Below are 55,310 nucleotides of genomic sequence, written 5' to 3'. Positions count from 1 at the left end.
ATCGGCGCGGTCAGCTGAACCCGGCGACTCGACGACAGTGCGGTCGCGTAGATCTCGAAGCTGTTCATCGTCGCCGAGGCCGAGCCGGTCGCGTTTCCGGAGGCGGTGTAGCTCGCGGTCGACGTGCCGGCGCCCTCGGCTCTGGTGATCCCGAGCAGCCCGCTGGTGTCGATGACATCGGTGACGGTGGACGTACCGGGATTGTCGTGGGTGTGGGTGACGCGGGTGGCCTCGACGTTGTCGGTGGTGATGACGCGATCGATGGTGGCCCGACCGGTGAGCGAGCGTGCGTACCCCTCGGTGACGTCGGCCCGCGCGAACGTCGAGGTACCCCAGATCGCGGACTGCCAGGAGGCGAGTACCCCGGTGGTCTGGACGGCGAGCATGCCGGCGGCGATGGTTGCGATGGCGGCGAGGACGACGGCGATCTTGGTGCGTGTCATGGTGGTTTCCGGTGCGAGCAGGTGGATGGGTGGACGGTGGACGCGGGCGAGCTCACTCGCGGATGCGAGGCGAGCGTGGCCAGAACGCCCAGAGCACCAGCAGCGAGGCACAGATGGTGATCGTGCCGAGTACGTAGGGATTGGCCAGCCACACCACGCCCTTGGCGAGTCCTGGTGCGTGCCAGACGACTTCACGGACTTCGGCGACCCGGTACATGCCCGGATCCGGGTTGGGATTGGCGTCGCCCTTCATGGCGATCAACGCGTGGCCGTCGGCTTGGGGGTGGACCTCGGTCACCCGGTGGGTGACCGGACGTCCCGTCTCACGATCGACGGTGACGATGTCGCCGACGGAGATCTCCGACGCCGGTATCTGATGGACCCGGGCCAGCGATCCCTGCGGAATCGTCGGTGACATCGATCCGGTCTTGAACATGATCAGTGAGTAGTTGCCCACGAAGGCCCAGATGACCAGCACGATGCACACAAGGCCTGCGGCGGCGAGGACATTCATGATCGTGTTCTCGAGCACGCGCAGAATCGGTGATCGGGGCGGCGGGCCCGCCGGTGCGGGGTCGATGGGAGTCGCCGGGCCGGTGTCGTTGGTGGTGTGCACCGACCACGCGAGGATGGTGGGGGTGTGCCGTGACGACGCCGGGTGCGACATGGCGCGTGTCATTGTCTTTCTTTCTCGTGCTGTGGTTTTCGTGCGCGACCGACGTGGAGGGCCGATCGCTTGGTCAGATCTCGCCGATCCGGCTCGAGAGCCAGGTGCCGATCCAGTCGAGTGCCGTGGTCCCGTGGTCGTCGACGACGAAGGAGCGGTAGTCGACATGTGCGTCGGAGGCGGCGAAGTCGGCGGCGGTGACCGCGTCGGTGATGACCGCCGCCGGGTCGGCGATCGCGTGGGCGGCGATGACGCGTGCCAACGCGCTTGCGGCGTCGGTCAATTCGGTCGACACCAAGGGCGTACCGGACGGACCGGCACTGCGTCCGGTGACGAAATCATTCGCCAGGGAGCCGAGTTCACGTGTGATGTCGACGACGTCGCCTGCCGAGGTGACGACATCGGGGGTGGTGAGGACTGCGTCGGAGGGTGTGAGACGACCGAGGACGTACCAGCTGAGTTCCTGAATCCGGCCGACGACGTCGGCGGTGCGTTCGATGTCGACGCGATCCAGGATGCGGGCGAGTGCGGCTGCGGCCGTGATCATTCCGGTCTCATCCGGGATGACGGTGAGAACGTCGGCGACGGTGCCGTAATCGATGGCGGCGGCGAGCGTCACCAGCGGGCGCAATTGGTTGTTCAGGGTTCCCGAGATCTGGTGGGCGGCGCGCAGGTCGCCGGCGACGAGACTCTCGCGGAGCCGGTCGGCGTTGTCGGCGATTCCGGCCATGTCGAGCGAGGCCAGGGTGCTCATCGCGTCGGCGGTCCGGGTGAGAGCCGATTCGGTCTCCTCGGTGGTTGTCCCGAGAGCCGAACCGATCTGCCCGAGAACGGGATTGCGGTCCTTGTCGATGGAGCAGTACAGATCGTCGGGGTGGCAGATCGTGATCACCTTGCCCGCGAGCGCACCCATGCCCTGGGGACGGGGGTCGGCGATCCCGGTGCCCGTCGAGGTGGGGCCGACGGTCTGCTCCCCGTCGGTTCCGGACCGGGGGTCGGCCAGCAACGCCACTGCGCGGACGCGATCTGCGGTCACCGGACCGTCACCGTGACCGATGGCGGCGGCGAGATCGCCTGCGGCGTCGGCGCCTTGGCTGTATCCGGTGATGGTGTAGCTCGCGCCGGGATGTACTGCGGCGTGTTCGCGCAGAATCTGTGACGCGTTGGCGACCGCGGTGGATTTGCTTGTCGCGTAACTCTGCCCGTTGTCGAAGGCGCGAGCCATGTAGGGAAGGAAGTAGACGACCGCGCCGGCGCCGTGATCGGCGGCGATGCGGTTGGCGACCGGTTCGAGCATGCCGGTGGCCGAGGTGGGATCGGCGGCATCGTCGGTCTCCCAGGTCCCCGGGATGAACAGGTTGAAGGTGGCCGCTGTCGGTGTGCTCGCTGTTGCGGTCGTGGCGACCGGCGATGTCAGCGCGCCGAAGCCGAGAATGGCGGTGGCCGCGGCGATCGATATGGCCAACAGCGAACGCAGGTGGCGGCCGATCCGGATGGGTGTGTCAGGGGTACATGTTCTCATCGTGCTCTCCCGGGGGAGTGCGTGAGTGGTGACCACGATGGTGATTGCGGTCGAAAAAGTCTGTGATACAGCGGAAGTGATGGACGTCGCTGAGTTCTTGTGATGATGCGGGCAGGCGGGCCGGCGCGGTGGCCGGCCGCCTGCGTGAGGAGGGGACCAGCGGGATCCGCTCAGCTGTCGACGCTTTGGGCCGACATCTCCCAGGCCGCGTTGACGGTTTGGTCGAGTCCCGACGGATTGGTCCCGGACGGCAGGGTCACGGTGAACCCCAGCCATTTCTGGCCGTTCGCGTCGACCCGGACGGTCGACGAACTCTGTCCGGAGGTCATGGCGCTGTTACTCAGAATGGCCGAACCGCCGGTGCCGTCGTATGTGCCCGGATTAACAGCGCCCAGGTCGGCAATGCTGACGATGAGCTTCTGGCCAAGGGTGTTGGTGCTGTCGACCCTGGCGCCCTGGACGGTGACGTCGGCGGCCATGTTGCCCTCGGTCTCCTTGAGTCCGACCAGCGCATGGACGGAGTCGCCGGGCATCAATGCGCTGGGATCGATGGTTCCCAGAGTGAAGACCATGTTGCCCGCGTCGTCCTGTGTCAGGAATTCGTCCCAGTTCGCCCCGGCGTCGAAGCTGCCCTGAACGTTCCAGGAATTCTCGCCGGTGCCGAATTGCGAGTCGCCCCACACGGAATCGTTCCAGGCGGCGAGGGTGATCACCGCGCCTACGCCGAGGACCGAGCCCGCGGCGAGAAGGGCCTTCTTCTTGCGGCGCTTGGCGGTGGGGTCGGGGGTCTGGCTGTTGTTGATGGTCATCTTTCTATCCGATTGTCGCTGGTGGTAAGTGGCGGATTCGCCACTCATCACACAATAACAAGTTATGAGGACATATATTTCAATTCTGTCTACATTGCTCGATATTCGGCCGTCCGAACATATAACAATGGCCATGCGATATTGAAAAAGAGTGTTGCGCAACGCAATTGGAGGATATCGCGAGCATCCGAAAGTGAAGGGGGCCGTGCATGGGTTGCCAAGAAGACGCAACCCGTGCGATGTCTCCGGGCTCACTGGGCGACGATAGGTGACCCGGGGGACAGCGGGCTGTGGTGCGATCGGTCCGGACACCGGGCTGCGCTGATGCGGTGAGAGCGGCCGCATCGGGCATACGGCACAATCGTCACCGGGCCTGCGCCGCGGCGGGACGTGACGATTCGAGGGGTGGAGAATGCCACAGCAAGTGGTGGTGACGGTGAAGCCGAACAGTCGGAAGGGACCATTGGTGCAGACCGGTCCGGACGGCTCGATCACGATTTACGTGCGTGAGCCCGCCACCGAGGGCAAGGCCAACAAGGCGGTCGCCGAACTACTCGCCGCCCACCTGGGTGTGCCGAAGTCGAGGGTGAACCTCATCGGCGGCGCGACCTCACGCACCAAACGCTTCCGGGTCGCCTGAGGAGGGTTTCTCGGGTCTCCGCACGCGAGCAGCAGGAAGTGGCATCATCGGGTCATGTCACCTGACAGCTCCCCGTCGAACTCGGAATCTGCCGTGCGACAACAGGTTACGCAAACCGAAGAATTGCCCCATACCGGAGAATCCGGCTCGATACCGAGCGGGCCGGCGCAGCACGCGTACGGGCAGGCCGGTGACGCCGATCTGTCCGCGGCCCGACTGCCGTGGGTGCGCTTGCGACGGGCGTGGCGTGGGTCGCTCGAGCCCGGCGAACAATCCGCGGTGCTGTCGTGGGCGGCCTTCACCACGACCTTCGTCACCGCGCGCGGCATCACGCACTGGATTCGCGCCGGTCACGGCCCCGCCGGCGGTGGAATGAGTCTGGGTGGACACCACTTTCACCACTACAACATCGGAATCGGGTTACTCGGCGCCATCGGTGCCGTCGCGGTGCGCGGAGCCGAACGACACCGGCGCCACCCGGCGACCGCCATCGCCTACGGCACCGGCGTCGGACTCATCGTCGACGAACTGGCCCTGTTGCTCGATCTCGAGGACGTCTATTGGGCCAAGCAGGGCCGAACCAGCGTGGACGCCGCCGTCGCCATCATCGGAGCCGGTGGATTGGCCGTCGCCGGAATGGCCTTCTGGCCGGAGGCCCGAAAAGCGCTGCGCTGAGGAACGTGCGCAGGATTCACACCGCCCCGTCGAACCCCTGTTGTCGCCAGGCCTCGTACACCGCGATACTCGCCGCGTTCGCGAGATTGTGCGAGCGTCGGCCGGCGAGCATCGGTATGCGGATGCGGTCGGTGATCTCCGGCTCGTCGAGAACCTCCTCGGGCAGTCCCGTCGGCTCGGGGCCGAACAACAGGACGTCGCCGGGACGGTAGTCGACGTCGGTGTGATAGCGCTGCGCATGCGCGGTGAAGGCGAACACGCGCTGCGGCTTGAGCGTCGTCCATGCCGTGACCAGGTTGGGATGCACTGTCACCGTGGCCATTTCGTGGTAGTCCAGGCCGGCTCGTTTGACCTGGGCGTCCGACATCGAGAACCCCAGCGGCTCGATCAGATGGAGCTCGCATCCGGTGTTCGCGGCCAGCCGGATCGCGTTGCCGGTGTTGGGCGGGATGCACGGTTGGTAGAACATGATCCGGAACATGGCTGTCATTGTGCCGGGTGCAGGTCGTCGAGCCTGGTGTTGGCCCCGCACAGGACGATGCACAACGTGGAATCGGTCGCGGGTTCGACGGCGCCGGTGGTGACCGCAGCGACGGCGGTGGCCGTGCCGTGTTCGATGACGATCCGGAAGCGGTCCCACATCATCCGGCGGGCCGCGATGAGGTCGGCGTCGTCGACGACCACGGAGTCCACGGCCCGGTCAGCGATGGTCGCCCAGCAGATGCCGCCGACCCGACTCGCACCCAGCGAATCCGCCGCGATGCTGTCCAGCTCGACGGTGACGGGCTCTCCGGCCGCCCGGGCCTGATCCAGACACGAGGCGCCGATCGGTTCGGCGCCGATGAGGCGGTCACCGGGCCGCAACGTGGCAGCGAGTCCGGCGAGCAGACCGCCACCGCCGACACAGGCGACGGTCTGCAGTCTGTGGCCGGGGAGGTCCTGGGCCACCTCGAGGCCGATGGTCCCGGCGCCGGCCACGATCGTCGGCAGATCGTAGGCGTGCAACAGCAGTGCGCCGGAGTCGGCGGCCAGCGCGGCGGCGGCGTCGGCGGACTCCTGATAACGAGTGCCGATGAGCCGCACCGTCGCACCGAGTGAACGCAGCGCCGAGATCTTGACCGCCGGAGCGGTCTCGGGGACCACCACGGTCGCCGGAACGCCGACGAGTCGGGCAGCCCAGGCCGCACCGAGCGCGGCGTTGCCGCCGGAGGCCACGAGAACCCCGGCCTCGGGCAGGGCATCGTGGGCGACGGCGTCGAGCACCGCATTGAGACTGCCGCGCACCTTGAAGCAGCCACCGAGCTGCGTGTACTCCAGCTTGAACACCACATCGACCGGTCCGCCGACCGTGTCGAGCGTGGTCTCGAGCAGGGGAGTGCGCCGCAGGCGGCCCGCGAGTCGTGCACGCGCCGCCATCACGTCGGCAGCGGTGACGGCGACGGGGGTTCCGGCGCGATCGGCGTCCCGATCGGGCGCTGCAGGCGACATGAGCGCAGGCTACCGGCCCGGCCGGGCGATCGGTCGCACAGCGGAATGGAACAATGGTCGGCGTGAGCGCGATACGACTGGACGGCAAGGCCACCCGCGACGAGATCTTCACCGACCTCGCCGCACGAGTGGAGAAGTTGCGCAGTGCGGGAGTCACCCCAGGACTCGGGACCATCCTGGTCGGCGACGACCCCGGCTCGCAGTCCTACGTCAAGGGCAAGCACGCCGATTGTGCGCGGATCGGGGTGTCGTCGATCCGCAAGGATCTGCCCGCAGACACGACGACCGAGGACCTCAATGCGGCCATCGACGAACTCAACGCCGATCCCGCCTGTACCGGGTACATCGTGCAGCTCCCATTGCCGAAACATCTCGACGAGAACGCTGCGCTCGAGCGTATCGACCCGGCCAAGGACGCCGATGGCCTCCATCCGATCAACCTCGGCCGACTCGTGCTGGGCAAGGAATCGACCCTGCCGTGTACGCCGCGGGGGGTCATCCACCTGCTACGGCGCTACGGCATCGACATCGCGGGTGCGCGGGTGACCGTCATCGGCCGCGGCGTCACCATCGGCAGGCCCATCGGCCTGCTGCTGACGCGGCGCAGCGAGAACGCCACCGTGACCCTGTGCCACACCGGTACGCGCGACCTCGCCGCCGAGGTGGTCCGCGCAGACATCGTCATCGCCGCGGCAGGGGTGCCGCACCTGGTGACCGCCGACATGGTCAAGCCGGGTGCCGCCGTGATCGATGTCGGCGTCAGCCGGACCGAGGACGGCCTGCGCGGCGACGTCGCGCCCGACGTCTGGGATGTGGCCGGACACGTCTCGCCCAACCCGGGCGGGGTCGGGCCGCTCACGCGCGCCTTCTTGCTGGTGAACGTCGTCGAACGGGCCGAGGCTCAGCTCGCGGCGCTCACCGCAGGCGACTCCGTGCGGAACGCCGCGGGCGACGCCGTCGGGACCCGTTCGCGATGACCGGCGGCGCCCCCCAACGGGTGGAGCGGTTGCGCCACGTCCGACGGGTGCGCGCCTACGCGGTACAGATTCCCTACCTGCTGGTGCTGCTCGGCGTCGTGGCCGCCGCGGCACTCGTGTTGTTCGATCGATGGCGTCGCGGAGCGTTCGTGTTCGGATCGGCGTTGTTGTTCGGCGCACTCCTGCGCGCGCTGATCCCCACCTCGCGGGCCGGGTTGCTGCAGGTCAGGGGTAAATTCTTCGATGTCGCGGCAATGGCGTCGGCAGGTGCGCTGATCCTCTGGCTGGCGACGTCGATCGACCCTTTGGGCACAGATTGATTACACTGGTGACCTAAGCGTGACATTCGGGGTACGGACCCGACGCACAAACTCCGCCGAGCGGAGCGATTGTTAGCAACACTAAGTGGGGATTGACATCAGTTCGACGTTCGAGATCAACGACCAGGCAAGACCGGGCGACACCACGTCGCTGGGCGTCTCCGTCGGTGAGGGAATGATCCATTACGTCCTGCTCACGCACGACGAGGCAGGTCGCACCGCACTCGAGGCGCGCGTCTTCGACGTCGATCCCACCGACGGACTCGATTCGGTGGGACGCGTGAACGCGGGCATCGACCTGATGCTCGACGCCGCCCGCGCCGCCGAACTACGCGTCGGCCCGATCGGGGTGGCGGCGCGGACCGCCACCCAGCGCCGTCGTCTGCGCTCGGGAGGGTCGGGTACCCGCCGTCAGATCCACCTCGGCTCCGATGAAGAAGCGGTCGCCGAATTCCTGACCCGAACCGGACAGATCGGACGATTCTCGTCGGTGGTCGTCGCCGATTGCGGCGACACCGGCGTGTCGCTCTACACCGTGGATCCGGCCGCAGGCCGGGTCGGGTCGATCGAGAGGTCGACGGTGCTCAGTGGACGCCGGATCGACGAGGCACTCGCCGACCACATCGCTGCGGAGGTGGACGGCGCCGACGCCGGCACCCGCACCAAGCGCCAGCGGGCCAAGCTGGTCAGCGCCTGCCGCACAGCGAAGGAAGAGGTCGCCGACCCCACGTCCGCCTCGGGTGCATCGACCGCGGGGCTGGGCTCATCGGCAGGATTGGCCGGGGTGTCGTTGACCTCGGCGACCGTCGAGCGGGTCGCCGGCCCGATGGTCGACGAGGCGCGCGAGGTGTTCGCCCGCTACCTCGCCGATCTCCGGTTGCGCGGTGACGCCCCCGACGCCGCGGTGCTGGTCGGTGGGTTGGCGAATCTCCCCGTCACCCGACGAATCGTGCCCGATGCCGGACTCGAACTCCTCACCCCGGCGTCGCCGGAATTGGCCGCGGCCACCGGTGCGGCGATGCTCGCCGGCAAGTCGGGAACCAACCGACTGGCCTTCATCGGCGGTCGCCGCGCGCGTAGCTGGTCGGCGGTACCGGTGGCGATCGTGGCCGGGATCATCGGTGCGATCGTGATGGCGGCGGTCGCCGTCGGCGCCACCGTGACCGACGACGCCGACCCGCTGCCTTCGCCGACGCGCACCGCCGATGCGCACACCATTGACACCACCCGGGATTCGGGATTCACGACGACGTCACATCACCAGACGACGTCGGTGGTGACCTCGGTCGCGGTGTCTTCGCCGACCTCGCCGGACGGGCACGAGCAACTCCCGAGTTGGGCGACGACCGAACTGCCGCTCACGACGTCGACGACCACCCTGACGCTGGTGCCCAACACCACCACGCCGTCGGCGACCACCCCGTCGACCACCACCCCGACCGGCCCGACACTGACCCCGTATCCGACGCTGCCGATCCCGTCCGGTCTGATCCCGTCCGGTCTGATCCCCAGCATCGTGCCGCCGCAGACGACCGCGCCGGGATTCGCTCCGGAAATGCGGCCCTCACAGCCGTCGTCGAGTACCGCGCAGGCGCCGAGTGCGGGGAATCCGGCGGAGACGACCACCACCACACCCGCCCGCTGAGACGAGCCCGCCCACGACGCCTGCAGGCGCGTGGGCGGGTCGGTCTGTGTCGGTGTGAGTGCGTCAGCGGCGAGCGAGATCCACAGTGCGCTTGAGGAGATCGGCGATCGCGTCGAACTCGGTGAGGAACCCGTCGTGGCCCTTGTCGGAGCGGACCACCTGGAGCCCGCCGACGCAATTGCCGAGGCCCTCGGCGATCTCGGCTTGTAACCGCAACGGATACAAGCGATCCGAATCGATGCCGGCGACGATGGTGGGGACGGTGCACGAGGCGAGGGCGGCGGCGATCCCGCCCCGGTTGCGGCCGACGTCGTGGTGGTTCAGCACGTCGGAGAGCACCACGTAGCTGCCCGGATCGAAGCGCTCGATCAGCTTGTCGGCCTGGTGCTCGAGATAACTCTGAATCGCATAGCGACCGCCGAGAAGCGGATTCTCTTGCGCCTGAGGCGTATTGGCGAACCGCTCGTCGAGCTCACCCTCGAATCGGTAGGTGAGGTGGGCGATGCGCCGGGCGATCCCGAGGCCGGCGATCGGGGACCGTCCGGTGCCGTGGTAGTCGCCGCCCTGCCAGTCGGGATCGGAGGTGATGGCCGCGATCTGGGTGGTCTGCGTGCCGATCTGATCGGCGGTGGCACGCGCGCCGACCGCCAGCACCAGTGCGCTGCGGACCCGATCGGGGTACTCGATCGCCCACTCCAGCGCACGCGCGCCACCCATCGAGCCGCCGAGTACCGCGCCGATTCCCTTGATGCCGAGGGCATCGAGCAGGGCTGCCTCGGCACGCACCTGATCGAGCACGGTGATGTCGGGGAAGCGTGAACCCCAAGGCCGCCCTTGCGAATCCGGCGACGACGGGCCCGTCGACCCACGGCAGCCGCCGAGGACGTTGGCGGAGATGACACACCATTCGTCGGTGTCGATGGCCGCTCCCGGCCCGATCAGACCATCCCACCACCCGGGGGAGGGATGCTCGTCGGTGGGAGCGCCGGTGACGTGCGAGTCACCGGTCAGGGCGTGCAGGGTCAGGATCACGTTGTCCCGTGCAGGCGACAACGCCCCCCAGCGCTGGAACGCCAGGGTGACGTCGTCGAGTTGCTGCCCGTTGTCGAGAGACAACGACCCCAGACGCATTCGGACCATCTGCCCGTCGGGAACTCGTTCCCACTCGGGCTGATGCGTCGTGGTCGCCTGGGGGTCGATGCTCACCGACACGGGTGTTGTGCTCCTGTCCTCGAACTACTTGGCCGCCGCGAAACCCTGGTCGAGGTCGGCGATGATGTCGTCGATGCCCTCGATACCGACGGCCAGGCGCACCAGGCCGGGGGTCACGCCGGCAGCGAGCTGCTCCTCGGGGGTCAGCTGGCTGTGGGTGGTCGACGCGGGGTGGATGACCAGCGACCGCACGTCACCGATGTTGGCGACGTGGCTGTGCAGCGTCAACGCCTCGACGAAGCGCTTCCCGGCGTCGACGCCACCGGCGATCTCGAAGCCGATGATCGCGCCCTGCCCCTTGGGCGCGAGCTTCTGACCACGGGCATACCAGGGCGAGGACTGCAGACCGGCGTAGGCCACCGACTCGACCTGAGCGTGATCGGCGAGGTAGGCCGCGACCCGCTGCGCATTGGCGACGTGGCGCTCGACGCGCAGGCTCAGGGTTTCCAGTCCCTGGGCGAGCAAGAAGGCGTTGAACGGCGAGATCGCCGCGCCGGTGTCACGCAGCAACTGCACGCGCGCCTTGAGCGCGTAGGCCGGCGCACCGAGGTCGGCGAACACCGCACCGTGGTAGCTGGGATCGGGGGTGGTGAAGCCGGGGAACAGATCCTGACCATCACGCTGCACCCGCCAATCGAAGGTGCCGCCGTCGACGATGATGCCGCCGATCGCGGTGCCGTGCCCGCCGATGTACTTGGTCGCCGAATGGACGACGATGTCGGCGCCATGGGCCAGCGGGTTCAGCAGGTACGGGGTGGCGACGGTGTTGTCGACGATCAGCGGCACGCCGTTGCGATGGGCGACCTCGGAGATGCCCTCGATGTCGAGGATCTCGTTGTTGGGGTTGGAGATCGACTCGCCGTAGAACGCGCGGGTGTTGTCGCGGACCGCGGCCTGCCACGAATCGAGATCCTCGGGATCCTCGACGAAGCTCACCTCGATGCCGAGCTTGGGCAGCGTGTAGTGGAAGAGGTTGTAGGTCCCGCCGTACAGACGCGGGCTCGACACGACGTGTCCGCCGTTCTCCACGATGTTGAGGATGGCGTAGGTCTCGGCGGCCTGACCGGACGCGACCAGCAGTGCTGCGACACCGCCCTCGAGTGCGGCGACCCGCTGCTCGACGGCGTCCTGGGTGGGGTTCATGATGCGGGTGTAGATGTTGCCCGGCTCGGCGAGGCCGAAGAGGTTGGCCGCGTGGGTGGTGTCGTTGAAGACGTACGACGTGGTCTGGTAGATCGGCAGTGCACGAGCGTTCGTGGCGGCGTCGGCCGACTGGCCCACATGGATCTGCTTGGTCTCGAAACTCCAGTTGTCGGCTGGGTTCTGGGCATCCGTACCGTCGTTGGCTACGTCAGACATGAAAATAGATCACTTTCTGCGGTCGGCAGGGTGTGGTGACCCTGATGGGGTCCGACCTTCGGACCCGCGCTTGCCGGGGATGCTCGTCGCGATCCCACAACCCGGTCATCACCCGGAGCACCCCACCGCGGTTGGAGGGTTGCCGATCAGCGAGCCGGGGCTTGACGCTGATACTCATGACCTGGCGTCAAGGATATAACACGGTCGTCGTCGGCTGAGAACCCTCCTGCTCAGCCTGGTTTGCGTGCTGGACAGAAACGGTCCGTGCGGTTCGGGCGCGGCGGTAGGTGTCGCCCGGACGGACGAATCGCCGTCCTGATCTCGACCGATCCGCCGGAATCGGCCGCCCCGTCTGCCTACTCTTGCCACATCACGGTTCCCTCGCCCAAGGACGTGTCCGATGCGGCTCTCACCTTCCTTCGCCTCGCTCCGCGGCAGCATCTCGACCGGAGTGGTCGGGGCCGCGAGTGTGGCGCTCATCGCGGCCGCATTCTGGGGTCACGGGGTCGCGTCGGCGGAAACGGCGGCGGCGTGCAGTCAACCCGGTCGGGTGTTCATCGTCGGCGGTACGTGGAATTCCGACGGCTCCTATCTCGTGGGGATCGAACAGCGCTACACCGGGCACGGCGCCAACTGGGAGGAGCTGCCGAACAGTCCGTACTCCGGCGCGGGCGCCTACGAGATCGAGCAGGTCCCGTACTCCGCGACCATCTGGCCACTCGGGTCTGTCGGATACAACGCCAGCGAGGCCGAAGGGTCGGCCAACCTGGAGCAGGCCGTCGCCGCGTACCAGCAGCAGTGCGGTGCCGACAAGAAGATCGTCATCGCCGGCTATTCGCAGGGAGCGCGGGTGGCCGGCGACGTCCTCACCGACATCGGCGCGAATCGGCCGGTGACCATGGACGACGGCTCCACCTACGTCATCTCCACCACCGATTCCGACGGTGCACGCACGGTGTCGGGAGAGCTCTACTCCGATCCGCGGATGTCGGCGACGCTGTGGGGACAGGGGATCGAGGCGACCCTGGTCGGGATCATCCCCGGTCTGACCATGTCCGGAACCAGAGCAGTCACCGACTACGGGGGCCTGCCGGTGACCACCTACTGCATCGCGGGCGATCCGATCTGCGATCTCCCCGATCCGTTCCATGACCCGATCGGCGACCTCGACGCGCTCCTTGGCTACTGGGTCAAACATGGTCAGTATCCGTTTCACATGTATCAATTCCCGGGTACCGGCACGACCTGGGACATGAACGGCGCGAACGAGCCCATGACATGTACGCAGAGCGGAGCGTTGCAGACCTGCACGATCGCCTCGCCCTCGTCGATGGCCATCCTCACCCAGAACCTCGTCGACGCCGTGGGCCTGCACTGGTCGGTCCCGGACCTCGTGGCCTACCGGTTCCGCCTACCCGACATCATCGGGATCACCCTCGCCGACTTTCAGCCGCCGATCCGGTGGGTCATGGACTGGTTTCCGCCGTTGCCGCAATTGGGCTACGGCGCGTACCTGCCGGATCTGTACGCCTTCGAGAACACCATCACCGGCGTGCTCACCTGGAACGGCGAGCTCTTCGAGCAGGGAGCCCAGGCGTTGCTCGCCAGCGGCAAGAGCATCGTCGCGCTGCCGCTCAATTTCGTGAGGTACTGGGTGGCGCGCGTCGTCGAGGGGATCACGACGGTGCCGAGGGGTTCGACGGGTGCGGGTGCGTCGGTGCTGTCGACCCCGACACATGTCGCGGTGCCGCTGGTTGCGTCCCAGCAGAGCGCAGTCGACGGTGAGACGGGCGCTGTGGGCGATGAGGCGGGCGCTGTGGGCGATGAGGCGGGCGCAGTCAGCGGGACCGGGGGCGCTGTCGGTGAGGGCGGGGGCGCTGTCGGCGCAAGGCGGGCACCGGAGTCGAGCACGTCACCTGCGCCGAGCACCTCACCTGCTCCTAGTGCGTCACCTGCTCCTAGCACGTCACCTGCGCCGAGCACGTCACCGGAGTCGAGTTCGAGGTCCGAGTCGGGCGCGACGCCGTCGCCGTCGGCAACGTCGTCGCAGGAGAGTTCCGCGCCGTCACCAGGTGATGCCGGAAGCGGTTCCGCGCCCGATCAAATTACGGTGCCGACCCCGTCGTCGGTGAAGGAATCCGCTGCCGCCACACCGTGACGGGCGTCTCGATTCCGGTCCGACAAACCCGTGTGAACGAACTCACCCGCGTCGGCGGGAATCCGCGGCGGACGCGCCGTGGTTACGCCTCCCGTGTCGAAATCAGCCCATCCCACCTCCGCCGTGACCGCCGACGCGACGCCCGCGACCGGCGCGGCGCCGTCGGTGGCGTCCGATGATCTCGGTATTGCGTTGTCCGACAATGTTTCTCGTCGCCAGACGTCGCTACGCTGGGCGATCCTGGCGCTCGCGCTCGGCGGTTTCGGTATCGGGACCACCGAGTTCGTCGCGATGGGTCTGTTGCCCAATATCGCCGGCGCCCTCGATGTCAGCGAGCCCACCGCCGGGACGGTGATCTCGGCGTACGCGCTCGGCGTCGTGGTCGGTGCGCCACTCATCGCCGCCCTGACCGCCCGGATGTCGCGGCGCACCTTGCTGATCGGCCTGATGGTCGCCTTCACCGTCGGCAACGTCGCGACGGTGCTCGCGCCGTCCTTCGGCCTGCTGGTCGCGGCGCGGTTCGTGGCCGGTCTGCCGCACGGCGCGTATTTCGGGGTCGCCGCTCTGGTGGCAGCGCATCTCGCGGGTCCGGGCAGGCGCGCCAAGGCGATCGGGCAGGTCATGCTCGGCCTGGCGGTGGCCAACGTCGCAGGCGTGCCCATGGCTGCCTGGCTCGGTGAGCATTTCGGTTGGCGCAGTGCGTTTCTGGTGGTTGTCGTCGTCGGCGTGGCGACCGTCGCCGCCCTGATCCGCAGCCTGCCGTCGTTGCGTGACATGCGCGTCACCAACCCGGTCACCGAACTCGGTGCCCTGCGCCGCTCGCAGGTGTGGTTCACCCTGTTCATCGGAATCGTGGGTTTCGGGGGGATGTTCGCGTTCTACACCTACCTGAACACCACGTTGACCACACTCGGTGGCCTGCCGGTGGGGCTGGTCCCGCTCGCGCTGATGCTGTTCGGGCTGGGCATGGTCGTCGGCAACATCATCGGGGGGATCGCCGCCGACCGCAGCGTGTCGCGCTCGATCCTGGTGGGACTCGTTGGGCTCGCCGCGGTCTTGCTCTGCTTTGCCCTCTTCGTTCAGATCACTTGGGCTGCACTGGCGTTGACCTTCTTGGTGGGTGTCGCCGGCACCTCGATGGTGCCCGCGTTGCAGACCCGTTTGATGGATGTCGCCGAGGACGCCCAGACGCTGGCGGCGGCGCTGAACCATTCGGCCCTCAACATCGCCAATGCCGCCGGCGCATGGCTCGGCGGCATCGTGATCGCGGCAGGTCACGGCTATCGCGCACCATCGGTGCTCGGGGCCGCGCTGGCCGTGGCGGGAGTCGTGGTCCTGGGCGTCGCCCTGGCGGCGGCGCGCCGGACCCGACGACCCGATCAGCCCACGTCGGGTGGCGTGGCGACCGTCTTGGACATGTAGAGCTGCTCGCCGAGGCGATCCATCAGCTCGAGCTGGGTCTCGAGGTAATCGATGTGGTGCTCTTCGTCCTTGAGGATCTCCTCGAAGAGCTTCGCCGAGGTGATGTCACCCTTGTCGCGGCACATCGCGATTCCCGGCTTGAGACGCTCGACGACCTCGATCTCGATGGCCAGGTCGCATTCGAATTGCTCACGCAGGGTCTGGCCGATGCGCAACGGGAGGATCTGCTGATAGTTGGGCAGGCCCTCGAGGAACAGGATCCGGTCGGTGAGGATCTCCGCGTGGGTCATCTCCTCGATGGATTCGGCGCGCGTCTTGGAGGCCACCTCGGTCAGCCCCCAGTTGTCCTGCATCTTGGAGTGCAGAAAGTACTGATTGATCGCCGTCAATTCGCTGGTCAGCTGCTCATTGAGCAGGGCGATGACCTCGTCATCTCCACGCATGCCACAACTCCGTTCGGTCCAGGGACTGGTTCTTCGAACGTTAGCACGAGCAATCGCCCCACACGCCCAATTCGCGGTGGGGTAGAACTCGGGTGGGTCAGGCTGCGGTGGTGACGGACGTCCTTTCGCTCACGATCTGCTGTAGCCGATCGAGGCAGGTGCCACATCCCTCGCCGGCGCCACAGCGGTCGCTGATCGCGTCGACGGTTCGAGCGCCCGCGGTGCAGTGCTCATGGACCTCGTCCTCGGTCACCGCGCGGCAGATACAAACGAACATGGAACTCACCTCATCTGGCTGTTAGGTGAGGATTACATAAAGTGCGGCGTCGGCACAAGGGTTGCCTTACCTTTGGAACCACTCCAGATAACGTGTCGGTGGCCGCACGTAGGGTGGGGCACCGTGACCACGTCGATCACCACCATCAACGTCAACGGCATCCGCGCCGCCACCAAGCAGCGTTCGGAGATCAACCCCGGCTTCCTGAGCTGGCTCGATGCGTCGGGCACCGACATCGTCCTGATGCAGGAGATCCGGGCCGACACCGAGCAGACAGAAGCTGCACTGGGTCCTGCTCTCGACGCCGGCTGGCACCTGTCGATGACCGAGTCGGTCGTCAAGGGCCATGCCGGGGTCGGAGTGCTGAGCCGGTCCGCCCCGAAAGCGGTGCGTGTCGGATTCGGCAGCGAGGAATTCGACGCGACCGGTCGCTACCTCGAGGCCGACTTCGACATCCCGGAACTCGGGGCGCTGACCGCGGCCAGCCTGTATCTGCCGAAGGGCGCAGCAGAACCGACACCGTCGGCCACCGAGAAGGAGACCGCCAAGTTCGCCGAGAAGAAGCGCTTCCTTGACGAGTTCGGTGAGTATCTCGCCGGCGCGGCGCGGCGCCGTCGGCATGTTGTCGTGGGTGGGGATTGGAACATCGCGCCCGCCGAGCTCGACATCAAGAATTGGAAGGGCAATCTGAAGAATCCCGGCTTCCTGCCCCACGAGCGGGAGTGGGTGGGTGCGCGCCTCGAGTCGGGCTGGACCGACGTCGTACGCGACTTGCACCCCGCTGTCGACGGCCCCTACAGCTGGTGGTCGTGGCGGGGCAAGGCATTCGACAACGACTCCGGCTGGCGCATCGACTACCAGCTCGCCAACCGTTCATTGAGCCGACGGGCGGTGAAGGCCTTCGTCGATCGCGCCGACTCCTACGATCGCCGGTGGTCCGATCACGCCCCGGTCACCGTGATATACGACTGATCTCCGGCGTCTGATCGCACCGTCGGGCTCCCGCGGTAAACCGCTCGACCCGTCTGAAAGAATCGACCCATGAGTGACGTCTCCGGGTCGGTGTCTGCGCCGCGTCAACGTGTGTTGTCGGGTATCCAGCCCACCAGCGATTCCTTTCACCTCGGCAATTATCTCGGTGCCGTGCGTCAGTGGGTGGCCCTGCAGGACGACTTCGACGCGTTCTACTTCATCCCCGACATGCACGCCCTCACCGCGGAATTCGATCCCGCGACATTGGCGCACCGCACCCGGGTGTCGGTGGCGCAGTTGCTCGCCGTCGGCGTCGACCCGACCCGGGCGACCGTCTATGTGCAGTCACACATCCCCGAGATCGCGCAACTGACCTGGGTTCTGCAGTGCATCACCGGATTCGGCGAGGCCAACCGGATGACGCAGTTCAAGGACAAGAGTGCCAAACAGGGCGCCGACGCCGCCGGGGTCGGACTGTTCACCTATCCGATCCTGATGGCCGCGGACATCCTCGCCTTCGACGTCGACCTCGTCCCGGTCGGTGAGGACCAGCGCCAGCACCTCGAGCTGACCCGAGACCTCGCCCAGCGCTTCAACAAACGCTTCGGCGGCGTCCTGCGGGTGCCACGTGCGCACATCGTCTCCGAATTCGCGAAGATCTATGACCTGCAGAACCCGACGGCCAAGATGAGCAAGTCCGCCGAGACCGACAAGGGTCTGATCAATCTGCTCGACGACCCGAAGCGTTCGGCCAAGAAGATTCGCTCCGCGGTCACCGACACCGGCTCGCAGATCTCCTTCGATCCCACCGACAAACCGGGCGTGAGTAACCTGCTCACGATCCAGTCGGCGTTGTCCGGGGTGGGCATCGACGATCTCGTCGCCAAGTACGAGGGCAAGGGGTACGGCGATCTCAAGGTGGACACCGCCGAGATCCTCACCGAATTCGTGACACCCCTGCGCGGTCGCGTCTCCGAATACCTCGACGACCCCGCCGAACTCGATGCCATCCTGGCCTCGGGCGCGGCCAGGGCCCGTGAGATCGCATCCGCCACGCTGAAGTCGGTATACGACAAAGTCGGGTTCCTGGCACCTACGGTAGGGGCGTGAGGCCCGTGCCCGGTTGATCCGGGTCGGCGGGTACCGACGCGGAGCGTCAGTAGGCGTACCGACGCGGACCGCTGTCGGGCGCACCCACGCGGAGCCCGGGCGCTTCGCCGACAGGGAGGTGAGGCGACGATGGGTTCGGTGATCGCGTGGTTCAAGAATCTACTTGCACGCGCCAAAGAATGGTTCGCTGCCGCTCGTGAGCGCTGGCCGTGGCTTGGTCACGCCATGCGCACCCAGGAGCGCTACACCAATCGGCGCGGCAACGTCCATGCCGCGAGCATCAGTTTCAACGGAATCCTCGCGCTCGTCCCGATCCTGATGGTTGCGTTCGCCATCGCGGCATTCGTCCTGGCGAGCAACCCCGATCTGATCGAACAACTCAAGGACGCCGTGGTCAAGCAATTGCCCGGCGGCATGGGCGACCAGATCGGTTCCGTGATCGACTCGGCGATCTCCTCACGCGCCACGGTCGGCATCATCGGTCTCGTCGGTGCCGCGCTGACCGGTGTCGGCTGGATCGCCGGTGTGCGAGCCGGGATGACCGAGATGTTCGGGGGCAGGCTGTCGCGCAATGCTCTCGTCTCGAAGGTGACCGATCTGCTCACCTTCGTGGTGCTCGGGCTGGCCTTCGCTGCGACGATGGCACTGACGACGCTGGCCAACGGCGGTGGCATCGTCAGGAAGGTCCTCGAGTGGGTCGGCGTGGACCACACCTCATGGGCTCCGGTGCTGCTGCGGGTGGTGGCGATCGCGATCTCGGTCTTCGCCAGCTGGATGCTCTTTACCCTCGTGCTGGCCCGTCTTCCCCTGGTGCCGTTGCCTTTCCGTAACTGCCTCAGCGCCGGCCTGATCACCGCGATCGCGTTCGAGATCATCAAGAACCTCGGCGGGCTCTACCTCAAGTCGGTGCTCGGCAGCCCGGCCGGAGCCGCGTTCGGGCCGATTCTGGGCATCATGGTCTTCGCCTACCTCGCGTCGCGGATCATCCTGTACGCCACCGCGTGGTGCGCCACCGATCCGATCAACGAGGATTTCCAGGTCGACGACGAGATCGACGAGACGCAGCAGCGACCGGTGGTGATGCGTCCGACCGTGGAGGTCAGTCCGATGCCGAAGGTCGGTGCACTCGCCGGTGCCGCCGCGGTCGGAGCTGCGGTGGGTATGGTGATCCGGCGCGTCCGCGGCGACTGACGATCCGCGTCGCTGCGGCGCCGGTCAACGGCGGCGCAGCCCGACGAGGCGGGTGGCCGCGGCCAGCAGGATCACGACGACGAGGGCGACGACCAGCCCGACGAGAATGCGGGTGGCGGTCGAGTGATCGGCGGTGCTCGACGGGCGAGCGGTATCCGCCTGCGTCGTCATCGCCGATGACCCTGATGACGCCGATGACCCCGATGACGCGGTGGCCGATGTCGGTGCAGATGTGTTCGGGCCCGCCACGAGCTCACCCACCCGGGTGTCCGACGGTGCGTGGAATCCGTACTCCAGCAACGATTGTGCCTGGGTCCAGTAATTGTCGTCGCCGGTCGAGAGACCGTACATCTGCACGATCAGGACGGTCTTGTCGCCGTGGCGGGCGGCTCCCACGAAGGTCTTCAGTGCGTCGTCGGTGTACCCGGTCTTGCCGCCGAGCATTCCTGGATAGTCTTGCAGCAGTAGCTGATCCGAGGTCTGCATCTCGTATCCGGGGTGCGGTGTGTCGCTGGGTACGTCCGAGCGGGGTGGGTATCCGGGGAAGTGGTAGGTGGGTGTGGAGATGATCTCCCGGAACGTTGAATTGCCCATCGCGGCACGGAAGATCAGCGCCAGGTCGTAGGGCGAGGTGGACATGCCTGCGGCGTCGAGACCCGATGGCGTGGTCGCCCGGGTGTCCAGCGCGTGCAGGTGCGCGGCGAGCGAGTTCATCTTGGTGAGCGTGCTCGATACCCCGCCCAGTTCACGCGCGAGCGCGTGCGCGCAATCGTTGCCGGAGACGGTCAGCAGCCCGCTGAGCATGTCGCGCACGGTGTAGTGCCCGCCCGGTCCCATGCCACACGAATCGCCCTCCTGACTCCAGTCCTCGGCGGTCGGCACGACCATCTTGTCGAGGTCGAGTCCGGCATCGAGGACGGTCAGGGCCAGCAGCACCTTGATCGTCGACGCCGGGCGGTAGCGCCCGTGCGGGTCCTTGGCGGCGATGATCGCGCCGGTGTCCAGGTCGGCGACCAGCCAGGCCGCCGAGGTGAGACGTTCGGGGATCGGGCCGGCGCCGGGATCGGCGATCACCCCGCATGCCGAGAGGCGCTCGCCGCCGACGGCCGGTGTGGGGACCGGGAGTGCAGTGGGCGTCGTCGAGCCGGGTGCGACGACCTCGGAGGTGTCGACCGGGGGTGGCGGGGTCTGCCGATGCGGGCACTGATCGGTGACCGGTGTCGCCGGCGGAACGGCGACGGCGGCCCCGGGTGCGCTCACCAGGGCCGCCGCACACACCGCTGCCAGGATCGTGCCGATCCGTCGGCCAAGGTGCGTATTCCCCCACGTCACTGCACGGACGTTACCAGCGGCGTCATCTCTCGGTGTCGTGTCTTGTAGGCGACGCCGAGACCGGATGTCGGCCGGTCAGAGCAGTGTGTAGGCCTCGGTCAGCACCGAGCGCAGGATCTGCTCGATCTCGTCGAACTCGGCCTGTCCGGCGATCAGCGGCGGGGCCAGCTGGACGACCGGGTCGCCGCGGTCGTCGGCGCGGCAGTACAGACCGGCGTCGAAGAGCGCCGTGGACAGGAATCCCCGCAGGATGCGTTCGGCCTCCGGTCCGCTGAAGGTCTCCTTCGTGGACTTGTCCTTGACCAGCTCGATGCCGTAGAAGTAGCCCTCGCCGCGGACGTCGCCGACGATCGGCAGGTCATGCAGCTTCTCCAGCGTCGCGCGGAACGCCGGGGCGTTGGTCTTGACGTGGTCGTTGAGACCTTCGCGCTCGAAGAGGTCGAGGTTGGCCAACGCCACCGCCGCCGACACCGGATGCCCACCGAAGGTGTAGCCGTGTGGGAAGGTGGTCGATCCGTCGTTGAACGGCTCGAAAAGACGATCGCTGGCGATCATCGCGCCGATCGGGGAGTACCCCGAGGTCATGCCCTTGGCGCAGGTGATGATGTCGGGCTGATAGCCGAAGTCCTCGCAGGCGAACATCGAACCGATGCGGCCGAACGCGCAGATCACCTCGTCGGAGACGAGCAGGACGTCGTACTGATCGCAGATCTCGCGCACTCGCTCGAAGTAGCCCGGCGGTGGCGGGAAGCAGCCACCGGCGTTCTGTACCGGCTCGAGGAACACCGCGGCGACGGTCTCGGGGCCCTCGAACTCGATGGCCTCGGCGATGCGGTCGGCGGCCCAGCGACCGAACTTCTTGGGATCGGCGGCCAGTGCCTCGTCGGGTGCGCGGTAGATGTTGGTGTTGGGCGCGCGGAACCCACCCGGGGTGAGCGGCTCGAACATCTGCTTGAGATCGGGAATGCCGGTGATCGCCAGCGCGCCCTGCGGGGTGCCGTGGTAGGCGATGGATCGTGAGATCACCTTGTGCTTCATCGGTTTTCCGGTGAGCTTGAAGTAGTGCTTGGCCAGCTTCCATGCGCTTTCGACCGCCTCGCCTCCGCCGGTGGTGAAGAAGACACGGTTGAGGTCACCGGGTGCGTAGGCGGCCAGGCGCTCGGCCAGCTCGATGGCCGGCGGCGTCGCATAGGACCAGACCGGGAAGAAGGCGAGCTCCTTGGCCTGCCGGGCGGCCGCCTCGGCCAACTCGACGCGACCGTGGCCGGCCTGCACCACGAACAGGCCGGCGAGGCCGTCGAGGTAGCTGCGCCCGCGGTCGTCGAAGATGCGGACACCCTCGCCGCGGGTGATCACCGGCGGGGTGATGCCCTCGCCGTGTCGGGCGAAGTGGCCCCACAGGTGCGCGGCGCTGCGTGCTCCGAGAGAGGTTCCGTCGATGGACGGTTGGGTGGTTGTGGTCATCGTGTTCCCCAATTGTATTGCTGTTTGACGAGTTTCAGATAGACGAGGGTCTCCGTGCCGGTAACCTCGGGATGTTTGCGGACGGTCCGGTTGAGGATCGAGAGGAGGTGATCGTCGTCCTCGCAGACCACCTCGATGAGGATGTCGAACGAGCCGGCGGTCAGCACCACATAGTCGATCTCCGGATTCCCGGCGAGTGCCGTGGCCAGTTCCTCGGTGTCACCGGTACATCGGATGCCGATGAGGGCCTGGCGGGCGAACCCCAACTTGAGGGGATCGGTGACGGCGACGATCTGCAGTAGTCCGCTCTCGCTCAGCTTCTGTACGCGATTGCGTACCGCCGCCTCCGAGAGTCCGACCTCCTTGCCGATCGACGCATACGAACTGCGCCCGTCGGCTTGCAGTAGCTCGATGATTCTCTTCGCGGTGCCGTCGAGATGAGGGTGAGAGGCTTCAGGCACCCCCCGATCTTGACGGATTCAGTGGTGAAGCGCAACCGATACTTCTGATTTCGTCATAAAAATCCGGAAAAGAATCGCGAATCCGCATTATCGACGGTAGTATCGCAGCCGTGTTGACCACCAGCATTCCGTCCGGATGGATCGCCGGCGCGCCGATCGACGGTGCCGGGCCGGACCATACTGTTCTCGATCCTGCCACCGGCGAGCCCGTCGCGGAGATGGCATTGGCCGGATCGGCCGATGTCGATGCCGCCGTATCGGCAGCACGTGCTGCCCAAAGTGATTGGGGTGCAGCCACTCCCGCGCAGCGTTCCGAGGTACTCGGGGCGCTCGCGGCTGCTCTCGGAACCCAAGCCGATCTGCTTGCCGAGCAGGAGACCGCGCACACCGGCAAGGCGATCCGGCTCTCCCGCGAGTTCGATGTGCCGGGCAGCATCGACAACGTGCGCTTCTTCGCCGGTGCCGCCCGCATCCTGGAGGGCAAGGCCAGCGGCGAGTACTCCGGTGACCACACCAGTTCGATCCGCCGTGAACCGGTGGGTGTCGTCGGGTCGATCACCCCGTGGAACTACCCGCTGCAGATGGCGGTCTGGAAGGTGTTGCCCGCGTTGGCCGCCGGGTGTGCCGTCGTGCTCAAACCGGCCGAACTGACACCGCTGACCACGCTGACCCTGGCGCGACTGGCCACCGAGGCGGGCCTGCCCGACGGTGTGCTCAACGTGGTGGTCGGCACCGGCGCCGACGTCGGTGCCGCGATCGCCGGTCATCCCGACGTGGACATGGTCACCTTCACGGGCTCGACCGCGGTCGGCCGGATGGTGATGGGTCAGGCCGCCACCCACGGCACCCGCGTGCAACTCGAACTCGGCGGCAAGGCCCCGTTCGTGGTCTTCGACGACGCCGACCTCGATGCCGCCATCGCCGGTGCCGTCGCCGGATCGCTCATCAACGCCGGTCAGGACTGCACGGCGGCCACCCGGGCGATCGTGGCCGCCGACCTCTACGACGACTTCGTCGCCGGGGTCGCCGAGGTGATGGGATCGGTGCTGATGGGCGATCCACGGGATCCGGCCACCGACATGGGGTCGCTGATCTCGACCGACCACCGCGACAAGGTTGCGCAGATGGTGGCGCGCGCCCCGGCGCAGGGCGCCCGGGTGGTCGTCGGCGGGCAGGTGCCCGACGGTCCTGGCGCGTTCTATCCACCGACGCTGATCGCCGACGTCGCCGAGTCGTCGGAGATCTATCGGGACGAGGTCTTCGGCCCGGTACTGACCGTTTCGGCGTTCACCGACGACGACGACGCCATCCGCCGCGCCAACGACACCGTCTACGGTCTCGCGGCCTCGGCGTGGACCCGCGACGTCTACCGTGCCGGCCGTGCCTCCCGGGAGATCCACGCCGGGTGCGTGTGGATCAACGACCACATCCCGATCATCAGCGAGATGCCGCACGGTGGCGTCGGTGCCTCGGGCTTCGGCAAGGACATGTCGATGTACTCGCTCGAGGAGTACCTCACCGTCAAACACGTCATGAGCGACAATACCGGTGTCGCGCAGAAGGATTGGCACCGAACGGTGTTCGCCGATCCGGGTCGGGGATCGCGATGACGTGGGCGAGCAGACCCGGGCGTCGGGCCGTCGAGATGGTGGCACAGGCCGCGCCGACGTCGTATTGGCTTGACCGGGCGGACCGTCCCGCCCCGCGTCCGCGGCTGTCCGAGGAGGTCGACGCCGACCTGCTGGTCGTCGGCGGTGGCTTCACCGGGCTGTGGACCGCGGTGACGGCCGCCGAACGGGACCCGAGCCGACGGATCGTACTGGTCGAACGTGACCGCATCGCCGAACACGCCTCCGGCCGCAACGGCGGATTCTGCTCGTCGAGTATCACCCACGGACTCGGTAACGGCATCGACCGCTTCGAGGACGAGATGGACACACTGTTGCGTCTGGGAAGCGAGACGCTCGACGAGATCGAGGCAGCGCTGGCGCGTCTGGGCATCGACGCCGACGCCGAGCGCACCGGTGAACTCGACATCGCCAACGCCGACTGGCAGGTCGACGACCTTCGGGAGATGTCCTCGGCGGCAGCATTTCTCGGCAAGGAGATGCCGTTGCTGCCGGGGCCGCAGGCGCGTGCGCGGGTGAACTCGCCGATGGTCAAGGCCGCGCTCTTCGACCCCGAGGTGATCATGCTCGACCCCGCGAAACTCGCCTGGGGGCTGGCTGCGGCCGCCGAGCGGCTGGGGGTACGCATCTACGAACACACCGAGGTGTCCGGGCTGCGTCGCGAGAACGACCGCATGCGCGCGCGAACCGGATTCGGTGACGTCGTCGCCGATCGCGTCGTCCTGGCGACCTCGGCGAGTCCGTCTCTTGTGCGCCGACTTCGGCCCTACACGGTTCCGGTATGGGATTACGCCCTGATGACCGAGCCCCTCGACGCCGAGCGTCGGGCAGCGCTGGGTTGGGCCGGGCGCGAGGGTCTGGCCGATTGTGGTCCACGCTTCCATTACTTCCGCTTGACCGCCGACGATCGGATTCTGTTCGGCGGCTGGGACGCGCTCTACCACTACGGTTCCGATGACTCGCGACGTCATGAATACGAGCCCGCCGAGTTCGCGTTGCTCGCCGAACACCTGCTGCAGATGTTCCCGCAGCTCGAGGGCGTCCGCGCCAGTCACACCTGGGGTGGTGTGATCGACACCTGCTCACGATTCTGTGCTTTCTGGGACCGCTCACACGGTGGTCGGGTGGTCACCACGGTCGGCTTCACCGGGCTCGGCGTCGGGGCCTCACACTTCGCCGCGGCGACCGCACTCGATCTCGTCGACGGTCTGGCGACCGAGCGGACATCTCTGAAGATGGTGCGCTCCAAGCCGATTCCGTTCCCGCCGGAACCGCTGCGATGGACCGGGATCACGCTGACCCGCCACCAACTGGCCCGCAGCGAGCGTCGCGAGGGCAAGCGAGGTGCATGGTTGGCCGCGATGGACAAGGTCGGGCTCGGCTTCGACAGCTGATACATGGACGCCGATCAACCGATCTGATAGGTCCCGGTCGCTCGCGCCACGAGTGTGCCGCTGGTGGCTCCGAGCAGGTCGACGGTGCAGTGGCACAGCCGTTTTCCGTTGTGAAGACGGTCGGCGACAATGCGGAGATCCTCGGCCTGTAGGGGCCGCAGGAAGTTGACTGACATCGAGGTCGTCACGCCACGCAGCTTGTCCGGAATCTCGCGACCGGCCCATGCCGCCGCCATGATGCCGACATCGGCGCATGCGCCCAGCGCGCCGCCGTGCACCATCTCGCCGACGGTGGTCAGTTCGTGCCGAAAGGGCATCCGGAGCTCTGCTCGGCCGTCGCCGATCGACTCGAGGGTGATGCCGAGGACGACGACGAACGGTGAGGTCGGGATCAGCTCCCGCATCACCGCTGAGCCGTCGGTCGGCGCAGGCTCTGGGTGTCTCGGTCCCGGGTGTCTCGGTCCTGGGTGTGTCGGATCGGTGGGTGTGGCCGGATCGGTGGTGGTCATGAATCCTCCAGGTAACACTAGTCTGACTACGTATACGTAGTAGTACTACAATTAGCACATGACCTCGCTCCTGGACGAGCCCCGCGATCGCCGACGACGCCGCACTCGCGCCGCCATTCTCGATGCTGCCGCAGAGTTGTTTGCGCAGAACGGTTTCCGGGCGACCTCGGTCGATGGGATCGCCGAGCGCGCCGACATCGCACTGACCACCCTCTACGGCAACTTCGGTGACGGAAAGGCGCAGGTGTACGCGGTACTCGCGGTCCGGATGGCTCACGTCCACGACGAGCGGATGCGCGCGGTGCTGGCCGGACGAATCGGCAGCTCGGCCGCGCAGGCGGCGCTCGAGGAATACGTGCGGTTCCACCGCGACGAGCCGCTGGCGTTCCGGCTGCTCGGGCTCAGCGACGTCGACGAGTCGGCGGCGCCCGCGGTGGTGGTGGCGCGCACCGAGATCGCCGACCGGCTGCGTGCTGTCGTCGAGATGGTCATCGACGCGATCGTCGGCAGGCCGGGTGGCGGCGCCGCACGTCGGTCGCCGGCACGGCGCACCCGGATTCGGCGGGCGGTGGTGGTCGCGTGGGCCGGGCTCAACGGGCTGCTCGCGCTCGGCGGGCGGGGGCTCGTCGAGGAGTCGGAGGCCGGCGATCTGATCGACGAGGCGGTGCGCCTGTACCTCGCTCGGATCGACGAGGTGCTCGACGCGTGAGGGTTATCCGATGACGAAGGAGTCGAACCAACGTCGGATCAGCGTCGCCGCGAGTGGCGCGGTGATCGTCTGTGCGGCAGCGACATCGGCGGCGACGGAGGCCGGTGCCCCGGGACCGAGGGCGGCGACGAGTTCACCGCGGTAGTCCTCGACGTCGAGCCATGCGCGCAGCAGATCGGTGTCGACCTCGAGGTGGAACTGGACCCCGTAATGCGGTCCGTGGCGGTACAGCTGATTCTCGTATCGCTGCGAGCCGGCCAGTCGGGTCGCCCCGTCGGCGAGTGTGAACGTGTCGTAATGCCAGTGCATCGCCGGGAACGTCGATTCGGTGATCGCCGAGAACACCGGGTCGGTGCGAGCGTCGTCGGTGAGCGTCACCTCGGCGACACCGACCTCGCCGGCCGGCCCGGTGAACACGCGCGCCCCCAGCGCGCGGGCGAGTAGCTGTGATCCGAGGCAGACACCCCAGATCGGGACGTCGGCGGCCACCGCCGCGGTGAGGAAGGCGATCTCGGTGTCGATCCACGGCAGTGTGGCGCCGTCGTTGGCACCCATCGGGCCGCCCATCACGAGGATGCCGGCGAAGTCCCGGGGATCGGTCGGCAACTTCTCTCGCCAGGTGCGCACGGTACGGACGTCGGCGAGGCCGGCCAGTCCGGCGCCGTAGGTTCCCGGCGATTCGCATTCGGCATGGCGCAGTTCGAGAATCGTCGGCCGGGTCATGACGAGGCAGACGTGGTGTCGCCCGAGCGCGGCACCACGAGTACGGGCGCTGTGGTCCAGCGCAGGATGCGGGCTGCGGTACTGCCCAGGAACACCCGGTTCTCGGCGCCGAGGTGACCCGAGCCGACCGCCACGAGATCGTTGTCATCCCACTGCAGATTGTCGAGGGCCTCGTCGAGCGTGGGTCCGTCGGCGACGAGCACCTCGATGTCGAGGTCGGAGTCGACGGTGGCCCGCGTCTTCTCCAGCAGATCCCGGACCACCTCGACGCGACGCGCACGCGCACTGCGCGAGACGTCGTCGTCGAAGGGCGACTCCAGCGAGACCAGGGAGACCAGACGCAGATCCAGGTGCGCCTGTTCGGCGAATGCCAGCGCGAAGGGCAGGGGATTGCTGGTGGTGGGCTTGACCGGCACCGCAACGGTGACCATGTCGAGGGCGACCCCGGTCCGGTCGGCGTACCCGCGTGGGGCGAGCGCCACCGGTAGCGGTGCCGAGTGCAGCAATTCGGTGCTGACCGTACCCAGCGTGTGCCGGCTGATCAGCCCATCCCCGGTACCGCCGACCACGATCATCTCGGCGCGGGCCTGCTGGGCCAGACCGATGAGACCGTCGGTGAACGACTCGTCGACCACCACCACCGTGCGTGTCTCGATGTCGTCGGGGATGCGTGCGGCGCCTGCGGCCAGCCAGGTAGCGGCCTGGTTCTCCAGTCGAGCCTGATACTGCTCGACGCCGGGGTGTCCGTCGTAGGGGACGGGGTGGACCACGCACACGAGATCGATGGCCGCACCGGTCTTCCGGGCGATCGCGACCGCGAGGGCGATACCGTCATCGCCCGACGGCGTGGCGAGATAGCCGACGGTCAGCCTCGGGCGTGCGGGGGAGTCAGTAGACATCGGGAACCTTCACTTCGGTCGTGGCGGTCAGTGTCTTGCCCTGGAAGAACTCTCGGCGTTGGGCGAAGCAGGCCAACATGAGCGGGATGCCGAGCACCAGCATGCCGACGCCGAGGATGAACACGCCGCCGACCGGGCCGACCGAGGTGTAGCCGTAGTCGGGGTTGAACATGTCGATGGCGCTCTTGAGAAACGCCCATGTCATCGCGATGCCGCCGAGGAGCGGGAACAGACCGCGCATGAAGAAGTTGCGGGCGGAGTCGAACAGCGTCCGCCGGAAGTACCAGACCGAGGAGTAGGCGGTGATGCCGTAGTAGAACGCCACAGCGAGTCCGAGCGAGGCGATCGAGTCGGCCAATGTGTTCTGGCTTGCGATGGACAGGACGAGGTAGAAGGCCAACGCCGAGATGCCCATCACCGCGGTGCCGAACGCCGGTGTCATGTAGCGCGGGTGGATCTTCGCGAAGCGATCCGGGATCGCCTTGTACACCGCCATCGACAGGCTGCCCCGGGCGGTCGGCAGGATCGTCGACTGGGTCGAGGAGATGGCCGAGACGCTCACCGTCAGCAGCAGTGCGGCGGCGAGGATGCCGCCGGCCACCGGTTTGCCGAGAATCGTCAGCACGTCGTCGGCGTTCTCGGGGTTGTTGAGTCCGATACCGGTGTCGCCGAAGCCGGCGAAAGCCTGGACCGCATAGGCCACGAGTACATACGTCGCGACAAGGATCAGGCAGGTGATCACCGCGGCCCGGCCGGGCGTCTTCTCCGGATCCTTGGTCTCCTCGCCCACGGCCAGGCAGGCATCCCACCCCCAGTAGATGAAGATGCACAGGATCACCGCGGCCGCGATCTCGGATTGGCTCAGTCCGCTGGGCCAGAGCCAGCTCCACTCCGGTGAGATCGCTTGCGGGCCGGCATGTCCCGTGCCGACCTTGACCAGCGCGATGACACTCGCGAGGATCAGGACGCCGAACTGGATGAACATCAGGGCCGAGAGCAATCGCTCGCTGATGACGATGCCCCGGATACTCACCCAGGTCATCCCTGCGATGAACACACAACCGAGCAGCACCTTGACCCATAAGGTGTCGGCGAGGGTCTCCAGGCCGAGGAATTTGAGCAGATACACCGCGGCGATCTCGGCGACGTTGGCCAGCACGATGATGGCCGACACGGCCAGCCCCCATCCGCCGATCCAACCGACCCACGGGCCGAACGCCTTGGTTCCCCAGGTGAAGGTCGTTCCGCAGTCCGGGGTGTCCTTCGCCAGTTCGCGGTAGGCGAACGCCACCAGCAACATCGGGATGAAGGCGACGACGAACATCGCCGGCGCCTTGGTGTGGACCGCGGCCACCACATACCCCAACGTGGCCGCCAGGCTGTAGGCCGGCGCCACCGCCGACAGCCCGATGATCACATTGCCGACGAGGCCGATGGAACCGGCTCGTAAACCCTTGTCGCCCTGGATCTCGGCGTGAACGCTTTCGGTCAATGTCTTGCTCCCACTCATGTCCGTGTGCTGGAGACAGAGTAGGGTTTCCGTCATCAGCGCGCAGCGTGATGACGGAATTAGTGACAACAATCCAGAATTATCATGGAATCCGTCGTGAACGGGATGTTTGTCGGATGTTTCACCACTCGCAGACCGCCATCGCCGCAGGCCCCTCGGCGTCGTCGGTCGCCACCGCCCGGGTGCCGGAGGTGACGGTGCAGTGTGCGACCTCGCCGCCGGAGATGAACACCACACGGTGCGTGTGCCGGCGGTCGTCGGTGGGGGTCAGGGTCAACGAGCCTGTCCATTGATCGGCCTGCGAGTCGTGATCGGTGAGCTTCACGTCGAACTGATGTCGTGGTCGGCCGTTCGCGTCGTACCAGAGCAACTGCTCGTTGACCTCCTCGTCGGAGGCGATTGTGATGGTCAGGGTGTCGAAGGAGATTGGGGCGAAGGAGATTGGGGCGCAGACGGATTCGTGAGATCCGTCGATGCCGCCACCGGCGGCGGGGTGAGGCCCGCGGCTAGGCACGCCACCGATACGACCGCGAGGACGAGGAGTAGGACGAGCGGATGCGGGCGGGCGATCAGGTGAGTCATGATCGATTGGACGCAGCGGACGCCGGATCGGTTCCGGCGGGTCGCGGGTTGTCCACAGGCAGTTGCGGTGCGGTCGGCACGGACCGGTTGTGCATCATGCTTGTCGCCGTGAACCGGGAGGCGACTTACCATGACAACCGTGACCACCGAGATCCTGGGCCTGCCGCACGGCAGCGGTCTGACGTACGCGGACCTGGAGTCCATGCCCGATGACGGCTGGCGCTACGAGCTTCTCGACGGGGTCCTGATCGTGAGTCCGGCCCCTACGCCTCGGCACCAGCGAGTCGTGGCGAGGCTGCACCTGCTGCTACATGCCGCGTGTCCGCCGGACCTCGAGGTGTTGTTCGCCCCGCTGGATGTGGTGCTCGCCGAGGACACCTGCCTGCAGACGGATCTCCTCGTGGCGCCCCGGTCGGCGTTCGCCGAGACCAACCTCCCACAGGCGCCGACGCTCGCGATCGAGGTCGCGTCGCCGTCGACGCGAGGAGTGGACATGCTGCTGAAGAAGGACAGGCTCCGGCGGGGCGGGTGCGCGCACTATTGGGTCGTCGATCCCGCTGTACCGACCTCGATCACCACCTGGTCGCTGGTCGACGCGGCCTACGTCGATTCCGGCACGGCCGTCGGCGAGGAATGTCTCGCGGTGACCGCGCCGTTCGCCGTCGACATCGTGCCGGCCGACCTCGTCGACTGAATCGGCACCCCGGCCTCGTCCGACAATTCAGGCCCGCACCGGAAGGGTGCGGGCCTGAATCGGGGCTGCAGAGGTGGCTTGTGTCCCGCTGCGAAACGGTCAGCTGCGAAAAGGTCAGCGCGAGAACATGAGTGCGCGCTTGACCTCCTGGATCGCCTGGGTGACCTGGATGCCACGCGGGCAGGCGTCGGTGCAGTTGAAGGTGGTGCGGCAGCGCCACACGCCGTCGATGTCGTTGAGGATGTCGAGACGCTCGACGGCGCCCTCGTCACGACTGTCGAAGATGAAGCGGTGTGCGTTGACGATCGCTGCCGGGCCGTAATAGCTGCCCTCGTTCCAGAACACCGGGCAGCTGGTGGTGCAGCACGCGCACAGGATGCACTTGGTGGTGTCGTCGAAACGGGCGCGGTCGGCCGCGGACTGGATGCGCTCACGGGTCGGCTCGTTGCCGCTGGTGATCAGGAACGGTTTGATCGCCCGGTAGGCGTCGAAGAACGGCTCCATGTTGACCACGAGATCCTTCTCCACCGGAAGCCCCTTGATGGGCTCGATGGTGATGGTGATCTCCTTGTTCTTGTCCTTCGGGAGCAAGTCCTTCATCAGCAGCTTGCAGGCGAGCCGGTTCACGCCGTTGATGCGCATGGCGTCCGAGCCGCACACCCCGTGGGCACAACTGCGCCGGAAGGTGAGCGTGCCGTCGAGGTAGCCCTTCACATAGAGCAACAGGTTCAGGAGGCGGTCGGTCGGCAGGGCCGGGACGCGGAAGCTCTCGAAACCCTGTGCGTCGGGGTTCTCCGGGTTGAACCGGTAGATCTTCAGCGTCACCATCGTCGCCTCGTCCGGAACCGCGGGCAATGGCGGATCGTCGGACGAGGGAGCCGGATTCTCCATGGTCACTGTCATCAGTACTTACGCTCCATCGGCTCGTAGCGGGTCTGGATGACGGGCTTCCAATCCAGCTCGATGTCGCTGAGCAGATCGTCGCCCTTCTTGTAGGCCATCGTGTGCCGCATGTAGTTGACGTCGTCGCGGTTGGGATAGTCCTCGCGGGCGTGGCCGCCACGCGACTCCTTGCGGTTCAGCGCGCCGACCACGGTGACCTCGGCCATCTCCAGCAGGAAGCCGAGTTCGATGGCCTCGAGCAGATCGGAGTTGAACCGCTTGCCCTTGTCGTGCACACGGATGTGGGCGTAGCGCTCCTTGAGCGCATGGATGTCGGTGAGCGCCTGCTTGAGGGTCTCCTCGGTGCGGAACACCGACGCATTGGCGTCCATCGAGGCCTGCAACTCGGTCCGGATGTCGGCGACCCGCTCGTGTCCGTGCTCGGACAGGATCGTCTCGAGCCACGCGTCGACCATCGCGGTCGGGTTCTCCGGCAGCTCGGTGAGCTCGGCGGAGTTGGCGTACTCCGCGGCGGCGATCCCGGCCCGACGACCAAAGACGTTGATGTCGAGCAGCGAGTTGGTGCCCAGGCGGTTGGCGCCGTGCACCGACACGCACGCGCACTCACCGGCGGCGTAGAGGCCATGGACCACATCGGTCGCGTTGCGCAGGACCTGACCTTCGATGGTGGTGGGGATGCCGCCCATCACGTAGTGGCAGGTCGGGAACACCGGCACCCATTCGGTCACCGGGTCGACGCCGAGGTAGGTGCGGGCGAACTCGGTGATGTCGGGGAGCTTCTCGTTGAGGACGTCCTCGCCGAGGTGCGTCACGTCGATGTAGACGTAGTCCTTGTTCGGGCCGGCGCCCCGGCCTTCGAGGACCTCGAGGACCATCGACCGCGCGACGATGTCGCGAGGTGCAAGGTCCTTGATGGTGGGGGCGTAGCGCTCCATGAAGCGTTCGCCGTCCACGTTGCGCAGGATGCCGCCCTCGCCGCGGACCGCCTCGGAGATGAGGATGCCCAGCCCGGCCAGGCCGGTCGGATGGAACTGGTGGAACTCCATGTCCTCCAACGGAAGTCCCTTGCGGAACACGATGCCCATGCCGTCACCGGTGAGGGTGTGGGCGTTGGAGGTTGTCTTGTACATACGACCCGAACCGCCGGTCGCGAAGATGATCGACTTGGCGTGGAAGACGTGGATCTCGCCGGTGGCGAGCTCGTAGGCGACGATCCCGGTGGCGACGGGCTCGCCGGCCTCGTTCTCGCTGAGGCAGAGATCGAGCGCGTAGTACTCGTTGAAGAACTCGACGTCGTGCTTGACGCAGTTCTGATACAGCGTCTGCAGGATCATGTGGCCGGTGCGGTCGGCGGCGTAACACGCACGCCGGACCGGTGCCTTGCCGTGATCGCGGGTGTGGCCACCGAAACGTCGCTGATCGATACGGCCCTCGGGGGTGCGGTTGAACGGCAGACCCATCTTCTCCAGGTCGAGCACCGCGTCGATGGCCTCCTTGGCCATGATCTCGGCGGCGTCCTGATCGACGATGTAGTCACCACCCTTGACGGTGTCGAAGGTGTGCCACTCCCAGTTGTCCTCCTCGACGTTGGCCAGCGCGGCACACATGCCGCCCTGCGCCGCGCCGGTGTGGCTGCGGGTGGGATAGAGCTTTGTGAGCACAGCGGTGCGGGCGCGGGGGGCGGCCTCGATCGCCGCGCGCATCCCGGCGCCGCCGGCACCGACGATCAGGACGTCGTAGCGGTGTTCCTGCATGTGTTTCGAATCTCCTGGAGTCGACGAGGGCGGGGCGTCAGAGACGAGAGTCCGTGGCGTCAGTTGACGCTGTTGACGTCAAAGGTCAGAAGCGCGTAGGTACCGAGCACCAGCACGAGGATCATCGAGATCCCGAGCAGCACGTTGAGCCAGAACCGGGTGGAGTCCTTGCGCGAGTAGTCGGCGATGACGGTGCGCACACCGTTGCCGCCGTGCAACTGGGCCAGCCACAGCATCGTCAGGTCCCAGATCTGCCAGAAGGGTTCCTTCCACCGCGCCGCCACGAAGGAGGCGTCGATGCGGTGCACACCGTTGTCCCAGGCCAACATGATGAACATGTGCCCGATGGTCAGGATGATCAGCGCCAGGCCGGAGAAGCGCATGAACAGCCACGCGTACTTCTCGAAGTTGCCGCCCTTGCGGGCACGCGGCGCGCGCGGATTGTCGAGGCTGGCCGGCCGGTCGTAGTCGGTGCCGAGCGTCTTGGCCAGGTGTGGGGAGGATGCGGTCATCGGTGATCTCTCCTAGAACGAGTGCTCGATGAGAATCTGCAGGAGCCGCACCGCCGCGGCGGCGAAGACGATCACGAACAGCGTGAGGATCGTCCACAGCATCTGCCGCTGGTACTTGGCGCCCTTCGACCAGAAGTCGACAAGGATGATGCGCACGCCGTTGAGGGCGTGGTACAGCACACAGGCGACGAGACCGATCTCCATGAGGCCGATGATCGGCGTCTTGTAGGTCTCGATGATCTCGGAATACTTGTTCGGATCGATCCGGATGACCGCGGTGTCCAGAACGTGGACGAACAGGAAGAAGAAGATGGTGACACCGGTGATCCGGTGGAGCACCCACGACCACATCCCGGGGTCGCCTCGATAAAGAGATCGCTTGCGCACCGGGTCGGGTGCGGTGTCGGTCGGGGTGCTCATTGCGAAATCGGCCTCCAACATCGTCGATGGACTCTGGTGGCAGCCTGCATCTTCAGGCTCCACCACGGACCCATGCAACAGACTCTAAACCTATGCTGAGGGTGGTCGAAAACTGCCCGAACAGATTTGGGCGACAAGAGATTCCGACTTAGGTTTGCCTTACCATTGCTTCGACGATGTGCCGGTGAGTGTGATCCGGCCCCGCACTGTTCACCGGGAGTTTGCCCTGTCTGCTGAAATCGATTGGAAGATGTTGCGCCACAAGGCGAATGAGATGATCGCCCGCGCCTATGCGCCCTACTCCCGCTTCCCGGTCGGTGCTGCCGGGCTCACCGTCGAGGGCGATATGGTGGCCGGTGGCAATGTGGAAAATGTCTCATACGGACTCGGTGTCTGCGCCGAGGTCTCGTTGGTGTCGGCACTGATCGGATCGGGCCGATCACGACTGCGTGCGGTGAGCGTCTGCGACTCGCGTGGGGTGGTGCTGATGCCGTGCGGACGGTGCCGACAGGTGCTCTGGGAGTTCGGCGGGGCGGATCTGCTCGTCGACCATGCCGACGGGCCCCTGCGGCTCGCCGAATTGTTGCCGTACGCATTCGGGCCCGACGATCTCGGCGCCGGAACCCTCGACAGCGCCGGAACCCTCGACAGCGACGGAACCCTCGACAGCGACGGAGGGCGGCGATGAACCCCGAGATCATCGATGCGATCTCGGTGATCGCCACCAAACGCGACGGCGGTTCGCTGAGCGACGGCCAGATCCGGTGGGTGGTCGACGGCTACACGCGGGGATCGGTCGCGCCGGAGCAGATGTCGGCGTTGCTGATGGCGATCGTGCTGCGCGGCATGGACCGTCGTGAGATCGCCACCTGGACGCAGGCGATGATCGACAGCGGGCGGCGCGCGGACTTCGGCGATCTGCGCCGCGACGGTCGGCCGCTTCGCACCGTCGACAAGCATTCCACCGGCGGGGTGGGGGACAAGATCACCCTGCCGCTCGCGCCCCTGGTGGCCTCGTATGGTGTTGCGGTGCCCCAACTGTCGGGCCGAGGCCTCGGGCACACCGGTGGCACGCTGGACAAGCTGGAGTCCATCTCGGGATGGCGTGCGGACCTGTCGATGGACGAGATACTCAGCCAGCTCGAGGCGGTGGGTGCGGTGGTCTGCGCGGCGAGTCCCGACCTTGCACCCGCCGATCGTCTGCTCTATGCGTTGCGGGACATCACCGGCACCGTCGCATCGATCCCGTTGATCGCCAGCTCGATCATGAGCAAGAAGATCGCCGAGGGCACCGGCGCGCTGGTGCTCGACGTCAAGGTCGGCTCGGGGGCGTTCCTCCCCGAACTCGACTCCGCCCGCGAACTCGCGACCACCATGGTCGAGCTCGGACATCGCGCCGGGGTGGCGACCTCGGCGCTGCTGACCGACATGGACACCCCGCTCGGACGCTGCGCGGGCAACGCCGTCGAGGTCGCCGAATCGCTCGAGGTGCTCGCCGGCGGCGGGCCCGCCGACGTCGTCGAGCTGACGGTGGCCCTGGCGCGGGAGATGCTCGCCGCAGCCGGGATCTCCGACGTCGACCCTGCCGACCATCTGCGCAACGGCCGCGCCATGGACTCCTGGCGCGCGATGATCGCCGCGCAGGGCGGCGACCCGGATGCACCGCTGCCGCGGGCCCGGCACACCGATGTCGTCGTCGCCGAGACGTCGGGTCGTGTGCGACGGCTGGATGCGCGAGCGGTCGGCGACGCCGCCTGGCGACTGGGTGCCGGGCGGTCGGTGCCCGGTGAGGCCGTGCAGTCCGAGGCCGGGGTGCAGTGGCACACGCGTCCCGGAGAGTTCGTCGAGGCGGGTGCGGCGCTGTTCACGCTGCACACCGCAACACCGGAACGGTTCGGTCCCGCGCGGGCGGCGTTGGTCGGGGCGGTCGACATTGCCGCCGAGCCGAACTCCGGCGGCCCCGGTGCCGAACTCGATCCCGCTGATGTCGCCCGGCCGCTGGTGATCGAACACGTTAGGTTCGGATCATGACGTCGATGCCGCCGCGTTCCCCGCTCGATCCCGCTGCCCTGACCCTCGCGCCCAAGGTGCTGTTGCACGATCACCTCGACGGCGGCCTGCGGCCGTCGACCGTGTTGGAGTTGGCCCGTGAGACCGGTTACGACGAGCTACCGGCGGAGACGGCCGACGACCTCGCGGTGTGGTTCCGTGACGCGGCAGACAGTGGTTCGTTGGAGCGCTATCTGGAGACCTTCGCCCACACCGTGGGCGTCATGCAGACAGTCGGTGCGCTCGAGCGGGTCGCGGCCGAATGTGTGGAGGACCTCGCCGCCGACGGCGTCGTCTACGCCGAGGTCCGCTACGCTCCCGAACAGCACCTCGAGCGTGGGCTGGAGCTCGACGAGGTCGTCGAGGCGGTGTTGCGCGGGTTCGCCCAGGGCGAGCGGACCGCCGCGGGGTCCGGTCGCCCGATCGCCGTGCGGTGCCTGGTCACCGCGATGCGCCACGCTGCGCGCTCCCGTGAGATCGCCGAACTGGCTGTGCGGTATCGCGATCGCGGGGTGGTGGGGTTCGACATCGCCGGTGCCGAGGCCGGTCACCCGCCGAGTCGCCATCTCGACGCCTTCGAGTACATGCGGGCAAACTGCGCACCGTTCACCATCCATGCGGGCGAGGCGTTCGGGCTGCCGTCGATCCACGAGGCGATCGGTTTCTGTGGTACCGACCGGCTCGGACACGGGGTGCGGGTGATCGACGACATCACCCTGCCGCCCGGCGCGCGACCCGATGATGATTCGTTTCCCGGTGCCGAACTAGGTTTGATCGCGAATATCGTGCGCGACAAGCGGATTCCGCTCGAGCTGTGCCCGAGTTCGAACGTGCAGACCGGTGCGGTGGCGTCGCTGGCGCAGCATCCGTTCAACGTTCTGGCCCGGCTGCGTTTCCGCGTCACCGTCAACACCGACAACCGGCTCATGAGCGACACCACCATGAGCAAGGAGTTCGCGAAACTCTCCGACCAATTCGGTTACGGCTGGGCCGATTTCGAGCGATTCACGGTCAATGCGATGAAATCGGCGTTCATCCACTTCGACGAGCGGCTGGCGTTCATCGACGACGTCATCAAGCCCGGCTACGCGGTGCTGCTGCAGGGCTGAGGCCCGCGGCAGCCCTTCCGGGTGATGTTGTGCCCGCAATCCGGGCACAAGATCACCCGGAACCGGCGCCGACGGGGATCGGTCACCGCTTCTTGACGAGCCGATCCTCGAACTCGTGCTCGAGGGCCCGCCACGCCTCGGCCTCGTTGTCGAACGGGGGGCTCGGCGCCATCCGCTTGGGGTCGGGGTTGGTGGCGTAGTCGACGAACCAGCCCAGTGGGGTCGTCGAGCCCAGCGCTTCGGCCACCGAGTCGTCACCGGCGTAATCGGCTGCGTCGGTGAACAATTCGACCGCCAACTCCAGTTGATTGCGATCGATGCGCCGGGGACCGTCGGTGATGTCTTCGACGAGGCCGGGCAGCACGTAGACGTTGTCGTCGATGACGTCGAACTCCAGGGAGCCGTCGGTCGCGGCGACGCGGACCTCGTCGAACGTCGACACACCCGAGAGGTCATGAGAGTTGTCCTCGGCGAGGAACTTCGACAGCGCGCGCGGGGAGGCGAAAACGAAGATCTTGCCGTCGTCACCGAGGAACACCGGATCGTCACCGAGGTAGCACCGCAACGAGAGGAACTCACCGGTGCCGGTCACGATACGAATCGGGTCGATGCCCACCGACGCCCAGAAATCGTCGTCGTCGATTTCGTCGTCGGTGTCCTCTTCTTCCTCGTCGTCGGTGCCGTCGGCGAGATCGGTCTCGGAATCGTCCGACTCGGTGTCGGCGTCGCCGACGAGGTCGAGATCCTCGTCGGGCTCGTCCTCGTCCTCGGCGGAGGCGGCCGCCTCGAGTTCGGCCTCGGCGGTGGTCACCGCTGCCTTGTCGACCTCGGGTGTGCTGATCACCTCGTCGATCGCGTCGAGCACGTTGTCCCAGTGCTTGGCGATGAGCCGGCCGATGCGCACCCACAGGTCGGTGCCGTCGCGGCCCTCGAAGTTGCGGGTGCCGGTGGTCACCGCACCGAGGATCGGGTTGCCGTTGAAGAACTTGGTGATGACGGTCAGCTCGCAGACCTCGCCGAGGATGCGCACGATCTCCAGTGCGTCCTCGAGTTCGGCGATCACCTCCGGTGTCGGGTCCTCGGCGGCCAGTTCGGGGACGCCCACCAGGTCATAGGAATGGCGGTCGTCGGGGACCAGCTCGTCGGCCTGCAGACCCTTGACGGTCTCCCAGGCAGGGTGCTCGACGAGATCGTTGTCGTCGTCGGTGCGGATGAAGGCGACCAGCTCGGCAACGCTGCCGAAGACGTAGAGGTCCTCGTCGAGTCCGAGGAATGCCTCCCACTCGTCGTCGCCCTCCCGCCAGCGGGGTGCCCACAGCGTGAAGCTGTTTCCGTCGGTCAGTCCGAGCTCGATGGGGACAATGTCTCCGGCCATGACGTCACAGCGTAGCGATCGCGCCTGTGAGCGCCATACCGGCCCCACGACGGGCAGGTGAACTTCTGCATCGACACTCATCGCGGACGGTAGAACCCCTGAAATCCCTGGCCGGCATTCGTCGTCCGCAGCGGTGAGACCTGTACGGGATCCCCGGCCTCCACGAGCTGATTGTTACCCACGTACATCGCGACGTGTCCGTCCCAGACCGCGAGGTCACCGGGCATCAGATCGGCTTGGGCCACCGCGAATCCGGCGGTGTCCTGCTCCTGGGCCAGGCGCGGCAGTTCCAGGCCGGCCTGCCGATAGGCCCACTGGGTCAGGCCGCTGCAGTCGAAACCACTGGGATCGGTGCCGCCCCACACGTAGGGCACGCCCTGCTGGCTCAATGCCGCACGCACCGCTGCGGCGGCGCGCTCGTTCGGGGCGTAGGCGATCGACCCGTCGGGCAGGGTGATCGCGACCCCGCCGTCGGGGACCCCACCCTCGGCGGGTCGTCCACCGGGGCCGCCGGTACGGGCGGGCGCGTCGTGGCGAGCGAGTTCGGCCAGCGCGGCGGTGTCGGCGGCGAGTTCCGCCCGGGTCCGTTCGACGACCGCCACGCCACGGCCGACGTGATCGATCGCCAGCGGTAGCAGTACCGCGAGTCCGGTGGGGGTGAACAGATCGGCACCGAGGGCGCGGGCAGCCCGATCGAACGAGTCCATCAGCGACTCGAGCTGACGGGCGGCGCCGTGCACCCGCTGGGCTGCGGACTGCGTCAACGTCACGATCTGCGCGTCGTCACCGCTGATCGCGGTGGTGCGTCCGGCGGTCACCGCCGACGCCGCCTGGGCGGCCTCGGCGCCGCGCCCCTGCCATTCGGTGCCGAGTCTGACTGCGGCGGCGATTGCGTCGTCGCGGGTCGATGCCAGATCCGGAGCGAGGGCAGCGATGGCACTGACCGGATCGTCACCCGGCAGCACACCGGTTCCCAACGCCGTCACCAGGATTCGTAGCGGAGCGATCAACAGGTCGGCCGATGTCATCAGGCGTCCACCTCCGCGACGGGCCCACCGGCGATCAACAAGGTCGCGGCCGACATGTCGTCGATGCCGGTGTACGCGGCCGCCGCAGCGGCACTTTCGCCGGACAGGGCCAGGTGCCGGCCGGCGACGGCGTTCAGTCGGGCGCGCCTGCTGTCGAGGACCCGACCCAGCGTGGTGAGGAAGTCCGCGCCGATCAGCCCGAAGGTCAGCGCGAGGGGTGTGAGGTCGGTGGCGACCGCGTGGGCGCCGATCCGGGCCGCGGTACCCGCCTCGCCGGCGGCATGGGCGGACAGCGCCGCGGGGGATACGGAGAGTTGTTCGATCATGCAGATTTGGACGCAACGGCCGGCGCTCTGGTTCCATCGAATCGCCGACCCGTGCGGCGAGGCCCGATGAGTCCGGTCACGAGGCCGCAGCAACCGCCGCCCACTATGGTTTCCCCATGCCGGTTCACCCCCAGCCCGAACACCCTGTGCCCGAACAATCCGAACCCGAACGACCCGGGTCCGAGAGCGCCCAGGCCGGGCGAACGTTGCCCGTGCAGGTCGTCGATCATCCATTGGCCGCAGCGCGACTGACGACGATGCGCGACAAGGGCACCGACAACGCGGCCTTCCGAGCCGCGCTGTCGGACCTGACGCAGATGCTCGTGTACGAGGCGTTGGCGGATGCGCCGAGCGAGCAGGTGACCATCCAGACACCCATCACCACGTGCCCCGGCTCGCGACTTGCCAAGCCGCCGTTGCTCGTTCCGGTGCTGCGGGCAGGCTTGGGCATGGTCGAGCAGGCGCATGCGATGGTGCCCGAGGCGCTCGTCGGATTCGTCGGCGTGGCCCGCGACGAGGCGACCGCCAAACCGGTGCCCTACCTCGAATCGCTGCCCGACGATCTCGCCGGTCAGCCGGTGTTCGTGCTCGACCCGATGTTGGCGACCGGCGGGTCGATGTTGCACACCATCGAACTCCTGGTTGCACGCAACGCCACCGACATCACCGTGCTGTGTGTGGTGGCCGCACCCGAAGGTGTTGCGGCGCTGGAGAAGTCGGGCCATCCGGTGCGCCTGGTGGTGGGGGCCGTCGACGACGGTCTCAACGAGGCGTCCTACATCGTGCCGGGCCTGGGCGACGCCGGCGACCGCCAGTTCGGTCCGCGCTGACCGCGCCCAGCGCAGGACTCAGGTGGCCACCGCCGACCACCGGCCCTGGTGGCGGCGCACCGTGACCGGGTGATCGAAGCAGGTGCTGATCGTCGCCGACGTCAGGGTCGCCTCCACGGTGCCCGCGGCAACCACCTTCCCCTCCCGCAGCAGCATCGCGTGCGTGGTGCTCGCAGGAAGATCCTCGAGGTGATGGGTGACCAGCACGCTGGCGAGATCGGCGACGTCGCCGCGCAGCCGATCGATCGCCGACAGCAGTTTCTCGCGGGCTGCGAGATCGAGGCCGGTGGCCGGCTCGTCGAGCAGCAGCAACGCCGGACGCGGCATCAGCGCCCGCGCGATCAGCGTGCGACCACGTTCGCCCTGACTCATGACCGGCCACAACGAATCCCGGCGCTCGCTCATCCCCAGCATCTCCAACAATTCGTCGGCGCGGGCATGTTCGTCGTCGGTGTAGTCGTGGCGCCGGTCCAGTTCGGGGGTGTTGGTCAGCCCGGTCAGGACCACATCGTGCGCCGAGATCGGCACGTCGATGCGCCAGCGCGGATCGACATGCCCGATTTGGGTGCGCAATTCGCGCATGTCGACGCGACCCAGGCGTTTACCGAGCACGTCGACGACCCCGGTGGTCGGGTGCGAGCGGGCCCCGAGGATCGCCATCAACGTCGACTTGCCCGCGCCATTGGGGCCGAGTAGCGCCCAGTGCTCACCGGGCTGCACGACGAGGTCGACATCGTGCAGCAGGGCCCGGGAACTCCGGATGACATCGATGTGGGAGGCGTCGAGAACGGCGGACATTCGTTCAGTTGTAGACCTCGACCGACGAACCCGGTACGCGGGGGCGTCAGTTCGACGACCAGTACTCCAGCATCGGCTCGGTGGCCAGCGTCGCGCCGTTCTCGGAGATGACCAGCGCCGACGGCGAAACGGTGTAGGTGACCGCGCCGTTGCGCGCCACGTAGGTGGCGCCCACCATCTGCGGATACCCGATCTCGATGGGATTGCCGTCGGCGAGACCCTTGTAATACCAACGCCCGGTCTGGTTGCCGACCTGACAGATCACCACCTGTGATCGGCTGGTGCGGCCGATGACGATCGCCGGATCGTCGGCGGCGTTGCATCGCGGGCCGGACAGGAAGCCCTGCCAGTCGGCGCCCGAGACGGTGGGGTTGGGTCGCACCTGCGGCTGTGTCGTCGTGGTCGGTACGCCCGTCGGACCCGAGGCGCCCCCGGGACCGGTGACCGTACTGGTGACGGTCTGCGTCGAGGCGCTCGCAACCGACGTCGACGCCGAATCGGCCGCCGAATCAGAGGAGTCCGAACCCCGGGTCAGCCAGTACGCGCCGACCCCAGCACCGATCACCACGAGCACACCCACCACGATGGCAGCGATCACCAGCGGCGACGACCACGGTGACCGCGGCGGCGGATAGCCCGGCCCGTATCCCTGCGGAGGCGGCGTCGGGTACCCACCGCCCGACGGGTAACCCTCGCCAGGCGGATAACCACCTGGATCTCCCGGCGGATAGCTCATGGGAACCTCCCTGGGATGCGCGGTGACGATTGGTGCGAACGGTACCGCAGTGACAACCCCGACATTGTGACCGCGCGGATGTCGGGGCTTTGTCGAATAACAGTGCTTGTCGAAGGTCCGCGATTGTTGGCGGTCAGAGCCTGCCGACGACTGTCGCCAGCAACTCACCCATGTGCGCGGCCGACGCGCGACCCACCTCGAGGACCTCTGCATGATCGAGCGGCTCGCCGGTGATGCCGGCCGCCAGGTTCGTCACCAGTGACACCCCGAGCACCTCGAGTCCGGCGGCGCGTGCGGCGATCGTCTCGTGCACAGTGGACATTCCGACGAGGTCGGCGCCGAGGGTGCGCAGCATGCGGATCTCCGCCGGCGTCTCGTAGTGCGGGCCGGGCAGCCCTGCATAGACGCCGTCGGCGAGCGTGGGGTCGACCTCGCGTGCCACCTCGCGCAACCTCGGCGAGTAGGCGTCGACGAGGTCGACGAACTGAGCGCCGACAAGTGGCGAGCGGGCAGTGAGGTTCAGATGATCGGCGATCAGGACCGGTTGGCCGACCGACATGCCGTCGCGGAGCCCGCCCGCTGCGTTGGTGAGCACGATGGTGTGCACACCGGCCGCCGCCGCGGTGCGCACCGGATGAACCACACGCGCGAGGTCATGGCCCTCATAGGCGTGGATGCGTCCGAGCATCAGTAGGACCCGGCGGTCACCGATGTGCACCGACCGGATCGTCCCGCCGTGCCCGGCGGCCTTTGGTGCGGTGAAACCGGGCACCGCCGACATCGGCAGCGTCGCGATCGGTGTGCCGAAGGCATCGGCGGCCGGCGCCCACCCGGATCCCAGGACCAGTGCGACATCGTGTGCGGCACAATCGGTTTCGGTGGCGATGGTGGCGGCCGCCGCGATCGCGGCGGCGTCGGGGTCAAGAGTGGGATCCATATGTCTCACCCTATGACCTCCGATCCGCGCCTGCCCGGCGCCCGGAGAGCGCGTGTGCGCAGGCGATAAGGTCTGCTCATGCCTTTCCTGAGCGCGGAGCCCACCGCCGCCGACGTCGCCGAACTGTTCCTCGGTGCCCCGGGGGTCGAACTCGACGAGACGAATCCGGAGAACCGGTTTGCCCCCGCGTGGATCGAGAAGACGAGCGGGTTGCTCGACGACGCCGTCGCCGGTGGCGCCAAGGCCCTGGTCATCACTGCGACCGGAAAGTTCTTCACCAACGGACTGGATACCGACCACATCGCCGCGCACGCCGCGGAGTTGCCCGCCTATCTGGATTCGGTTCACGCGCTCTACACCAAGGTGCTGACGTTGCCGGTGCCCACCGTGGCCGCGATCAACGGACACGCCTTCGGTGCGGGCGCGATGCTCGCCCTGTGCGCCGACCACCTGATCATGCGCACCGAACGCGGCTACTGGTCGCTCCCGGAAGCGGCGCTCAACATGCCGTTCACCCGGGGGATGGCCGCGCTGCTGCGTACGCGGTTGCCCGAGCGTACGGCCACCGAGGCGATGCTGACGGCCCGCCGCTACGGCGCCGATGACGCCGTCACCGCCGGCATCGTCGACGAGGCCGTGGCCGTCGACGAACTGCTCAACCGGGCCGTCGAGGTCGCGGTGCAGCGGGCCCCGCTGGCCGGGCCCACGCAGACCTTGATCAAGCGTGGGCTGCGACGGCCGCTCTTGGACGACCTCGCGGTGCCGACGCCGCCCGAACTGCTCTGAGCCGACGCAGCGGTGGATTTCCCGGTGGATGGAAGGAGAAATGTGGTGACGCAGGCCGAGATCGGTGATCCGTCCGGCGGTGTGATCGACACCTGGCTGGCCACCCACCGCGATCAACTGGTCGGCTGGCGCCGACACATCCACGCCCATCCCGAATTGTCCCGGCAGGAGGTCGCGACCACCGAACTGGTGATGGCCGAACTGACCGCGCTCGGCCTTGCCCCGCGTCGGCTCCCGTTGGGTACCGGCGTCGTCTGTGATCTGGGCCCGAGCACCGGTCAACGGATAGCCCTGCGCGCCGACATGGACGCGTTGCCGATCACCGAGCACACCGGGCTGGCGTTCAGTTCCACGGTCGACGGGGTGTCGCACTCGTGCGGTCACGACGCGCACACCGCAATCCTGCTGGGGACCGCGGCTGCGCTGGCCTCGGCGCCCGAGCTGCCCGTCGGGGTCCGGCTGGTGTTCCAGCCGGCCGAAGAGGTGATGCCCGGCGGTGCCCTCGACGCGGTGGCCGCCGGAGTCACCGAAGGGGTGAGCCGGATCTACGCGCTGCACTGCGATCCGCGCCTGCCGGTCGGTTCGGTCGGACTGCGCGAGGGCGCACTCACCTCCGCCGCCGACCACATCGAACTCCAACTGCGCTCACCCGGCGGGCACACCTCACGCCCGCATCTGACCGGCGATCTCGTCTACGCGATGGGCGCCGTCATCACCGGGCTGCCGGGCATCCTGTCGCGGCGGATCGATCCGCGATCGGGCACCGTGATGGCATGGGGGGCAGCGCATGCCGGCAACGCCCCCAACGCGATCCCGCAAGAAGGGATGCTGCGCGGAACCGTACGCACCGGAGAGCACGGCACCTGGGCCGACATGGAGCCGTTGGTGCGTAGCGTCATCGGCGAAATCCTTGCGCCGCTACGGGTTTCGTATGACCTGTCGTACTTTCGTGGCGTACCGCCGGTGATCAACGACCCGCTCGCGGTGGAGGTGCTGGCCGCATCGGTGGCCACCCTCGGTCCCACCGCCGTCGCCGACACCCCGCAATCACCGGGCGGCGAGGACTTCTCGTGGTACCTCGAGCAGGTGCCCGGAGCGATGGGTCGGCTCGGCGTGTGGAATGGTCTCGGACCGCAACTCGATCTGCACCAGCCCACCTTCGACATCGACGAACGGGCCCTCGACGTCGGCGTGCGCACACTTGCCGGCGTGGTGTTCGTCGGATCGCCGGGCGCGCCGACCTGAGATCGCCGGTGTCGGGCTCGGGGGTCTCAGCCTTCGGGACGCTCAGCCTTCGGGACTCTCAACCTTCGGGGGCGCCCGGACCGGGGCCGACGTTGCGGGCTTCGCGCAGGCGTAGATCCTGCACGTAGTCGGCCGGCGCGCCGGCCACCTCGGCGGCGTCGGCCATCACACCGAGATAGCGGGCCGAGGGCAGGCCGCCCTCGTAGGCGTCGAGGACGTACATCCACGCCAGGACCCCGCCGTCGGCGGTCTTCACCCGTGCCCGGATCTTGCGGTGGATGCCGAGTTCGGAGCCTTCCCACCGGTCGAGGTTGTCCTCGTCCTCGGTCGGGACGTCGTAGAGGACGACGAAGACCTTCGCGTCGGGATCGTCGCGGTCCTCGGTGACGGTGGCCAGTGATCCTTCCCACCCGATGTCGCCGCCACCGAAGGTCAGTCGCCAGCCGTGCAGCCATCCGGTTCCCGACATCGGCGAGTGTGGGGCGCGCAGCGCCATCTGCTCGGGATCCATGTTCGAACCGTACGCTGCGTAGATCGGCATAGTCGCCTCTGACCTGCACTTTCCCGCCGGGATGGAGCCCGACCTCATCGATTTGCCGCCACCGGTGCACCTGCGGCCACGACGATCGTATTACGCCGGACGCCGCCGCACGATGCACGCGGTGATCGCCGACCGCGGTACGACGCGGAAATCGGTAACGGTGCGCACGAGGAATGATCGTCGATGGCCTAGGTTGGTCAGCGGAGGCGACAAGTGTCTTTTGGCCCGAACAGGAGTGATGGACGTGACCAGGATCGTGATCATCGGCGGAGGCCCCGCAGGCTATGAGGCGGCTCTGGCCGCGGCCGCGTACGGCGCCGACACCACCGTGATCGACTCCGACGGCATCGGCGGTGCCTGCGTGCTGTGGGACTGCGTGCCGTCCAAGACGTTCATCGCGTCCACCGGCATTCGCACCGAGGTCCGACGCGCCGTCGACCTCGGTATCAATTTGCGCACCGATGACACGTTGGTGACGCTGCCGTCGATCCATCAGCGAGTCCGTGATCTGGCATTCGCCCAGTCCGCCGACATCCGATCGCGACTCATCAGCGAGGGCGTCACGCTGGTCTCCGGCACCGCGGCCCTGGAGGGGCCGCAGGTCGGGGTGTCGACACACGCCGTCACCGCCACCCTCGCCGACGGCTCCACCCAGCGATTCGAGGGTGACGTCGTCCTGATCGCGACGGGTGCCTCGCCGCGTGTGCTGCCCGACGCGCAGCCCGACGGCGAACGCATCCTCACCTGGCGGCAGCTCTACGATCTCGAGGCGTTGCCCGAACACCTGGTCGTGATCGGATCCGGTGTGACGGGTGCCGAATTCGTGCACGCCTACACCGAACTCGGGGTGAAGGTGACGCTGATCTCCAGCCGTGACCGCGTGTTGCCGCACGAGGACGAGGACGCCGCACTCGTGCTGGAGGAGGCGCTCGCCGAACGTGGCGTCGAATTGGTCAAGCACGCGCGCGCCGACAAGGTCGTGCGGACCGGCGACTCGGTGACCGCGTACCTCGCCGACGGCCGCAGCGTCACCGGATCGCATGTGCTGATGACCGTCGGATCGGTTCCCAACACCGACGACCTCGGCCTCGACCGCGCCGGTGTCGAGACCCATCGCGGCGGCTACATCACCGTCGACCGCGTCTCGCGGACGTCTGTGACCGGTATCTACGCGGCCGGTGACTGCACCGGACTGTTCCCGCTCGCGTCGGTCGCGGCCATGCAGGGCCGGATCGCGATGTACCACGCCCTCGGCGAGGGCGTGAGCCCGATCAAACTCAAGACCGTCGCCTCGGCGATCTTCACCCGGCCCGAGATCGCCACCGTCGGCGTATCGCAGAACGCCATCGACTCCGGTGAGTATCCGGCACGCACGGTGATGCTGCCGCTGGCCACCAACCCGCGCGCCAAGATGAGCGGCCTGCGCCGTGGCTTCGTGAAGATCTTCTGCCGGCCCGCCACCGGTGTGGTGATCGGCGGTGTGGTGGTCGCCCCCAACGCCTCGGAACTCATCCTGCCGATAGCACTGGCGGTCCAGAACAAACTGACCGTTTCCGATCTGGCACAGACGTTTTCGGTGTACCCGTCACTCTCGGGGTCGGTGACCGAGGCGGCCCGGCAGCTCGTGCGACACGACGATCTGGACTGACCTGTTCCCACGGGTCCTGTCTCTGTGCGCCATCGGCTCTCATCCATGCACAGGTGTCCGATTCGTCCTGCTCGGTTGCTCGGGGGCCGGTAGGGTCGCTCACGATGCCGACGAGGTGATGGGGGAGACAGTGCTGGGGGAGACAGGGTGACCGGTGACGGCGATCGCAATGCCCGGCGCAGTGGTGAGCGCCCGGCGGACTGCGGCAGCACCGACTGGGGGTCGATGTCGATCACCGAGATCCTCACCATCATCGCCTCGATGAAGCAGGGTGCCGCTCAGGGCGACGCCGACGCGGTGCTCGTCGCCATCGAGAAAGTGGAAGGGATCGCCCACGCCCTGTTGAACGGCTTCACCGACGACGGGGTGCTGATGGGTCAGGCCGCACGGGGTGCGGTCGACGCCGCGCTCCGTCTCGGGGGCGAGATGTCGGCCAGTGTTGCCGACGCGCGCGGTAGCGCGGCGGCAATGACCGAGGCGGCGGGCATCCTCGGCGCGACACATGGTCAGAAGCCGCTGCTCGAGGCATACCGGATCCGGTTGCAGGATCATCCCGAGGATGCCGCTGCGGTCCGTTCACAGGTGCGCAGCATCATGCGGGGCACCTACGGCGGACCGATTGTCGGTGCGGCGGCCGCATTGCCCGGTCCCGCAGGACCAATCGGCACCGATTCGTACTCAGGTGTGCGCGGTGGTTCCAGCTCTGCGGATGGCACGTCGACATCCGGATCGGGACCGTCGGGCACCCAGCAGTCGGCATCACTCACCGACATCGACGACACCGGACCATCAGGCCCCGGAGGCGGACCCGATGGCGGTGGCGGCCCGACGGGTGGTGACACCCCGACCACTGCCGTTCCCACAGCCGGCCCGGCGTCGACGGCGGGCGGCGGCGGTGGGTCGGGACCATCGGGATACCGCGGTGGCGGCAACGATCCGTCGACGTTGACCCGCGGGGGCCTCGGTAGCCCGGTCACACCGGGAGCGGCGGTACCGGTCTCGGGGCGCGGCACCGCGAGCGCAGCGGGTGGTCCCGAGGGCGCCACTGCGGGCGGAACCGGACTTCCCGAGGGCGTGATCTCCCTTCCGCCAACCGCTTTCGCTCCACCATCGACCTTGGCGGGTACTCCCGCGGCCGGCGCGGCCGGGGCCGGAACACCGGGATCTCCCGGCGGTGCGATGCGGCCGACGACCGGGCCCGGGGCCGGCCCGGGTGCCGGCGGCGCCCGTTCGCGCGATACCCGTCATCGACCGGCCCACTATCTCAGCGACGGCGAGAACGGGCGTGAGATCGTCGGTGATCTGCCGCTGGTCGGTCCGCCGGTGATCGGCGACTGGTCTCCGCAGGCGCTTCCGCCGACCGTGGACGATTCCGGATTCGGGGCGGTCGCATTACCGATCAGTGACCGCGGCTCGGCGTCGCCGGTGGCCGGTCAGCCCGCCGACGTCGCCGGTGGATCGGAGTCGACTGATGTCGATTCGGTTGTCCCGCAGACTGATTCGTCAACATCACCGGAGCGCTGAGCCGATGGCGGTTCCGGGAGCGGCGCGGCGTGTCGACCGACTCAGTGGCGGGGCAGTGGCCGAACTCGTCGGTCGCGTCGCAGCGGGTGAGGTCGCTGACTGTCTGCGGATGCTGACGGTGACCGTCATCGACGTCGTCGACCTGGGTGGTGAGTCGGTCGTCCATGAGGTGTTGACGCAGTGGCGTGAGCAGGGACGGGTCTCGCCGGCGACGCGCTCACAGCTCGCCGCGGTGATGACACGACACGAGGTCGACGCAGCCTTCGCCCATCGCTCGTCCGACATCGACGCCCAGCGGCTCTCGTTCATCAAAGCGCGTGCTCTGCAGTGTCTTTCGATCGCGATCGACTCGGCGGTCGGACCCACCGAACGACTCGGCGAAGCCTCCTACGAGGCGGCTGCGGCGATGGGTGGGACGGCTGGGGTGGTGGCCGTGCTCGTCGAGTTCGCGGGGTGATCACCCACGTCCGGCACGCTCACGCCAGGCCGTAGCTGTGTTCCACCGCGCGATTCCATTCGCCGTACAGGCGGTCGCGTTCGGGGGCGTCCATCGCCGGATTCCACCGGGTGTGTTCGTTCCAGTTCTCCCGGATCTCGTCCTCGCCGTCCCAGTATCCGACAGCCAGGCCGGCCGCGTAGGCCGCACCGAGGGCGGTGGTCTCGTTGACCACGGGCCGGATGACGGGGACGTCGAGGATGTCGGCCTGGAACTGCATCAACAGATTGTTGACCACCATTCCGCCGTCGACCTTGAGTGTCGACAACCGCACCCCGGAATCGGCCTGCATCGCCTCGATGACCTCTCGTGTTTGAAAGGCGCTGGCCTCCAGCGCAGCTCGCGCGATATGACGCTTGTCGGCAAAGCGGGTCAGGCCGGTGATGATACCCCGCGCGTCGGGCCGCCAGCGGGGTGCGAACAGACCGGAGAATGCCGGCACGAAGTAGACACCACCGTTGTCGTCGGCCTGAGCTGCGAGCTTCTCGACGTCCGCGGCCTCGCTGAACAGCCCGAGATTGTCCCGAAGCCACTGCACCAGTGACCCGGTCACCGCGATCGACCCCTCGAGTGCGTAGCGCGGCGCGTCCTCGCCGAGCCGATAGCACACCGTCGTCAGAAGCCCGTGATCGGAGAACACCGCTTCGGTTCCGGTGTTGAGCAACAAGAAGTTTCCCGTGCCGTAGGTGTTCTTCGCCTCGCCCGGCGACAGACATGCCTGCCCAAAGGTTGCCGCCTGCTGGTCGCCGAGAATGCCCGCGAACTGCACGCCCGGCAGGGAACCGTGTTCGCGCAGTGAACCATAGACCTCCGAGGAACTGCGGATGTCGGGCAACGACTCGACGGGGATACCCATGCCCGCGCAGATGGACTCGTCCCAGGTCAGGGATTCGAGGTCCATGAGCATCGTGCGTGAGGCGTTGGTGACGTCGGTTATGTGCTGCCCGCCGGCCGGTCCGCCGGTCATGTTCCACGCGATCCAGGAATCCATTGTGCCGAAGCAGAGTTCGCCGTTGCGTGCACGCTCGGCCACGGCGTCGACGTTGTCGATGAGCCACCGCATCTTCGGTCCGGCGAAATAGGTCGACAACGGCAGGCCGGTGCGGGTGCGGTAGCGGTCGACGCCGGCGTCGCCACCGAGTTCCTCACACAGCGCGCCGGTACGGGTGTCCTGCCAGACGATGGCATTGTGCAAGGGTTCGCCGGTGGAGCGATCCCAGGCGACGGTGGTCTCGCGCTGATTGGTCAGTCCGCAGGCGACGATGTCGTCGACATTGAGGTCGGCCGACGCCAGGGCCGCGGCCACCACGCGTCGCGTGTTGCGCCAGATCTCCGCGGGATCGTGCTCGACCCACCCGGCTCGAGGGAAGATCTGGCGGTGTTCGAGTTGCTCGACGGACACGACTCGGCCGCGGCGGTCGAAGACCATTGCGCGTGTGGAGGTCGTGCCCTGGTCGATGGATGCGACATATCCCGAGGTGCTGGCCACGCCGCCAGTGTCGCACGCGGTGCCCCACGCCGAGATCAATTACGCTGACGGACTATGAACTCCGAGTTCAATCCCGATCGACCTGCCGATATGGGCCCGCTGTACCGCGCCGAGGCGTGGCGGCGGTTGTCCGAGGAGCAATTCGACATCGTCGTGATCGGCGGTGGCGTCGTCGGGGTGGGAGCTGCGCTCGATGCGGCGACCCGAGGACTGCGGGTTGCGCTCGTCGAGGCCCGCGACATCGCCTCGGGTACATCGAGCCGGTCGTCGAAGATGTTTCATGGTGGGTTGCGCTACCTCGAACAACTCGAATTCGGTCTCGTTCGTGAGGCCCTGGCCGAGCGTGAATTGTCGTTGCGACTTCTTGCACCGCACCTGGTGAAGCCGCTTCCGTTCTTGTATCCGCTGACGCGGCGGGTGTGGGAACGGCCGTATGTTGCTGCCGGGATCTTTCTGTATGACCGGATGGGTGGTGCCAAGTCCGTTCCAGGACAACGACATGTGACCCGGTCGGGTGCGCTGCGGGTTGCGCCGGCCCTCAAGCGCGACTCGTTGATCGGTGGCATCCGTTATTACGACACCGTCGTCGACGACGCCCGCCACAGCCTCACGGTGGCACGTACGGCGGCGAACTACGGTGCGGTGATCCGCACGTCGACGCAGGTGGTCGGGTTCCTGCGGGAGGCCGATCGGGTGATGGGAGTGCGTGTTCGCGACAGCGAGACCGGTGATACCGCGGAGGTGCGCGCGCACTGCGTCATCAATGCCGCCGGGGTCTGGACCGATGAAGTGCAGGCACTGTCCCATCAACGCGGCCACTTCCGGGTGCGCGCCTCCAAGGGTGTACACATCGTCGTTCCCCGGGACCGGATCGTCAGTGAAACGGCGATCATCTTGCGTACCGAGAAATCGGTGCTGTTCGTCATCCCGTGGGAGACGCACTGGATCATCGGCACCACCGACACCGACTGGAATCTCGACCTCGCGCATCCGGCCGCTACCCGGGCCGACATCGACTACATCATCGATCGGGTCAACGAGGTGCTGGTGACCAAGCTCACCCACAACGACATCGAGGGTGTCTATGCGGGTCTGCGGCCGCTGCTCGCCGGTGAGGACGAGTCGACGTCGACGTTGTCGCGGGAGCATGCGGTCGCGCGGGTGGCGCCCGGGCTGGTGTCGATCGCGGGGGGCAAGTACACCACCTATCGGGTGATGGCCGCCGACGCGGTGGACGCGTGCGACGACTACATCCCGACACGGGTGGCGCCGTCGATCACCGAGCGCGTCCCGTTGCTCGGTGCCGACGGATACTTTGCGCTGATCAATCAGTGCGAACATCTCGGGAAGCGTTTCGGCCTGCATCCCTACCGAGTTCGGCGGCTGTTGAATCGGTACGGATCGCTGATCGATGACGTGCTCTATTACGCCGACGCCGATCCGTCGTTGTTGCGCCCGTTGGCGGCCGCGCCACAGTATCTGCGAGTAGAGGTCGTCTATGCGGCGATCGACGAGGCGGCACTGCATCTCGAGGACGTCCTTGCCCGCCGTACGCGGATTGCCATCGAGTATTCGCACCGCGGTGTCGGTTGTGCCCAGGAGGTTGCCGAACTCCTGGCGCCGATACTCGACTGGGACGCGGAGCGTATCGCCTTCGAGGTGGAGACCTACAACGCGCGCGTGGCCGCCGAGATCGCCTCGCAGCAGCAGCCCGACGATGCCTCGGCCGATGCGTTGCGCGCTGCGGCGCCCGAGTCCCGCCAAGAGATTCTCGAACCGGTGCCGGTGCCCGACAATTGATTGTGCGACTGCTTTGCCTGGGACCTTTGCCCCTGTGACCGGTGATGTCGCCGAGGGACAATGGGTTATGGGAAAAGGAGAGGTCATGGTGGACAACCCGGTTCAGGAGCTTCCCGTCGACGAGGCCTGGGCATTGCTCGCCTCCAAGGAAGTAGGACGTCTTGCGGTGAGTGTCGGGGGACAGCCCGACATCTTCCCGGTGAACTACTACGCCGGCGAGAAACGCATTCTTTTCCGCACCGGTGAGGGAACCAAACTGTCGGAGCTCGTGGTCAATTCCCACGTGGCATTCGAGTCCGATTTCTACGGCGACGGAGCGACCGGATGGAGCGTCGTCGCCAAGGGCTCGGCACGGATTCTATCCCGCGGTGACGAAATCGCCGCCGCCGACGAGTTGCCGCTGCAGCCGTGGATTCCGACGATCAAGTACAACTACGTCGAAATCACCGTCGACGAGATCTCTGCTCGCCGATTCCAATTCGGCCCCGAACCGGAGCGCTACCCGGTCTGAATCACACCATCGGGCGATGACGACTGGCCGTCGACGGATGTTTCGGTCCTTCCCACCCGATGCCCTTCTCATCCGGTGGTCGAGGTGCCGAGGAGCGCCAGTGACGAGGCCTGTTGTGCCGACAGTTATCCGGATGACGGTGGTCCGGTTCCAGCTCTGCTGCATGCGGTCTCGAGGCTCGCCGCACGCGGCTCGCACCTCGACCAGCGATTGATGAATCTCGGGCCGTTCCCCATCCCGGTGGTCGAAGCCTCCCCGTGCGGGAATGCCCAGCCCTTCCCATCCCGATGGTCGAGGTGCCGAGGAGCGCTAGCGACGAGCCTCGAGACCTGTTGTGCCGACAGGTTTCCGGGCCACGGTGGCACGCGCACCTCGACCATCGGGTGGGATTATCGCTATGGAGTTCTCAAACAACAGATGCGGTCCCGGCCAGGCCGGGTGCAGGGAATCAGGTAGTGGGGCAGGGTAGGTCAGGCTGCGGTGTCGTCGAGTCGCATGGTCCGTCGGTGATACGACGGCACCGGCCGGCGTTTCGGATCCACGCTGGCGGGTGGGATCAACCAGGGGTGCCGGTCGAAGCCCATGATGATGTCCCACCCGTGGTGATGCACATCATCGTGGCAGCTGGTGCACAGCAGGCATCCGTTGTCGAGGTCGGTGGGACCACCATCGGCCCAGTGGTGCAAATGGTGTCCTTGGCAGCGCCCAGCGTGCGCGCCGCATTTGATGCATCCGCGGTCACGCACGAGTAGGGCTTTGCGCTGGCCGGGGGTGAAGAAGCGTTTCGCCTCCCCAACACTGAGCGGTACCCCGTTGGGATCGAGCATGATCTTGGTGATCGTGGTATCACACGACAGCAGTTTCGCGGTGGCTTCGGTGATGGCTCCCATGTTCTGCAAATCCCCACCGAGTGCCGGGTTGTCCGCCGACCAGGTCCACAACAGGCCGTTGGTGGGTTTCGCCGAGAACGTGGTGTCGGCCAGGCCTTGTGCCGCCAACTCCACGATCGTTTCGAATGCGGCCGCGCAGATCTGTTCGGGTGTCCGCGGATCCGGGGACCCATCGGGCTGAGGTTTCGGCGCCGACAAGGTTTCCATCAAAGTACGTGTTTTCTCCCCGGCGATGATGTCGAGGTTCGCCGAGATCTCCAACCGGCCGTCGTCGGTGATGCGGTCGGTGTAGGAGTTGATCGTCTTGTCCTCCGCGGCCGGTAACCCGCCCGGTGTCTCGGCCGCCAACTCGTTCCCCAACTGTCGCG

At 67.2% G+C, this 55,310-nt stretch carries 56 protein-coding genes and 1 riboswitch (1 of these 57 running past the window's edge); of the genes, 25 read left to right on the top strand and 31 right to left on the bottom strand.

Annotated features, from left to right (window positions below):
- The 4 genes from P3L18_RS24685 to P3L18_RS24670 form a co-directional block, all read right to left on the bottom strand.
- A protein-coding gene (locus P3L18_RS24685; RefSeq protein WP_276115548.1) for a hypothetical protein crosses the window boundary here: on the bottom strand, positions 1–443 show its start. 1,093 nt of this gene lie to the left of the window's left edge; 443 of the gene's 1,536 nt are visible here — the first part of the coding sequence; its start codon is at positions 441–443; its stop codon lies off the left edge, out of view.
- Positions 444–495: 52 nt separating this feature from the next.
- Positions 496–1,122, bottom strand: coding sequence for a signal peptidase I (locus P3L18_RS24680; RefSeq protein WP_276115547.1), 627 nt, complete (start codon positions 1,120–1,122; stop codon positions 496–498).
- 61 nt (positions 1,123–1,183) lie between these two features.
- Positions 1,184–2,632, bottom strand: a complete 1,449-nt coding sequence (locus P3L18_RS24675; RefSeq protein ID WP_276115546.1) for a cutinase family protein — start codon at positions 2,630–2,632, stop codon at positions 1,184–1,186.
- 170 nt (positions 2,633–2,802) lie between these two features.
- Positions 2,803–3,441 (bottom strand): SipW-dependent-type signal peptide-containing protein, encoded by a 639-nt coding sequence (locus P3L18_RS24670; protein WP_276115545.1) that lies wholly within the window; start codon positions 3,439–3,441, stop codon positions 2,803–2,805.
- Positions 3,442–3,853: 412 nt separating this feature from the next.
- Here P3L18_RS24670 and P3L18_RS24665 point away from each other — a divergent pair, with 412 nt between their 5' ends.
- Entirely contained in the window at positions 3,854–4,081 is a 228-nt protein-coding gene (locus tag P3L18_RS24665; protein WP_014359505.1) for a DUF167 domain-containing protein, read from the top strand.
- A gap of 201 nt (positions 4,082–4,282) precedes the next feature.
- Entirely contained in the window at positions 4,283–4,756 is a 474-nt protein-coding gene (locus tag P3L18_RS24660) for a hypothetical protein (protein WP_026920221.1), read from the top strand.
- A gap of 16 nt (positions 4,757–4,772) precedes the next feature.
- Here P3L18_RS24660 and P3L18_RS24655 read toward each other — a convergent pair whose 3' ends face one another.
- Positions 4,773–5,237 (bottom strand): tRNA (cytidine(34)-2'-O)-methyltransferase, encoded by a 465-nt coding sequence (locus tag P3L18_RS24655; RefSeq protein ID WP_006367533.1) that lies wholly within the window; start codon positions 5,235–5,237, stop codon positions 4,773–4,775.
- Positions 5,238–5,242: 5 nt separating this feature from the next.
- The gene (locus P3L18_RS24650) at positions 5,243–6,244 is read right to left on the bottom strand and encodes a serine/threonine dehydratase (protein ID WP_276115544.1); all 1,002 of its coding nucleotides are present in this window, start codon (positions 6,242–6,244) and stop codon (positions 5,243–5,245) included.
- A gap of 62 nt (positions 6,245–6,306) precedes the next feature.
- Here P3L18_RS24650 and P3L18_RS24645 point away from each other — a divergent pair, with 62 nt between their 5' ends.
- The 3 genes from P3L18_RS24645 (at position 6,307) to P3L18_RS24635 (ending at position 9,186) form a co-directional block, all read left to right on the top strand.
- Positions 6,307–7,221, top strand: coding sequence for a bifunctional methylenetetrahydrofolate dehydrogenase/methenyltetrahydrofolate cyclohydrolase (locus P3L18_RS24645; RefSeq protein ID WP_276115543.1), 915 nt, complete (start codon positions 6,307–6,309; stop codon positions 7,219–7,221).
- Entirely contained in the window at positions 7,218–7,541 is a 324-nt protein-coding gene (locus P3L18_RS24640; protein WP_006367530.1) for a DUF3017 domain-containing protein, read from the top strand. The genes P3L18_RS24645 and P3L18_RS24640 overlap by 4 nt, the downstream gene beginning before the upstream one ends.
- Positions 7,542–7,626: 85 nt before the next feature.
- Positions 7,627–9,186 (top strand): Hsp70 family protein, encoded by a 1,560-nt coding sequence (locus tag P3L18_RS24635; protein WP_276115542.1) that lies wholly within the window; start codon positions 7,627–7,629, stop codon positions 9,184–9,186.
- 63 nt (positions 9,187–9,249) lie between these two features.
- On the opposite strand, the gene P3L18_RS24630 is transcribed toward P3L18_RS24635, so the two are convergent.
- Together P3L18_RS24630 and P3L18_RS24625 are read right to left on the bottom strand one after the other, a co-directional pair.
- Complete coding sequence (locus P3L18_RS24630) at positions 9,250–10,398, bottom strand: homoserine O-acetyltransferase (RefSeq protein ID WP_014359510.1); 1,149 nt, start codon at positions 10,396–10,398, stop codon at positions 9,250–9,252.
- Between the two features lie 24 nt (positions 10,399–10,422).
- Complete coding sequence (locus P3L18_RS24625; RefSeq protein ID WP_079929245.1) at positions 10,423–11,757, bottom strand: bifunctional o-acetylhomoserine/o-acetylserine sulfhydrylase; 1,335 nt, start codon at positions 11,755–11,757, stop codon at positions 10,423–10,425.
- A gap of 61 nt (positions 11,758–11,818) precedes the next feature.
- Positions 11,819–11,939: riboswitch (SAM riboswitch) on the bottom strand.
- 218 nt (positions 11,940–12,157) lie between these two features.
- Between P3L18_RS24625 and P3L18_RS24620 the strand changes: the two genes are divergently transcribed.
- A complete protein-coding gene (locus P3L18_RS24620; RefSeq protein ID WP_276115541.1) occupies positions 12,158–13,915 on the top strand; it encodes a PE-PPE domain-containing protein in 1,758 nt (585 codons plus the stop codon).
- Positions 13,916–14,101: 186 nt separating this feature from the next.
- Positions 14,102–15,337, top strand: a complete 1,236-nt coding sequence (locus P3L18_RS24615; RefSeq protein WP_238534916.1) for an MFS transporter — start codon at positions 14,102–14,104, stop codon at positions 15,335–15,337.
- On the opposite strand, the gene bfr is transcribed toward P3L18_RS24615, so the two are convergent.
- A complete protein-coding gene (bfr, locus tag P3L18_RS24610; protein WP_079929248.1) occupies positions 15,295–15,780 on the bottom strand; it encodes a bacterioferritin in 486 nt (161 codons plus the stop codon). The genes P3L18_RS24615 and bfr overlap by 43 nt on opposite strands.
- A gap of 97 nt (positions 15,781–15,877) precedes the next feature.
- Complete coding sequence (locus P3L18_RS24605) at positions 15,878–16,057, bottom strand: (2Fe-2S)-binding protein (protein WP_079929249.1); 180 nt, start codon at positions 16,055–16,057, stop codon at positions 15,878–15,880.
- Between the two features lie 123 nt (positions 16,058–16,180).
- Here P3L18_RS24605 and P3L18_RS24600 point away from each other — a divergent pair, with 123 nt between their 5' ends.
- The 3 genes from P3L18_RS24600 to P3L18_RS24590 all read left to right on the top strand — a co-directional run bounded on the left by P3L18_RS24600 (position 16,181) and on the right by P3L18_RS24590 (position 19,330).
- Positions 16,181–17,029 carry an exodeoxyribonuclease III gene (locus P3L18_RS24600; protein WP_276115540.1) on the top strand — a complete coding sequence of 283 codons (849 nt, stop codon included), beginning with the start codon at positions 16,181–16,183 and terminating at the stop codon, positions 17,027–17,029.
- Between the two features lie 69 nt (positions 17,030–17,098).
- Positions 17,099–18,139 carry a tryptophan--tRNA ligase gene (gene trpS, locus P3L18_RS24595; protein ID WP_276115539.1) on the top strand — a complete coding sequence of 347 codons (1,041 nt, stop codon included), beginning with the start codon at positions 17,099–17,101 and terminating at the stop codon, positions 18,137–18,139.
- A 129-nt stretch (positions 18,140–18,268) separates the two neighbouring features.
- A complete protein-coding gene (locus P3L18_RS24590; protein ID WP_079929252.1) occupies positions 18,269–19,330 on the top strand; it encodes a YhjD/YihY/BrkB family envelope integrity protein in 1,062 nt (353 codons plus the stop codon).
- Positions 19,331–19,354: 24 nt separating this feature from the next.
- Here the strand turns inward: P3L18_RS24590 and P3L18_RS24585 are convergent, their stop codons facing one another.
- From P3L18_RS24585 to P3L18_RS24575, 3 genes are all read right to left on the bottom strand, one after another.
- A complete protein-coding gene (locus tag P3L18_RS24585; protein ID WP_276115538.1) occupies positions 19,355–20,662 on the bottom strand; it encodes a serine hydrolase in 1,308 nt (435 codons plus the stop codon).
- A 75-nt stretch (positions 20,663–20,737) separates the two neighbouring features.
- Positions 20,738–22,126, bottom strand: coding sequence for an aspartate aminotransferase family protein (locus tag P3L18_RS24580; RefSeq protein ID WP_079929254.1), 1,389 nt, complete (start codon positions 22,124–22,126; stop codon positions 20,738–20,740).
- Positions 22,123–22,587, bottom strand: a complete 465-nt coding sequence (locus P3L18_RS24575) for an Lrp/AsnC family transcriptional regulator (RefSeq protein ID WP_006367518.1) — start codon at positions 22,585–22,587, stop codon at positions 22,123–22,125. Before P3L18_RS24575 ends, P3L18_RS24580 begins: the two co-directional genes overlap by 4 nt.
- A gap of 110 nt (positions 22,588–22,697) precedes the next feature.
- Between P3L18_RS24575 and P3L18_RS24570 the strand changes: the two genes are divergently transcribed.
- The gene (locus P3L18_RS24570; protein ID WP_276115536.1) at positions 22,698–24,197 is read left to right on the top strand and encodes an aminobutyraldehyde dehydrogenase; all 1,500 of its coding nucleotides are present in this window, start codon (positions 22,698–22,700) and stop codon (positions 24,195–24,197) included.
- Positions 24,194–25,609 carry an FAD-dependent oxidoreductase gene (locus tag P3L18_RS24565; protein ID WP_079929256.1) on the top strand — a complete coding sequence of 472 codons (1,416 nt, stop codon included), beginning with the start codon at positions 24,194–24,196 and terminating at the stop codon, positions 25,607–25,609. The genes P3L18_RS24570 and P3L18_RS24565 overlap by 4 nt, the downstream gene beginning before the upstream one ends.
- A gap of 14 nt (positions 25,610–25,623) precedes the next feature.
- On the opposite strand, the gene P3L18_RS24560 is transcribed toward P3L18_RS24565, so the two are convergent.
- Complete coding sequence (locus P3L18_RS24560) at positions 25,624–26,118, bottom strand: PaaI family thioesterase (protein WP_035726755.1); 495 nt, start codon at positions 26,116–26,118, stop codon at positions 25,624–25,626.
- 58 nt (positions 26,119–26,176) lie between these two features.
- On the opposite strand from P3L18_RS24560, the gene P3L18_RS24555 reads away from it, so the two are divergent.
- Positions 26,177–26,827 (top strand): TetR/AcrR family transcriptional regulator, encoded by a 651-nt coding sequence (locus tag P3L18_RS24555; protein WP_276115535.1) that lies wholly within the window; start codon positions 26,177–26,179, stop codon positions 26,825–26,827.
- Between the two features lie 3 nt (positions 26,828–26,830).
- Here P3L18_RS24555 and P3L18_RS24550 read toward each other — a convergent pair whose 3' ends face one another.
- The 4 genes from P3L18_RS24550 to P3L18_RS24535 form a co-directional block, all read right to left on the bottom strand.
- Positions 26,831–27,550 carry a type 1 glutamine amidotransferase gene (locus P3L18_RS24550; protein ID WP_276115534.1) on the bottom strand — a complete coding sequence of 240 codons (720 nt, stop codon included), beginning with the start codon at positions 27,548–27,550 and terminating at the stop codon, positions 26,831–26,833.
- A complete protein-coding gene (locus tag P3L18_RS24545) occupies positions 27,547–28,449 on the bottom strand; it encodes a universal stress protein (RefSeq protein ID WP_006367512.1) in 903 nt (300 codons plus the stop codon). Before P3L18_RS24545 ends, P3L18_RS24550 begins: the two co-directional genes overlap by 4 nt.
- The gene (locus P3L18_RS24540) at positions 28,439–29,959 is read right to left on the bottom strand and encodes an APC family permease (RefSeq protein ID WP_006367511.1); all 1,521 of its coding nucleotides are present in this window, start codon (positions 29,957–29,959) and stop codon (positions 28,439–28,441) included. Before P3L18_RS24540 ends, P3L18_RS24545 begins: the two co-directional genes overlap by 11 nt.
- 121 nt (positions 29,960–30,080) lie before the next feature.
- The gene (locus P3L18_RS24535) at positions 30,081–30,473 is read right to left on the bottom strand and encodes a hypothetical protein (RefSeq protein WP_276115533.1); all 393 of its coding nucleotides are present in this window, start codon (positions 30,471–30,473) and stop codon (positions 30,081–30,083) included.
- A 198-nt stretch (positions 30,474–30,671) separates the two neighbouring features.
- Here P3L18_RS24535 and P3L18_RS24530 point away from each other — a divergent pair, with 198 nt between their 5' ends.
- Positions 30,672–31,235, top strand: a complete 564-nt coding sequence (locus P3L18_RS24530) for a Uma2 family endonuclease (protein WP_079929260.1) — start codon at positions 30,672–30,674, stop codon at positions 31,233–31,235.
- 114 nt (positions 31,236–31,349) lie between these two features.
- On the opposite strand, the gene P3L18_RS24525 is transcribed toward P3L18_RS24530, so the two are convergent.
- Genes P3L18_RS24525 through sdhC form a run of 4 tightly spaced genes read right to left on the bottom strand, consistent with a single transcriptional unit; the run spans position 31,350 to position 34,824 of the window.
- The gene (locus tag P3L18_RS24525) at positions 31,350–32,138 is read right to left on the bottom strand and encodes a succinate dehydrogenase iron-sulfur subunit (RefSeq protein ID WP_006367508.1); all 789 of its coding nucleotides are present in this window, start codon (positions 32,136–32,138) and stop codon (positions 31,350–31,352) included.
- Entirely contained in the window at positions 32,138–33,892 is a 1,755-nt protein-coding gene (sdhA, locus tag P3L18_RS24520) for a succinate dehydrogenase flavoprotein subunit (RefSeq protein ID WP_006367507.1), read from the bottom strand. Before sdhA ends, P3L18_RS24525 begins: the two co-directional genes overlap by 1 nt.
- Positions 33,893–33,951: 59 nt before the next feature.
- Positions 33,952–34,404 (bottom strand): succinate dehydrogenase hydrophobic membrane anchor subunit, encoded by a 453-nt coding sequence (locus P3L18_RS24515; protein ID WP_006367506.1) that lies wholly within the window; start codon positions 34,402–34,404, stop codon positions 33,952–33,954.
- A gap of 12 nt (positions 34,405–34,416) precedes the next feature.
- Entirely contained in the window at positions 34,417–34,824 is a 408-nt protein-coding gene (gene sdhC, locus P3L18_RS24510) for a succinate dehydrogenase, cytochrome b556 subunit (RefSeq protein ID WP_014359531.1), read from the bottom strand.
- Positions 34,825–35,050: 226 nt separating this feature from the next.
- Between sdhC and P3L18_RS24505 the strand changes: the two genes are divergently transcribed.
- From P3L18_RS24505 to P3L18_RS24495, 3 genes are read left to right on the top strand one after another with little or no spacing between them, the layout of a single operon-like run.
- The gene (locus tag P3L18_RS24505; RefSeq protein WP_240524199.1) at positions 35,051–35,512 is read left to right on the top strand and encodes a cytidine deaminase; all 462 of its coding nucleotides are present in this window, start codon (positions 35,051–35,053) and stop codon (positions 35,510–35,512) included.
- Complete coding sequence (locus P3L18_RS24500) at positions 35,509–36,855, top strand: thymidine phosphorylase (protein ID WP_276115532.1); 1,347 nt, start codon at positions 35,509–35,511, stop codon at positions 36,853–36,855. The genes P3L18_RS24505 and P3L18_RS24500 overlap by 4 nt, the downstream gene beginning before the upstream one ends.
- Positions 36,852–37,982 (top strand): adenosine deaminase, encoded by a 1,131-nt coding sequence (locus P3L18_RS24495; RefSeq protein WP_079929264.1) that lies wholly within the window; start codon positions 36,852–36,854, stop codon positions 37,980–37,982. Before P3L18_RS24500 ends, P3L18_RS24495 begins: the two co-directional genes overlap by 4 nt.
- An 82-nt stretch (positions 37,983–38,064) precedes the next feature.
- Here the strand turns inward: P3L18_RS24495 and P3L18_RS24490 are convergent, their stop codons facing one another.
- The 3 genes from P3L18_RS24490 to P3L18_RS24480 all read right to left on the bottom strand — a co-directional run bounded on the left by P3L18_RS24490 (position 38,065) and on the right by P3L18_RS24480 (position 40,711).
- Positions 38,065–39,357: a hypothetical protein gene (locus P3L18_RS24490; protein WP_014359535.1), complete on the bottom strand. Its 1,293-nt coding sequence runs from the start codon at positions 39,355–39,357 to the stop codon at positions 38,065–38,067.
- 77 nt (positions 39,358–39,434) lie between these two features.
- A complete protein-coding gene (locus P3L18_RS24485; protein WP_276115531.1) occupies positions 39,435–40,385 on the bottom strand; it encodes a C40 family peptidase in 951 nt (316 codons plus the stop codon).
- Positions 40,385–40,711, bottom strand: coding sequence for a type VII secretion target (locus P3L18_RS24480; RefSeq protein WP_276115530.1), 327 nt, complete (start codon positions 40,709–40,711; stop codon positions 40,385–40,387). Before P3L18_RS24480 ends, P3L18_RS24485 begins: the two co-directional genes overlap by 1 nt.
- Before the next feature lie 206 nt (positions 40,712–40,917).
- Between P3L18_RS24480 and upp the strand changes: the two genes are divergently transcribed.
- Entirely contained in the window at positions 40,918–41,541 is a 624-nt protein-coding gene (gene upp, locus P3L18_RS24475) for a uracil phosphoribosyltransferase (RefSeq protein WP_014359538.1), read from the top strand.
- An 18-nt stretch (positions 41,542–41,559) separates the two neighbouring features.
- On the opposite strand, the gene P3L18_RS24470 is transcribed toward upp, so the two are convergent.
- From P3L18_RS24470 to P3L18_RS24460, 3 genes are all read right to left on the bottom strand, one after another.
- On the bottom strand, positions 41,560–42,339 hold the full coding sequence (locus P3L18_RS24470; RefSeq protein ID WP_276115529.1) for an ATP-binding cassette domain-containing protein: 780 nt from the start codon (positions 42,337–42,339) through the stop codon (positions 41,560–41,562).
- Between the two features lie 46 nt (positions 42,340–42,385).
- Positions 42,386–43,075, bottom strand: coding sequence for a hypothetical protein (locus tag P3L18_RS24465; RefSeq protein ID WP_006367496.1), 690 nt, complete (start codon positions 43,073–43,075; stop codon positions 42,386–42,388).
- 133 nt (positions 43,076–43,208) lie between these two features.
- Positions 43,209–44,012, bottom strand: a complete 804-nt coding sequence (locus P3L18_RS24460; protein WP_079929267.1) for a purine-nucleoside phosphorylase — start codon at positions 44,010–44,012, stop codon at positions 43,209–43,211.
- A 78-nt stretch (positions 44,013–44,090) separates the two neighbouring features.
- Here P3L18_RS24460 and P3L18_RS24455 point away from each other — a divergent pair, with 78 nt between their 5' ends.
- Positions 44,091–44,798 carry an enoyl-CoA hydratase/isomerase family protein gene (locus P3L18_RS24455; protein ID WP_276115528.1) on the top strand — a complete coding sequence of 236 codons (708 nt, stop codon included), beginning with the start codon at positions 44,091–44,093 and terminating at the stop codon, positions 44,796–44,798.
- A 45-nt stretch (positions 44,799–44,843) separates the two neighbouring features.
- On the top strand, positions 44,844–46,043 hold the full coding sequence (locus tag P3L18_RS24450; RefSeq protein ID WP_079929268.1) for an amidohydrolase: 1,200 nt from the start codon (positions 44,844–44,846) through the stop codon (positions 46,041–46,043).
- A 58-nt stretch (positions 46,044–46,101) separates the two neighbouring features.
- Here P3L18_RS24450 and P3L18_RS24445 read toward each other — a convergent pair whose 3' ends face one another.
- The gene (locus P3L18_RS24445) at positions 46,102–46,584 is read right to left on the bottom strand and encodes a gamma-glutamylcyclotransferase (RefSeq protein WP_006367492.1); all 483 of its coding nucleotides are present in this window, start codon (positions 46,582–46,584) and stop codon (positions 46,102–46,104) included.
- A 244-nt stretch (positions 46,585–46,828) separates the two neighbouring features.
- Here P3L18_RS24445 and P3L18_RS24440 point away from each other — a divergent pair, with 244 nt between their 5' ends.
- The 3 genes from P3L18_RS24440 to P3L18_RS24430 all read left to right on the top strand — a co-directional run bounded on the left by P3L18_RS24440 (position 46,829) and on the right by P3L18_RS24430 (position 50,213).
- On the top strand, positions 46,829–48,232 hold the full coding sequence (locus P3L18_RS24440; protein WP_014359543.1) for an NAD(P)H-quinone dehydrogenase: 1,404 nt from the start codon (positions 46,829–46,831) through the stop codon (positions 48,230–48,232).
- A 147-nt stretch (positions 48,233–48,379) separates the two neighbouring features.
- Entirely contained in the window at positions 48,380–49,756 is a 1,377-nt protein-coding gene (locus P3L18_RS24435; protein ID WP_020171713.1) for a hypothetical protein, read from the top strand.
- A 4-nt stretch (positions 49,757–49,760) separates the two neighbouring features.
- Positions 49,761–50,213 (top strand): hypothetical protein, encoded by a 453-nt coding sequence (locus P3L18_RS24430; protein WP_079929270.1) that lies wholly within the window; start codon positions 49,761–49,763, stop codon positions 50,211–50,213.
- A 19-nt stretch (positions 50,214–50,232) separates the two neighbouring features.
- On the opposite strand, the gene glpK is transcribed toward P3L18_RS24430, so the two are convergent.
- Positions 50,233–51,741, bottom strand: coding sequence for a glycerol kinase GlpK (gene glpK, locus P3L18_RS24425; RefSeq protein ID WP_276115526.1), 1,509 nt, complete (start codon positions 51,739–51,741; stop codon positions 50,233–50,235).
- A 54-nt stretch (positions 51,742–51,795) separates the two neighbouring features.
- Here glpK and glpD point away from each other — a divergent pair, with 54 nt between their 5' ends.
- A complete protein-coding gene (gene glpD, locus P3L18_RS24420; protein WP_006367486.1) occupies positions 51,796–53,541 on the top strand; it encodes a glycerol-3-phosphate dehydrogenase in 1,746 nt (581 codons plus the stop codon).
- Positions 53,542–53,626: 85 nt separating this feature from the next.
- Positions 53,627–54,052 carry a pyridoxamine 5'-phosphate oxidase family protein gene (locus P3L18_RS24415; protein WP_006367485.1) on the top strand — a complete coding sequence of 142 codons (426 nt, stop codon included), beginning with the start codon at positions 53,627–53,629 and terminating at the stop codon, positions 54,050–54,052.
- A gap of 470 nt (positions 54,053–54,522) precedes the next feature.
- On the opposite strand, the gene P3L18_RS24410 is transcribed toward P3L18_RS24415, so the two are convergent.
- Positions 54,523–55,310: HNH endonuclease signature motif containing protein (locus P3L18_RS24410; RefSeq protein ID WP_276115524.1), on the bottom strand; the 788-nt coding region annotated here is incomplete at its 5' end.

Source organism: Gordonia sp. N1V (assembly GCF_029269935.1).
Lineage (GTDB): Bacteria > Actinomycetota > Actinomycetes > Mycobacteriales > Mycobacteriaceae > Gordonia > Gordonia polyisoprenivorans.
This window is presented reverse-complemented; position numbering and strand designations above follow the sequence as displayed.

What these genes read in the sequence shown, in the direction of transcription:
- P3L18_RS24680 (WP_276115547.1), bottom strand. Translation starts at nt 1,122, where the DNA reads ATGACACGCGCCATGTCGCACCCGGCGTCGTCACGGCACACCCCCACC.
- P3L18_RS24675 (WP_276115546.1), bottom strand. Translation starts at nt 2,632, where the DNA reads ATGAGAACATGTACCCCTGACACACCCATCCGGATCGGCCGCCACCTG.
- P3L18_RS24670 (WP_276115545.1), bottom strand. Translation starts at nt 3,441, where the DNA reads ATGACCATCAACAACAGCCAGACCCCCGACCCCACCGCCAAGCGCCGC.
- P3L18_RS24665 (WP_014359505.1), top strand. Translation starts at nt 3,854, where the DNA reads ATGCCACAGCAAGTGGTGGTGACGGTGAAGCCGAACAGTCGGAAGGGA.
- P3L18_RS24655 (WP_006367533.1), bottom strand. Translation starts at nt 5,237, where the DNA reads ATGTTCCGGATCATGTTCTACCAACCGTGCATCCCGCCCAACACCGGC.
- P3L18_RS24650 (WP_276115544.1), bottom strand. Translation starts at nt 6,244, where the DNA reads ATGTCGCCTGCAGCGCCCGATCGGGACGCCGATCGCGCCGGAACCCCC.
- P3L18_RS24640 (WP_006367530.1), top strand. Translation starts at nt 7,218, where the DNA reads ATGACCGGCGGCGCCCCCCAACGGGTGGAGCGGTTGCGCCACGTCCGA.
- P3L18_RS24625 (WP_079929245.1), bottom strand. Translation starts at nt 11,757, where the DNA reads ATGTCTGACGTAGCCAACGACGGTACGGATGCCCAGAACCCAGCCGAC.
- P3L18_RS24620 (WP_276115541.1), top strand. Translation starts at nt 12,158, where the DNA reads ATGCGGCTCTCACCTTCCTTCGCCTCGCTCCGCGGCAGCATCTCGACC.
- bfr (WP_079929248.1), bottom strand. Translation starts at nt 15,780, where the DNA reads ATGCGTGGAGATGACGAGGTCATCGCCCTGCTCAATGAGCAGCTGACC.
- P3L18_RS24605 (WP_079929249.1), bottom strand. Translation starts at nt 16,057, where the DNA reads ATGTTCGTTTGTATCTGCCGCGCGGTGACCGAGGACGAGGTCCATGAG.
- trpS (WP_276115539.1), top strand. Translation starts at nt 17,099, where the DNA reads ATGAGTGACGTCTCCGGGTCGGTGTCTGCGCCGCGTCAACGTGTGTTG.
- P3L18_RS24590 (WP_079929252.1), top strand. Translation starts at nt 18,269, where the DNA reads ATGGGTTCGGTGATCGCGTGGTTCAAGAATCTACTTGCACGCGCCAAA.
- P3L18_RS24580 (WP_079929254.1), bottom strand. Translation starts at nt 22,126, where the DNA reads ATGACCACAACCACCCAACCGTCCATCGACGGAACCTCTCTCGGAGCA.
- P3L18_RS24565 (WP_079929256.1), top strand. Translation starts at nt 24,194, where the DNA reads ATGACGTGGGCGAGCAGACCCGGGCGTCGGGCCGTCGAGATGGTGGCA.
- P3L18_RS24560 (WP_035726755.1), bottom strand. Translation starts at nt 26,118, where the DNA reads ATGACCACCACCGATCCGGCCACACCCACCGATCCGACACACCCAGGA.
- P3L18_RS24555 (WP_276115535.1), top strand. Translation starts at nt 26,177, where the DNA reads ATGACCTCGCTCCTGGACGAGCCCCGCGATCGCCGACGACGCCGCACT.
- P3L18_RS24550 (WP_276115534.1), bottom strand. Translation starts at nt 27,550, where the DNA reads ATGACCCGGCCGACGATTCTCGAACTGCGCCATGCCGAATGCGAATCG.
- P3L18_RS24545 (WP_006367512.1), bottom strand. Translation starts at nt 28,449, where the DNA reads ATGTCTACTGACTCCCCCGCACGCCCGAGGCTGACCGTCGGCTATCTC.
- P3L18_RS24540 (WP_006367511.1), bottom strand. Translation starts at nt 29,959, where the DNA reads ATGAGTGGGAGCAAGACATTGACCGAAAGCGTTCACGCCGAGATCCAG.
- P3L18_RS24530 (WP_079929260.1), top strand. Translation starts at nt 30,672, where the DNA reads ATGACAACCGTGACCACCGAGATCCTGGGCCTGCCGCACGGCAGCGGT.
- P3L18_RS24525 (WP_006367508.1), bottom strand. Translation starts at nt 32,138, where the DNA reads ATGACAGTGACCATGGAGAATCCGGCTCCCTCGTCCGACGATCCGCCA.
- sdhA (WP_006367507.1), bottom strand. Translation starts at nt 33,892, where the DNA reads ATGCAGGAACACCGCTACGACGTCCTGATCGTCGGTGCCGGCGGCGCC.
- P3L18_RS24515 (WP_006367506.1), bottom strand. Translation starts at nt 34,404, where the DNA reads ATGACCGCATCCTCCCCACACCTGGCCAAGACGCTCGGCACCGACTAC.
- sdhC (WP_014359531.1), bottom strand. Translation starts at nt 34,824, where the DNA reads ATGAGCACCCCGACCGACACCGCACCCGACCCGGTGCGCAAGCGATCT.
- P3L18_RS24500 (WP_276115532.1), top strand. Translation starts at nt 35,509, where the DNA reads ATGAACCCCGAGATCATCGATGCGATCTCGGTGATCGCCACCAAACGC.
- P3L18_RS24495 (WP_079929264.1), top strand. Translation starts at nt 36,852, where the DNA reads ATGACGTCGATGCCGCCGCGTTCCCCGCTCGATCCCGCTGCCCTGACC.
- P3L18_RS24490 (WP_014359535.1), bottom strand. Translation starts at nt 39,357, where the DNA reads ATGGCCGGAGACATTGTCCCCATCGAGCTCGGACTGACCGACGGAAAC.
- P3L18_RS24485 (WP_276115531.1), bottom strand. Translation starts at nt 40,385, where the DNA reads ATGACATCGGCCGACCTGTTGATCGCTCCGCTACGAATCCTGGTGACG.
- P3L18_RS24480 (WP_276115530.1), bottom strand. Translation starts at nt 40,711, where the DNA reads ATGATCGAACAACTCTCCGTATCCCCCGCGGCGCTGTCCGCCCATGCC.
- P3L18_RS24470 (WP_276115529.1), bottom strand. Translation starts at nt 42,339, where the DNA reads ATGTCCGCCGTTCTCGACGCCTCCCACATCGATGTCATCCGGAGTTCC.
- P3L18_RS24465 (WP_006367496.1), bottom strand. Translation starts at nt 43,075, where the DNA reads ATGAGCTATCCGCCGGGAGATCCAGGTGGTTATCCGCCTGGCGAGGGT.
- P3L18_RS24460 (WP_079929267.1), bottom strand. Translation starts at nt 44,012, where the DNA reads ATGGATCCCACTCTTGACCCCGACGCCGCCGCGATCGCGGCGGCCGCC.
- P3L18_RS24455 (WP_276115528.1), top strand. Translation starts at nt 44,091, where the DNA reads ATGCCTTTCCTGAGCGCGGAGCCCACCGCCGCCGACGTCGCCGAACTG.
- P3L18_RS24445 (WP_006367492.1), bottom strand. Translation starts at nt 46,584, where the DNA reads ATGCCGATCTACGCAGCGTACGGTTCGAACATGGATCCCGAGCAGATG.
- P3L18_RS24430 (WP_079929270.1), top strand. Translation starts at nt 49,761, where the DNA reads ATGGCGGTTCCGGGAGCGGCGCGGCGTGTCGACCGACTCAGTGGCGGG.
- glpD (WP_006367486.1), top strand. Translation starts at nt 51,796, where the DNA reads ATGAACTCCGAGTTCAATCCCGATCGACCTGCCGATATGGGCCCGCTG.
- P3L18_RS24415 (WP_006367485.1), top strand. Translation starts at nt 53,627, where the DNA reads ATGGTGGACAACCCGGTTCAGGAGCTTCCCGTCGACGAGGCCTGGGCA.